Origin of the sequence: Methylorubrum rhodinum (assembly GCF_014199935.1) — a bacterium.
Lineage (GTDB): Bacteria > Pseudomonadota > Alphaproteobacteria > Rhizobiales > Beijerinckiaceae > Methylobacterium > Methylobacterium rhodinum.
In genome coordinates this window covers 1-45,245 of sequence record NZ_JACHOP010000032.1, presented here as the reverse complement: position 1 = coordinate 45,245, position 45,245 = coordinate 1, and the positions used below count along the sequence as shown (strand labels likewise).

Sequence of the window (45,245 nt, the reverse complement as noted above, 5' to 3'; positions counted from 1 at the left end):
TCCTCCGGCTTGTGCCGCTTCGTTCCCATCTGTCCGTCCTCGTCCTGGCCCGCAGGCCATACCTCAGGGCGGACCACTCCCATGGGGGCGGATCAAACAACGAAGATATGCACCGCTCTACGACATATCACTGCGCTTCGAGCCGGTAGAGGGTTCCAAGCTTAAAGGCGGGTGGAGTACCGCGGCCCGCATCTTCGATAACAAACCGGGCAGCGCCGAGTACGCGACAGTCAGGCGCCATTACAAAGGGCTGAGAGGGAGAACCGCGGCCTACAGCAAGAAGGATGATGGGGATTTCTTGGCCGGTTTCGTTTGGCTTGGCCAATTCGGGGGCGGACATTTCCGGCCTCGAGATCCCAAGGGTGCTCGCTTCGCGACGGGGCTTCTGGCTCAGTCGCGCGATCTACAGGGACTGACGCGGATCTTCGGGCAGTACGAGTTCGTGCGCGGGCAACTCGAACAGCGAGGTTACAAGCTCCTCGCACTTGGAGCTACGCAGCCGATCGCTCCGGTAAGGCAATCGATTCTCCCACTGCCAGACGAGCTTCTGGACGCAATTCTGTAGTTATAGCAATCACTTGAAACTGGTTCGCCGGGCTTGTGCGAACCACGTCCCTGTCGGTGAGCTGATAGAATTGCTCCCCCCTCTTCCCGAGGGGTTGGAGGCCTACAGCCATGCTTATGTACAACGTTCGTCAGCGCCTCGTCGATCGCCTCAGCGGCGGTCTGCGCTGGCGCATCAGCTATACCGGCGATGCGCCGGTGGTGATCGACTACCCCGGCCTCATCGGCCTCGGACTGCAGTTCGGCCTCGAGCAACTCGAGATCGGCGATCTGATCCTTAACGAAACCTTCCCCGCCCCGCTCCGTCCCCCGGAGAACGAGCCCGGCTGGGTCGGCCTCGACCAGTGGTCCTACCGCGACGCCGTTGTCGCCCTCGTCGCGGCGGGCGAGCGCAAGCGCGCCGGCTGAGCCAGCTCCATCGCCCCGCGCGTCCTGTCCGCGCGGGGTCGCTCCAAACAACCCCATCGTTGGATTTCGACATGCCCAGTAAGCAGACCCACGCCCAAACGTCCCGCCACAGCTCTCGTAATCTTGGCCGGCACAAGACTGTCCGCCTACCCGATCCCGCGCCGACGACGTGCGAGGGCTTCCCCGACCGGGTCCCGCACCTCATGAGCCTGCACAAGTCCGCAACTGTGAGCGACGAGGCCTGCCCGACGTTAGCTTCGTCACTCGGCCTCGGCGCCGCCGGCTCGGCAACGGGCGAGCCGGGATGCGGTGGCCTCGATCGCGCCTACACCGCGTTCTGCGTCATGGTCGGCGTATTGAAGGCGGAATTTGGCGCCGTTCCAGCCGAGCCGGAAGCGCGGGCGGAGTTCGTCGAGGAACTCATCATGGAGGCTTGGTACTCTCTCGCCGAGCAGGTCGATGCCGCGAGCGATCGCGACTACGCTCTGATCGGCCCCCTTGTGCCCGATCTCGTCTCCGCCCGCCTCGACCACGTCGCACCCGAGGCTTTCGCCGCCACCCTCGACGCGCAGACGCTCGCGACTTGGCACCGCATCTGCGATCTCCTCGTCGACCGCACGATGACTCCCGTGATGACGGCGTCTGAGGTGGCGGAGATCGTCAAGAAGCGCATTTGGGCGGAGGCTCGCCTGCACCAACCGATGGCCGACATGTTCGCGGAGTCCGCCGATGCGCGCTAACCGCTCCCAGCCCGCGGGCGGCCTGCCGCAAGCCGCCGCCGGCGCCATGCGCTGGCTGCGGCGCGGCAAGCCCGTGCTGCCCCTCCGCCACAGATCGAAGGAGCCCGCCGTCGTCGGCGGCCTCCACGCCGCCTCCGACAAGCGCATGGTGCTGCGCACGCACGCTGCCGAGCACCCGCACGCCAACTACGGCCTGCTCACTGGCCGTGTGTCCGACCTCCTCGTGCTCGACGTCGATGGCCCGGCGGGCGAGGCCAGCCTGCGCGCCCTAGAACGCACGCACAGGCGCCTGCCCAAAACGATCGAAGTCCGTACGGCGCGGGGCCGGCACATCTATCTAGCCCTCGACGGCCGCGCCGCCCGCTCCTCCGTAGGGCGCCTCGGCTCCGGGCTCGACGTGCGCGCTGACGGGTCGTACGTCGTGGCGGCCGGCAGCCTCCACCCAAGCGGGCACCGCTATGCCTACGTGTCGGGGCGCGGCCTCGACGACCTCGCCGCACCGACCCCTGCGCCGGCGTGGCTCGTCGCGGTGATCAACCAGCGGCCCACGTCCGCCACGAACGCGGCCGCCGCGCCGGCCGCGACCGACGCCGAGCCCTCATCCCAGCGGAGCGCGGCCTACGCCGCGGCCGCTGTCACGGGCGAGCTCGGCCGCTTGCGCCAGGCCCGACCCGGGCACCGCAACGCCGCGCTGAACACCGCGGCGTACAAGATCGGGCGACTCGGCGGCGGGGGTGGCCTCGACGTCGGGGCCGCCCGCGCCCAGCTCATCGAGGCCGGGCGCGCCATCGGCCTCGCGCCGGACGAGGTCGCCCGGACGGTTGAGAGCGGCCTGGGAGCGGGTCTGGTGCAACCGCGCCGCATCCCGCGGGCTGAGGCGGATGGTGGTGGGCAGTCTATGTCCGACACTGCGCCGTCGGCGGCCGACCCGCTGGCCGCCGCACTCGCCGCCCTCGGCGAGACCGACGCGGACAACGCCGACCGCTTCGCTCGCCGCCATCGCGACGCGGTGGCCTACGTGCCGGGCCGTGGTGTCCTCGCCTATGACGCTGGGGTCTGGCGCCCCGGCGGCGATACGCTCGCGCTGCGGCTAGCCGAGGAGACCGCTCGGGCGATCGCAGCGGAGGCGGCGCACTTGAACGGGTCCGGCGACAAGACCCGCCGGGAGGCCTGGGTGCGACACAGCCTGTCCAAGCCGGCGCTGGAGCGCATGGTCGGGCTGGCAAAGGGGCGCCTTGAGGTTCCGGGCGAGGCCTTCGACGCTCAGCCCTGGCTGCTGTGCGTGGCCAACGGCACCCTCGACCTGCGCACCGGCCAGTTGCGCCCGCACGATCCGGCTGATCGCCTCACGCGCCGGGCGGCAGTCGCCCACGACCCGAAGGCGACGTGCCCGCTGTTCCGCCAGTTCTTACATGACAGCCTCGGAGGTGACCGCGAGGCGATCGCGTTCGTCCAGAGGGCCGTCGGCATGTCGCTGACGGGCGACGTGAGCGGGCAAGTGCTGTTCTACCTCAAGGGCTGCGGCCGCTCCGGCAAATCGACCCTGGCCAACCTGCTGCGCGAGTTGCTCGGCGGCTACGCCTGCCACACGGGCGTGGAGACCTTCACGGTCAAGCGCCACGAACCCATCCCGGCCGACCTCGCCCGGCTGGACGGGATGCGCCTCGTCACGGCCGGCGAGATCAATCACATCCAGCAGTTCGACGAGGCGCGGGTCAAGGGCATGACCGGCGGCGATCCGATCACGGCCCGGCACCTCTACGGCCAGCCGTTCGAGTACCGGCCGCAATTCACGCTCTGGCTCTATGCCAACGAGTTCCCGAAGGTCCGGGCCACCGACGAGGCGTTCTGGCGGCGCATCCGGGTAATCCCGTTCGACGTGGCCGTGCCGGAGGGCCGGATCGACCGCGAGCTGCCGGCCAAGCTGCGGGCGGAGGGGCCTGGCATCCTCAACTGGGCGCTGGCGGGCTGCCGCGCATGGCAGCGGGAGGGGCTCGAGCCGCCGCGGGCGGTGCGCGAGGCAACGGCGCAGTGGCGGCACGGGGCCGACCACGTGCGGCGCTGGCTGCGCGAGCGCACTGGCACGGCTGCTGGGGCGCGGACGCCGGCCGCGGCGCTGCACGCCGACTTCCGGACCTGGTGCGAGGAAGCCGGTGAGAAGGTGCTCGGGATGGCGGGCCTGAAGGCTCGGCTGCTCGAACTCGGCCACCGCTCGGAGAAGACGCGACAGGGCAACTTCTGGGTCGGCCTGCGCCTGCGGGACTGACGCACTGGGGCTGGTTGGGCTCACGCCCGGCCAGCCACCGTCCCGTGACGGCGGTGACGGCGGTGAGTGTTGTTGGAAGTGTATGTCAAACCATAATAAAATAGAAATGGGGATGGCCGTCACCGCCATCACGGGACAATGGCTGGCCAGCCTCGGTGCTTGTTCCTCATGCGACAAGCGACGCTTTACCGACGCTTGCGCTCATCGCGATGAGCGCGAGCGGTCGCGAACCGGAGGTTCGCGCCACATTTGCCTAGCCCGCCTATGGCCTTCTAGCCGCCGCTGCCGCAGCGGCGCAGGTCGAACGCCCCCGCGAGCATCGGTTGAAACCTGCGGATCGGATCGCGCGGCTTCGGTCGGGTTGGCCGTGCTGGTCCGCGCCCGATCTCACGAGCGTGACGACTTCGGTAAATTCACACCGCGCCCCAAGCGCGCTCTAACACGAGGACCACCTACTATGATCATGATCCCAACCTCAGCTGATGAGCGTCAGCTGTTGCGCTTGATCGCCGGCGCCAACACAAGCGGTGAGGCGGTGCACGACCTCCACTGGTGAGAGGGGCGGGACGGGAAACCGGCGAGGCCTCGCAATCGCGTGCTCCTCCCATTCGGCCTTCCATCGAAGACCATGAACGGCTCGCCGTACTCGAGCCTGGCAGAACGACCCCTAAACGCAATCACACTCCCTACCCGGGCAGGAGATCCGCATGACCCAAGCCACCAAGTCGACCACCCGCAAACCTCAGCGGACCGTGCGCTCGACGGTCCGTACGCCGTCCCGGGCCGGCGCCTCCGCCCCCCGCGCCCGCAGGGTCAAGCTGCAGGACGAGCCGGGGGCGTTCGGACGGCCCACCTGGGCGACCTTGGCGGCGCGCACCGAACTGCGGGATTGGCTCGCGGACGGCACGCCGCACCGGGTGGACGCGCTGAAAATGACTAGCCTGCTGCTGACCGCCGCCGTGGGGGAGGCGCGCGCTTTCCTAGGCCCCACGTCCTTGACGATGGCGCTGGCCGCGATCGGCACGATACCGGAGGCGGTGACCGGGGAAGATCTCGCCGCCAAGGTTGAGAGCATTCTGATGGGCGTGGCCGAGTGCGAGCTATGAGGTCACGCACCTTGGGGCTCTCTGGCCGCCCCGGCGCGGTAATGTTCGACGAGAGCCCGAAGGCCCGGTGCGGGCGACCCGTAGCTGACGACCGCCACATCGAGGTCGCGGTCACCCACGAGCCGCAGCGCCCGCAGCATCGCCGCGTCGATCCATGCGTCCGCGTTGCCAAAGGCGCCGCCGCCGAGCCGCGTTAGCAGCACGCGGTCCGAGGCGCCGCGTGCCGCGTTCAGCACGCCGGCCAACAAAGTCCCCTCGTAAGCCGCCTCCAGCACGACGCGGGCGAACGAGGTCCATGACACGGCTGGCAGGCGCGCGTATGCCACCGGCAGCGCCGAGCAGAAGATTTGGCTAACCAGCGGGCGCGGTGCTGGCCCGTCAGTGACCTCGACGTCCCGGTGCAGGCCGAGCCGCAGCTGACCGCGCAGGTCGTTGAGGGTGTCCTCGTCCGCCGCGCTCAGATACGCGGCAATGGCATCCAGACTCGTCCGTGTCGGTAGCGCGTAGCCATTGCGCATCGCCCACAAAGCCGCCCGTTCAGTGCCGAGCCGCTGCGCGAGCGCACCTCCAAGATCGGCAAGTCCGTCGAGCTGGCGCGCCGCCGTCTGCCCGATCTCGCCCGCGACCGGCACGAGGTAGTTGCGGTAGATCGTGGCTGCGCCCGCGGCCATGGCGCAGGCCGGCCCCTGCGTGCGGTCGTAGGCGTAGCCGGCGACACCGTCCTCCGGGGTCACGTCCGGCCCAACCATCTCCAGCATGTTGAACTGCGAGGCGACCTGGAACAGCGCACCGCGATTCTCCGGCGCCCGGTGTAAGTCGCGCGCATCACCCTCAACGATGGAGAGTCGCAGCCGGCCAGGACGATGAACACCGGCTGCCGCTGTGCGAAGCTCTGCCAGGGAGGGTAGCGTCAGTGTCCCCACCGCGTAGCTCTCGCCAGAGCCTTCATGGACAAGCCGGCCGTCGACAATGCATAGCCGAGCCTGCGTCTCCTTGTGATCCGCTTCCCGGAACCCGGTCAGCCGCTCGAACCAGTCCATCCCGCACGTCCTCATCCGGCCTAGCCCGCCCTCGCCGAAACGCTCCCGAGCGGTTTCACTTCGATCACGCGTCCGGTTCTGTGTCGGACGACGCCACATCCAGCGATCATCGCTCGGCGCCGACAAGCCTCAGAACACAAACTTCCAGTCGATCCGTTTCACCGGCGCCCGGCCGTCGGACGGCACCGCCGAGCACATCACGACGATGTCCTGCTGCACGGCGCTGGCGCCCACTTTGACCGGGTTAGGCTTGACCATCTGGCACAGCCCAGTTGCCGCCCAGACCGTGCGCGTCTCCGGCGCGTCGAAGGTCATCAACCGGAGCGCACTCACCCGGAACGCGTAGCCGTAGGCGTTCTCAAGATCCGCCGTCTGGCGCATCTCGAAATCGACTGCCGTCATGGCCGCGCCTCGCTCGCCGCCGTAGCCGGTGATGATGTCCACCGTGCCCCCGCCGTCATCCTTGAGCCGCATGTCGCCGTTGCACGGCCGATCCCGGCCGTCGACCTTCAGCTCCAGGCACCGCCCGGCGTGGATCGTGTCTACGGCGGAGCGCGCCGCCGACCCTGCAGGCCCCTCAGGCGCAGGTGCGCCGGCCGCTGGCGCGGCAGGCACAGGTGCCGGCAGCGGGCTCGATGACGGCGCACCGTCCGGCTGGCCGGCGAGGCAGCTCTGTAGGAGATCCCGCACCCGCGCAGAGGCCCCCGCGCCGCGCACCGGCAGGCGTGCCCCAGGGAATAACACCTCGAAATCCTGGTCGAGCAGCAGGGCAGTGAGCGCGAGGCTGCCGCCGTCGAGGAACATTGTGATCACCAGCCGGTCGATGGGGACGAGGTCGATCTCCTCCGCCTGTACGGCGCCGAGCCCGACGAGCCGCACCTGCTTGACCCGGTTTCGCTCACTCTTGCCGGTCGGGTCGAACACCCGCAGCTCGATCTTGCGGTCGGACAGGCACAGCAGCTCGACGTCCGGCTCATCGCCGGGCTCGCCGTAGCGTACGTTTGACCCTCGGCCGGTCGGTCCCCACACGGCCCGTGTCGGCGGCGGGGCAGCGTCGCCTGTAATAGAGAGTACCGAAGGACGTGCTGGCGCCGTCGCGGCCGAGTCGGCCCCCCAGGCGTCTCCCCCGACCGTCAAGAATGGCATCACTGCGATGACGAGCCTTGTCCAGCGTCTCGCCATGCGGCACCCCTGCTTCGCATGCTTCTGGTCAAGGTGATGCGGTGCGGGTCGGGACGATCCGTCCGCCTCACGGCCGTTTCGCGCCGATATCCGGCTGCGACGTGTGCAGGGGAGGCTCATGGTCGCCACCCTTCAGCGGTCCTGATCGCACTGGATCAGCCGGTCGCCTTGTTGGAAGTCCGCGTAGCCTTGCGTGGCGGTGCAGAAATCGAAGGTTTCGCCCGGCCGCGTCGCTCGCCAGCCGAACTTGGCGCAGTCTTCCTGGACGGTAATCGCGTAGGTCTTGTTGCGCCATCGCAAGGTTTTCCGCGCGTCATCGATACGCACAGTGAGCGATTTTCCATCGACCCGGCATGTGTATCTGTAAACATCGGCCTGAACCGGAGTAGCCGAAACCATCATGATTGCAGCGGCAAAATACTTCATCCTCTTTATCCCTTTGTCTTGCTGTCACCAGTCGCCTCCGGCTGACGGCCCAATGAGCGGGGGCTCGGCAGCCGTTGACAATGCTCAGATCAGTATTCGTAGGCGAGCATGACAGTCATCACGCGGAGCGTGACGCTACTGTCGGCTGGATCCGCTGAGGCGCAGCGTTCGGCGTGGTCGAAGTAGTCGATCTTCCAGAACACCCGCTCGCCCGCGGCCTCGACCGCGCCGAAGTCGTGCTCCCCGTGTGGGTCATTGTCGGCGTCGAAGCGGTCGAAGGCGGCGATGGCGTCGAGCACGATCTGCTGGCGCTCGCGGCCGAGCGCGATGATCCCGGTGGTGAGCACGAGGGTGCCGCCACTGAGTGTGCGGCGGAGTATGTCGTTGAGCGCACGCACGCGCTCCGCGTCGAGGACGGCGGTCATGGGAACCTCGGGGTGTGGCTGGGGGCACAGTCCGTGCGGCGGTCGCGCGAGGCGCGGCACTGATGGCGTGCCCGGGCGGCTGGGAGCGGCCCGGGCGCGGCTCGCGGGCGGCTAGGGTGCCCCGGGGGGCAGGAGGGCGAGCTCGTCGGCGGTGCGCAGGATGGTCGGGAAGGCCATCGGGTCATAGTCCCGCCACCGCAGCGAGAAGGTCCCGCCGTTGGCCCCGATGACCTCCGCCTCCCACCAGCCGTCGTCGGGTCCTTCATGGGCGAGCACGATGCTGCCCAGACCGATCTCGCTGCGGTCCCCCGGGCGGGGCTGACCGACGAACAGGTGGGCGCCCGGGCGCGGCGCAGTCGGCGCGTCGGCCGGATCTTCGGCGGGAAGCCCCGAGGCCTCCTCCTCGTCCGACGGCCGTTCCTCGCCCGATGAGGCCGCCGGGCCGCCTTCCTCCACCGCGGGAAGATCAGCTTCCGCTGTCGAATCCGCGGACGGGGTGTCGTCGGCGCCGGGCGGATCGGTCCGACGGCCCGCTGCGACGGCGAGCCCGGCTTCCTCGCCTGCGAGCGCGATCAGCCGGGCGTAGAGGTCGCGCTTTGCGAACGGCACGAGGGTGCGACCGCTGGGCAGGACACGCCCCCGGGCGAGTTGCCCGGCGAGTTCGCGGCCAGCGGCCTCAGTGATCGGCAGGGCGCGCAACCGCATGGTTGTGGCCGCGGCGGTGGCGGCATCGGCATCGGCAGCGTCGAACCATGCGGCGCGAGGTCTGCCGTCGGCTTGACCGAACAGCACGAATGCGGGGAGCTGAGGAGCGAGCGGAGTTTCCGAGGCTGAGCGCAGCTGACTGTTACGAGTAGCCTGTGAATACGCGGTCATCACAGAAGCTCTGAAACGACGAAGGCCCCCGAAAGGGGGCCCCGTGTGAAGGTCGCAGTTGGGTGAGGATGCCGGTTTTGATGAGGTGACGGGCCGGGTAGACACCGCAAGAAGGGCCTGGGTAGTCGGGGCATGGGACTCTCCTGATTGTGTGCTTCGCGGCGGCGTTGACATTCGCCGGTTCGCCAGCCGACGCTGGTTAATGTGGCTGAACACACTCCAAAAGTCAAGAATATAGTCCTATAATCGGTTTGCGGCATCCTATGCGGGTGAGCGACGCGGTCTGAGCTGCAAGAAGCGAGCCCGGGAAAAGATCAGACGGGATTCGTTTGAACCGCTTGTTCCCCGCTGTGCAACATCCCGCTATGGTCACCGCTGAGACAGGTTCGGAGCCACGCCTGAACCAGCGACGAGAGGTTGCATAACTTCAGTGCGGACGACATTCCGGATTAGCACCGGGTTGAAGGACCTAATCGGCCGCGACCTGATCACAGACGACTTCGTCGCTATATTTGAGCTCGTAAAGAATTCGTTTGATGCCTACGCCAAGTCTGTCAGGATCACCTTCTCTCCCCAGGAGATTACGATTGCCGACAACGGCAAGGGAATGACGCATGCCGACATTCTCCAGAAATGGCTCTTCGTGGCTTACTCGGCGAAACGGGAGGGAACCGAAGACGAGGGCTACCGCGACAAAATCGGTCAGAAAGCGCGGACCTATGCAGGTGCCAAGGGCGTGGGCCGTTTCTCATGCGACAGGCTGGGTTCGGAGCTCGAACTGATCAGCCGCACCAGAGGCGGTGTGACCCAGATCCTCGACGTCGACTGGCGACGCTACGAGCAGGACTCGCAGGAAGAGTTCGACGAGGTCGAGGTTGAACTTGGCGAAGCTGACGGGTTTCCGCCGGATGTAATCCGCCCTCACGGGGCCGCCGGCACTATCCTGCGGATCAGGCGACTGCGCGCGACGTGGGATCGCGATAAGCTCCAAAGGCTGAAGCGGGAGCTAACCAAGCTCATCGATCCCTTCGGTAGCGACACAAAACCCTTCGAGGTCGAGATCATCGCGCCAGGAGAAGCCGAGGCCGACAGACTGGATGAGGAGTGGAACCGCCAGCGTCGTGATGAACAAGCCCTTAAGCTGATAGTGAATGGCCGGATCGAGAATCCGATCATGGACGTGCTCCGCCGGCGCACAACCCTGATCCAAGTGCGGTTGAGCGAAGACGGCAAGTGGATAGATTCAAGACTAGAGGACAGAGGTGACTTGGTTTACCATATTCGTGAGTCTAACCCATACCCTCTGTTGCAAGAAACAGCGCTCACGGCCGACATATACTTCTTAAACCGAAGCGCCAAGATAGTTTTTGCACACCGCATGGGCGTGCCCTCGGTCCAGTTCGGGTCCATATTCCTGTTCCGGAACGGCTTTCGCGTCTTTCCGATCGGCACAGAGGACGATGACTTCTTCGGCCTGAACAGGCGCAAGCAGCAGGGGCAGCGCCGCTTCCTAGGCGGTCGTGATGTAATCGGCCGGGTGGAGATCCGCGGCGTCGACGGTTTCGACGAGGTTACCAGCAGAAGCCACGGCCTGATCGAAACGCCCAACGTGGAAGCGCTAGTCACTTGCATCCGCGACAAATGCATTCGCCGCCTCGAGCGCTACGTCGTTGATATTACCTGGAAGGACAAGTTTGACCAGGAGGCGGACGACACTTCTAGAATTAGAAAGGACGAGAGCAGCGCGCTCGTCAGCCTACTTGTTTCGAGGCTTGCCGCCACCGAAGGGGTGGAGCTGCTAGAATACAACCCGGAGCTAGTTCGGATTGTTGACGAGAAGTCGGAGGCCTTCGAGAGCTCGCTCAAGGCGCTGGAGCTACTGGCCGACCGGACTGGCGACCGGGCACTTCAGGAGCGGGTCGTCGAGGCCCGGGAACGGATCAAGGCTCTGGAAGTAGCTGAGGCTCAGGCGCGGGAAGCGAGCAGGCGGGCGGAAGCACGCGCCGCTAAGGCGGAGAACACCGCGGCCGTTGCGACGCTCCAGTTTCACGAGGAGAAGGAGCGCAACGCTTTTCTAGTCGCGGCTGGGTCACTCGATCAGGACACGATCCTTAACCTACACCACCAGATCATCATGCATGCATCCGACGTCCAGCAGGGGGTGAAGCGCATGATGGGACGCCTTCGTGGCGGGGCGCAGCTCAGTAAGGAGGATTGGATCGGCTTCCTCGAGCAGGTGTCGTTCCGCAATAGCCAGATCCTGACGGCCGCCCGCTTCGCTACGAAGGGCGGGTACAAGCAGCAATCGTCGCACACGGAGGCTGACCTTTGCGTGTACGTGCGCGATTACATTGAAACGATTTCCAATCTATGGGCGCCGAGGGGCATCGAGGTGACCGTCGAGACAGACAGTAGGCAATTTGTGCGCCGCTTCCGTCCTATCGAAATCGGCATCGTAATCGACAACCTCGTCGCGAACGCCGCCAAGGCCGGCGCGACCACCATCGGCTTCTTCCTATCCACCTCAAAAGGTTCAAAGCCGACGCTGGAAATGGAGGTCGCCGACGACGGGACCGGTTGGCCTGCCGCGTTCGACCCGCCGAGTCGCGCCTTCGAGAAGGGGGTGACGACGACGGACGGCTCAGGCCTTGGTCTATTCCACGTTCGGCAGGTGATTGAGGGGCTCGATGGCACAATAGAGGTTTCGAGCGAATCATACTCTGACGACCTCGACGGCGCTCACCTCACGATCAGGATTCCGTCGTGAAGCTACAATTCCAGCTGCTTGTCGTTGACGATCACCCGGACACAATCAGCAATTCGGTCGAGAGCCTGCGCGACCACCTTGAGCGAAACGGCTTCTCCCTTGAGGTGACAATTACCTCTGACGGGGAACTGTCGCCAAAAGGGCTGCGGGACCTTGCGAGAAAATCAGGCAGGGATTTCAATCTTGTAGCCGTTGATTACAATCTGGGAACCCAGGACGTGAACGGTGCAAAGGCCGCCAAGTTGCTGCGAAGACAGCTGCGGTTCACTGATATGATTTTCTACTCGTCCGATCCGGGCGTCCATCTCTTGGGCGAGTTAGCTGCTCAAGAAGTTGCCGGTGTATTCGTAGCCCGCCGCGATGAACTCGATGACGCACTGAAGGGACTGGCCGACACTGTCATCGGCAAGGCCGTCGACCTGAACCACATGCGCGGGATTGCCATGGCTGAGGTTGCCGAAATGGACATGATGATGGAGGAGGTGCTCGAAAGCGTCTTCGCAAGTGGCGATCCCGCCGTACAAAGCCATGCAGAGCGGACACTCACTCGACTCTTGGAAGGCGGGCGCGGGAGTCTTAGCAGACTGGAGAAGCTCGTCGAGGGGGGGGACATTCTTGCCCTGCTCCCGAACACAGAGGTGTTCGGGTCGGCGAAGCGCTGTCAGGCGATCAACCGCGTTGTTGGCGTGCTCAAGGCGAGACCGGACGGCGCGCTGCAAGTCTTCTCCGCCTTTTCTGTTGACATTATAGGCAATCGAAACACGCTTGCCCACGCCAAAGAGGACGTTGCGCAGGACGGTACAGTAACGCTCCGTTCCGCCAAGCGTGGAGCCGACCCTGTTGTCATCGACGACCAGTGGATGGTCGATTTTCGGGGAAAGCTACGCGCGCAGAAGGATGCGCTCGGGGAGATCTGCCGAGCCCTCCGAGAACATGTCGCTGCGTTCGAGGCCGAGCAGGCCGCGAAGGCATAAGCCGATTTGCTCCGCGAGCAAGGGCGGGACCGCGTTCGCGACCTGCGTAAAGCGAGGCACCTCGAGGGCGCGGCGCTCTCCACCAGTTGTGTATTTGCCTCGAAACGAGAACCAGTCGGGGAAGCTCTGGAGCCGGGCGTTCTCCCGCACTGTAAGCGTACGTGGCTCCGCGTAGTGCAGCAGGTCGTCTGGCAAGCTGGTAATGGTGGGAGAGGGAGAAAAGGGGTCCATCACCCGGATGGCTACTTTGTTCAGCCCGTGCGCGCGTCGCAGCTCGCGGGAAATGTTGACGTTTAACCGACCGTCCTCGTTCGAGCTTTGGATGATGGCAGCAAAGCGGTCCCGGATGTCAGAGCGATGCCGTGCCAGTCTGGTATCACCCGGCGGCTCGTTAAACCCCTCTCTCATCGCAACCTGATAGGAGCTGCGTGGACCGCGGTACGAGATTGCGTCAAAGCCCTTACATTCTGGGCATGGTTTCGTACCTGCGTAGCTCACCTCTAAGTCACTTAGGGCGTCCCTGGCCGTCGGCCGACGCGGAAAGCCGCGGGCAGCTAGGAAGGCATCGCGGCCCTCGATCATGTCGTCGAAGAAGCTCGGGACTCGGTCAGGCCGTCCCTGGCCGCGCCTCAAACCGATAAGGAAAAAGCGGGCGCGCGCCTGTGGTACTCCAAAATTGTCAGCCCGGATGATGGCGCTTACCATGTGGTAATCTGGTGCGAGCCGGTCGCGCAGGGCGTTGGCGAAGTTCCCAATGCCGTTTGACTTCACGATATCGAAGGCCGTCGTGAAGCCGCGGACATTCTCGATCAGGACGACCTTGGGCCGCAAAATGCTTACCAGCTTGAGGTAAGCCTCGAAAAGCCGGTTGCGGGGGTCGTCAGGCCTGCGCTTGCCCGCATGAGAAAAGCCTTGGCAAGGCGGTCCGCCGGCGAGCAGGTCGACAGTGCCCGCGAGGTGCGTAAGCTCCTCGCTGTTCTTTTCGAGCAGCTCTGCGATATCCCAAGGCCGGCGCTCAATTATCTTGGGCCAGTTATAGGAGAGCCTACCCTCGCCGACCGGGAAATTAGTGGATAGAGTCTCGAAGGCGAACGCGTCTTTTTCAATCGCGAATAGACCGCGCCATCCGGCGCGCTTGAGCCCGAGACTCAGGCCTCCGCATCCTGCGAACACGTCGACGAACGACGGACTATCGGCCGCGTCCCAATCACCATCCCGGCTGGCGTCCACATCAACCATCTCGTTTTTTCCCCGGGTTCCTACCCGCTTGTCTCATTCTTTGGCCCGCGCCGCCAGGCAGAAACGGATTGGCTCAACAACCGTGGCCGCTGGAGGCTATGGGGCGTTCATCCGGCAGGACTAACAGATCGTTTTTGAACCACCCCTAACCGCGCGCCGAAGAGCAGCCTCCTGCGAAGTGCAAGGCGGTCAGGAGGCGCCTTGCCGGAGAAGATGCGAGCAACGCCAGCCTTTGCGAAGTTGTTAACATGGATTTCAATACCCTCTGGTGACCTCCCGTCGGGCAAGGCCTTCGGGGTTGGCCCAACCTGACGACAAGGTCGGTGACACCACAGGGTGATGGCGGCTCACATCCCTCGATGCTATTCCGGCCAGTAGGGACCAATGCCGGATCCGACTTGCAAGGGGTTTTGCCGTCACTCCGCCGCGCAGGCCCGGTTCGGCGGAAAGCATCAAGGGCTTCGCGAGTGACAAGCGCCCGTGCGCGTAATTTCGTCGACCTGTTCGCTGGTTGTGGAGGTTTGTCGCTCGGGCTGGCTGATGCAGGCATGCGTGGCCTCTTCGCGATCGAGCACGACCCTATGGCATTCGAGTCCTTTGCGGCAAACTTCGTCGAGGACGGCGCACCGGAGTCTGTCCGGTTCGACTGGCCGTCCTGGCTCGAGCGGCGTGCGTGGAGCGTTGCCGAGCTCTTGGAGCGACACCATGCGGATCTCGAGGAGCTGCGCGGGTCCGTCGACATCATTGCCGGGGGGCCACCCTGCCAGGGCTTCAGCCTCGCGGGCCAACGGATTGAGAATGATCCGCGCAACCTGCTTGTTGAAAAGTATGTCGAGGCCGTGAAGTTAATGCGGCCCGCCGCACTGATCCTAGAGAACGTTCCGGGTATGCAATATGCCCATGGCACCGGCACCCTGCCTCAGGCGGCCGACATGCGGCAGCGTCGCCGTCGCTCCTTCTACGATAGGCTCGCGATCGACCTCGATGCCGTTGGCTACGAGGTGCGGGCGACGCTGGTGGACGCGTCGCGATTCGGCGTGCCGCAGAGGCGGTTGAGGCTGATCGCCATCGGGCTCCGCAAGGATCTCTCTCACTGGCCGCTCGATAGCGTCGGGCATGTGTTCGACCTAATAGAAGAGGCACGAGCGGAGCAATTGCGCGACTTCGAGCTTGGCGACGCCGTGAGCGCCGCGGACGCCATCTCCGACCTGGAGATCGGGAACCGTCCGCTGGTCGAGTGCACCGACCCGCAGTCGCCCGGCGGCTATTTTCAGGCAACACCAGCCGTGGCAGCGACGGCGTACCAGAAGTTCATGCGACGCGGTGCAGAAGACGCGCCTGACAGCCTACGGCTGGCAAACCACCGCGACGAGATTCGCCTAAGGTATGAAAAGATTCTGCAAAATTGCCAGCGCGGCGTTCGCATGAACGACGATGATCGATCCCTGTTCGGCCTGAAGAAGCATAGGATCCACCCAATGTCGCCTTCCGAGCCTGCGCCAACGATTACGACTATGCCGGACGATGTCCTGCACTACGCTGAGCCGCGAATTCTCACCGTGCGGGAGAGCGCGCGACTCCAATCGTTCCCCGACTGGTTCAGATTCAGGGGCAAGTTCACGACCGGGGGCAACCGGCGCACTCGGGAGTGCCCGCGCTACACACAGGTTGGGAACGCGGTACCACCACTCCTTGCACGGGCAATCGGGGTGGCGGTGTCCCGGGCACTGGAGAAGTTCGAGCGCACTCACGCTGGCGCGCAAGTAGAGCGGCAGACCAAAGTAGTGGGTAAGTAAGTATGACTGCACGGCCTCCGACAGCGCGGTATCCGGCGCAGCTCTCAGAATGGGCCGGCAACCGTTCAGGTGGTGTGCGCCGTCCGTTCGACGATTTGAGCGGCCGGCCGGGCCAGCATGTATTCAGGACCAACCTGCTGACCAAGCTAGAGCAATGGTGCGGCGAGGTCGGCGGCGCGTCGCCGTCTGTGCCGCGCGTGCTTCTGCTCGTAGGCGGGCCTGGCAACGGCAAGACCGAGGCGATCGAGAAGACGATGGGCTGGTTGGACGCCGCGCTTAGCTGCGAAGGCGCACTGGTCGCGGAGCTTGCGACGTTCTTCAGGCCGGCCGCCGGCAAGGTACCCCGTCTAGTCACCGTAGATGCAGGTGCATTCAGTAGGCCGGCTCGCGAGGGCCTGAACCTGTCTATCGTGCAGGATGCTTCTAGCGTCGCCGGCGCGACCGGGAAGACCCCGGCGAGCCTTTTGCTGGACGAGCTGGAAGCCGCGTGTGCGGACGGTGCTACCGGGCTTTACTTGTGTTGCGTGAACCGCGGTGTCCTCGACGACGCGCTCATAGCGGCGGCCGAGGCCGAGCAATCGGTAATGCGGGTGCTGCTGGAGAAGGTCACTCGCTCGGTCAGCCTCCTCCCGGACGCGCCGTCGTGCTGGCCTTTAGGGGAGTATCCGGCGGTCGCCGTTTGGCCGATGGACATGGAGTCCCTGCTGGTTGCCACCGAAGGCGGCGATCCACCGCCCGCGGTACAGGTTCTCCGGCGTGCCGTCGACGCCGACCTTTGGCCGCCAGCAGGCTCGTGCGAAGCTGGCCCGCGCTGTCCGTTTTGTACGAGCCGCGAGCAGCTCTCGCATACCCGCGAGGAGACATCGCTGCTCCAAATGCTGCGTTGGTACGAGCTTGGAAGCGGCAAGCGGTGGAGCTTCCGCGACCTGTTTTCGCTCTTTTCCTACTTGCTCGCCGGGCACCGCCATGAATCCCGCGCGTCCGACCTGCCGCCATGCGCCTGGGCGGCGAGTCTGATGGCCGCAGACGATCAGGCGCTTCGCGGCGCCAAGCCGTCGACCAGAACGTCATCTGCCATCTTCGAGCTCGTCGCCGCGCAGTACCATCACGCACTATTTCATCAATGGGATCGGGAGGCCGGTCTGGGATTGCTAAAGGATATCAAGGAACTTGGGCTTCAGGACGACAATACTGCGATGGGCCTGCAATGGTTTCTAGCCTCTAGGCGGCTGCCGTACCTACCAGCTATGATAGAGAGCGTGCTCGACAGCTTCGCTGGCCTTCTCGACCCTGCCCTGGCAAAGCCAGACACCTCGATCGATGTAAATCGTAGCACGACCTATCAGCTACGCGACATTGATGCACGCTTCAGCCGCTCGGTCGCTGAAGGTTTTGAGCATGTCCGGAAGTCGAGAATTCTTACAACAATGGAGGGCGAGCTGCTGCGCCGCCTGGCTAGTCTCGACACGTACCTCTCGCGACAGGACGTCCGGAGAAAGCGCCCAGCGACCGCCACCCGCGTGCAGCGGCTCCTGCGTGACTTTTCTTGCCGGTTGGTCCGCCGCTCGATCGGCGTCCGTACTTCGACGGTAATGGATGCAGAGGTTCTTCGAGAGTTCCAGAATGTAATCGAGGACGAGCGGGAGGACGGTGTCTACGAGGTCGCGCGCGAGATCGAGATGCTGCTTAATGATAATCAAGAGTTCGAGATTTCATTGACCACCACTTTTGGCCAGCCCCTGCCGCCTTCCAACGCTCAGGCGCTACTCATCGTCCCCCGTCGGCACGTGCAGCCGGCACAAGGCGAGGCCAAGGGCCGGCCAGCGGCCCCGCTACGGTTTCTAGAGGTGGGAGAGGGGCGCTCAGCCCAGGACGTCGCCCTGACCTACGACCTATTCAAGGCCATAAAGGACATCGAACGGGGAATGTCCGCCGCTTCCCTGCCACGGTCAGTGCTCGCCTTGCTCGATACGACGAGCGCTCGCCTTGCCGGCCCGATCGTTAGGGACGCGGCCGTCCTTCGCCGGGCGGAGATTCGCCTTGGCAATGGCGTGACCGTCGAGCAGCGGCGAACCGGCTTCGGCATCGTGACAGGGAGCGGACGGCGGTGAGCCTCTCGGAATTCAAGGAGGCGCCCTGGGGCAAGTCCCACCCCCGGTATTCGGAGGGGGCACTCGCGATGACCCCAGCCCCGGAATACGCCACGTCGGAGGTCGTCCTCTCATCGCTCTACAGAGTAATCGGCCTGCCCAACGCCAGCGAGCGCTCGGTGCCGACCCAGGGCACCTATCTTCAGGGATTGATCAGGAGAGCCCGCGAGAGGAAGCCAGGGTCTAACGCCGGTACGCTCGACGCAGACGCTTTCGACACCCTGCTCAACTCGGTGCTCGAAAGTCCTAAGCGATCCAGCCAATCTGCCAAGCGCTTCTTGCAGGTTACCCCGCTCGTGCCTCAGCTCGCCCTATTTTCCGGCGCTCCCCGTCTCGCGGGTAGTCCTTGGACGCCGGGCACGCTGGTTCGCCGCATGATCTGGCTGGGCGCTGCCAACCAAGATGCTGCCGAGTCGACTTGGCGGCGCCTGTTCGACGCCCTTGCGGTTGGGGAAGGCGACGACGTCTTCGCCCGCTTTCTCCAGACCGAGGTAGAGGCCTGGCTTCCCGAGACGGTCTGGACTTACCTTCCGCCACACGACGAGATGCCCCTATGCGCTGATGCCGGGGAAGGAGCATTTCCTGCAAGACAGTTCGTGCAGGATCTTGAGTCGATCATCGCATCCAAGCCGATGCTGACGAGGCGACAATGGACGAGCCTGCTCGAGGCCGTGCTGCGGCTCGGCACTGTCGCCCATGTCATGTGGCTTTGCGAGCTCCACGCCCGTGTCTGGTCGTGCCTCTCCGAGGCGCTCGAGGGAAAAGGCCCCAGTTCCGTGGGCGAGGCGCGCACGCGTATGTTCCCCGAACGGTTCTCGTTCCTACCGCTCTCGAACAAACCGCTGCCGGGCATCCGGGACAGCATTTCTCGTTATCTCGCGGCCAGACTTGGCATCAACGCGACCCTATGGGCGCTCGCGGAGGCCGGCGTCGCGCCCGCGGACCTCCTCGGCTCGGCCGACGGCCTCGCCAAAACCTGCACGCAGATCAGGGAGCACTTCGCTGGTGCCGCAGCCTCCTCTATAAGGGCGTCCGTCGAAGAACTACTCGATCGTGAGACTAGGACACTCCTGTGCCGGAAGGGCATTGGCTCGAACGTCGATGAGTTCGTGACCTACAGCCTGCAGCAGCGTCAGACGGCCAATCCGCGTCTCAGGGGCTACGATCAGGGCTACCTCCTCAGAAAGCGAGGATCTTACTCCCGCAGCCCATGGGTGGTTTCGCTAGGTCCCGTTGCAACGATTGCACTAGTCCACTGTTCGCTCGCTGGCGCCGCAGGGCCACGGTCAGTTCACCGTTTGGCGCAGCATCTCGCGGCTTACGGCGTCGCCATGGATCACAGGGACATTCCGCAGAATGAACTCGGGCACCAGCTTCGGATGCTTGGTCTTGTCCTGGACAGCCCCGACGCGGAGAGCGGCATGCTACTGGTCCCGCCGTTTCGAAGAGTCAGCCCCGACGGGGGTGTCGCATGAACAAGCTAGCATCCGCCCTTGCCGACCGCATCAGGGCCCAGATCGGCACCGTATCATCGCCTGGCGAACCTCGCGAGGTACGGCTCATCTTTCTCGGCCCGCCCCACGAGTTGATGTGTCAGGTCTTTGACAATCTCGTAAGCCGCCCTGGTGCCGTAGCAGGGGCCGACCTGCCGTTCCTGCTGCAGGTGCCGCGAGACCAGCTCCCTTCCGGCAACCCGTCGATCGGCGCGTCGGGGTGGTGCGACGAGGATCATCTCCTGGACCTTCGGAACTTGCCGCAGTTGGCAAGCTTCGTGGCATTGATCCCACCGGGTGAGCACAGCATCCTCTCTGTCGGCAGTACCACCGATAAGTTTGGAGTCGCCGAGCCGAACAACGGCGGCAATGCGACGTTCGAGGCATGGTGGGAGGACGGCTTCATCCAGAGCCTAGTTCTCCAGGGCCTCGTTCAGGCCGGCGTACGCGAGGCGGAAACAGAGGACGGTAGGGCGCTGGTCGAGGCCGCGGCAAGGGCCGCCGACGAGGTGGAGTCCGCCTCGACGACACCCCGTGAGGGCTCGTGGCGCCTGTTGTCGAGGCTCTTCTCCATTGAGCCCACCCTGGAGCCTAGGCCCGGCGTGATGGTCAGCCTTGCGTGCGGCGTGCCGCCGACCCGTGCTGGCAATCTGGCAGCCAAAGAACAGGCTGCAACTCTAAAGAGCATCGCGGAAGCGATGTCAGAGGGGTTCCGCCGGAGCGTCGAGCGGCTTTCCGATGGTGCAAGAGAGGAGGACCAAGAGCATCTCTCCGGCTTCCTAGAGCACATCCGCTCGGCGTGCGATGTTGTCACCGCCTTTGAGCGGGCAACCCCGGCTTACTACCGTCCTGCGGGCAAACTAGAATTGAATGCGGCTCCTGGCTGGTGGTCAGCGCTGGACGTGGAGAAGTGGACCGAGCTCCTATCCGAGGAGCCGTCACTCGCCGGCGACATTACGATGACCTGTACGAATGCGCTGGCGGCGTTCGGCAAGGCCATTCCTGCCGTCGTCTCGGGCCCAGTCGAGCTGCAGTTCGAGACGAAGGGTGGAGACCCGATTGGCGCGATCATCAAGGTCAGCCGGACGCCCGCAGCCGGAAACGGTTTGGTCGGTTCGGTAGGGGCCGACGGCGACGATGCGCTCGTCGATTCGACGCCCCCGGCGCACAAGCTGCCAATGACGTACAAGGCTGTCGCCGACGGGTTCAAGCCCGGAACCTTGAAGGTGGTGTCGCTGGCCGGCTGGCAGCCCGGTGTCCTCATCGCTTGCCGACTTGCAAGGAAGCTTTCGCCTCCGCGGAAGCCGATCAAGCGTTCCAGCAGGGGGGCAGCGGACTGGGAGACAAGCATGAGCCTGCCCGGCACCGGCCGGTACGAGCTTCTCGTCTTTGTGTCGCCCGGTGTTGTCCTTGCCTCATCGGCTCAGGTCACTGTGGATCAGGCGGACGGCAAGGCCGGCCTTCCGACACCCGTTCCGCTCCGGAAGGGCACTCCGGAGATGTATCGGGCGGAAATCGAGGCCGAGGGAAATTGCCAGATCGACCTAAGCTTCACACGACCGGGCAAGAAGGGCGCGCCTACGCGTGAGACATGCCGGACGTTCGTCACCTGCGAGGATGTGCCCGTCGTGGGCTGCCGCAGCGAGTTCGAGCGCCTCATCAAGGCGAACCGGCGGCAGCTGGAAAGCTTCGACGTGAAAACAGTCGTTCCGGTGAACCGTGCGGTTCGGTCGACGATGCTACAGGATTGGCTTCTCGCTCCGGAAACCGTGCGGGCCTCCTACCAACCCATTATTTTGGCGGACGACTATGGCGATCACTGGGCGCCGCCGGAATGGGGCATCGGCGGCGGACCGATGCTATCCCGCGGTTCCTTCATCCAGGATCCACGCCCCGGACCCGCCGAGTTCACCCCGCCTGCCGACTTTCTCGATGCGCGCGAGCAGATTGCGCTCCGGGTTCGAGGCGATGGCGACCAGTCTGGTGTGTTCGAGACAGCGCGGCTCGGCGAATGGGCCCTGCGCGACGTGGACTTCGCGTCCGTTGTCGAAAAATACGTGGATGCCTACCAATCCTGGATTATGTCGGACCCGGAGGTCGCCTGCTGGTCGGACGTTGTTGCTGTCACTTCGCTGGATCCGAGCGGCCGGAGCCTCACACGCGAACCGGTTGCGATCCTGCTCTCGCCAATGCATCCGCTGCGCGTTGGGTGGCATGTCGTGGCGCAGCGTTTTCTTGCGGAAGCAGACGAGGCAGGGAAACCATGCCCAGCTGCCAGCATCCTGGACCCGGACTGCGCACCCGACATCCTCACCCTTCACCTCCGATCCCCTGCCGGTTCCGAACAAGTGGACTACATCGCGGTGGAGAACGGTACCGACTATTGGTCTGTCCTATGGAACGGGCGCGAGCTCGAGAAGCTGCCTGACCGCTCCCTCCACGCGCCATTCGGTGATGCCTTTGGCATCAACGTCGGCGGGATTTCCACGGGCTTCAGCGCCGCTCAGGTTATGCGGGCGCTTGACGATGTCTCCGACTTGTTCGCAGCGAAGCCCGTCGTGACTGTCGCGGTCTCGAGTGCCAGCGGCGCCACGGAGGCCTGCAACCAGGGCCTCGTCGACTGGTGCACTGCCCGCTTCCAGGAGGAAGGCAAACGATCGAGAAACCGCGCCGCTGGGCCGCGCTTCGTCGAGGTATTCGACGATCGACGGCAGGATGCGCGTCCCGACGACGCCACGATCTCCAACTTGTCGGAAGACACCGCCAACAGCGTCAAGTGGTACTCTGGCCAGCCAGTCGGTACGGTCCCAGACATCGGCATCATAGCTCAGCTCGACATGTCGGAACCTCGCTCCGAGCGCATGGATGGGCGCACGCCGCTCGGCGCGGGCGGGGTGCTAAGGCACCGCGTACGGCGACAGCTGCCAGGTGCCTTTCTGGCTGAGTCTCGGCAGTCGACGGCACCTCAGCCAACGGGCGAGGTACTGGCCGACAAGGTAGCGGCCCTGCTCTCGTCCGTAGAGAACCTAGGCTCCGCTCGAACCGGCCTCCAGTTCGCGCCGAACGTGCACGAGGTTCAGCACATGCTGAAGGAGCGTCGGGCGGACTTCGTCGCCGTGTCCTCGTCGGCCATTGACCCTGCATGTTTTCTTGGGAACTGGCTAGAAGGGGCGTACCTATGGGACTTCGACCTTCCTTCCTATTCCCATCGGGCCGGCGACACCAACGGCTACTACCTCATATCGCAGGTGACCGACGCGGATCGAGATGCGCTCTCGCACGCACTCGCGCGGCTTCCCGGCTGTGGTAATCTCGATCAGGCTAAATTGCAGGACATACTACTAGAGGTAGCCAGACGAGGCATCCCAACCATCAAAGGCTTGGCCGGCGACGACGCAGGTGCGACCGGGGATCTTGGTATGTTTGTCGGGGCACGCTTGCTCCAGGATTGCTTCCGCAGTCCTGAAAGCACGTGTGGTGGCTTGCTCCCGGTCCTTGGTGGAACCGCCGAGGATCCGACGATCGCGATTCTCGTACCTGTCGATCCCTTCCGGGGGTACATCGGTGATCTCGCTCGGGCCGTAAACTCGGACCGTGGTGATCTTGCACAGCTTAGGCCCGACCTGATCGTTCTAGGGATCGACCTCTCCGGCGGCAGAGTGCGGGTCAAGGTCACGCCAGTTGAGGTCAAGTGTCGCCCTAACTCCCGCTTCGGCGCAGGAGAGGCGACCGAGGCTCTCGGGCAGGCGAAGGCACTCTCCGTGTTGTTGTCAGCCATGCAAATCTGCGACGGCCAGCCCACGCTATGGGCGCTCGCCTACCAGCATCTGCTTCTATCTATGATTAGTTTCGGCCTACGTGTCTACAGCCAGCAACCTAATATTGTCGGCCACAGTGCCCGATGGGCCGGATTCCATGAGCGGATTGCAAAGGCGATATTGGACGGGAGCGACTGCGTCGAGATCGATTCTCGCGGGCGCCTGATCGTCCTCGACGACAGCCCTTCGAGCAAGCCGCGGGACTTCGACGGTGATAGCTTCGATGAAACCATTGTCATCGGAAAAGACGACGCCGGTCAGGTCGCAGCGGGCGATCCCATGATGTTCTACGACATGGTTCGGGCGCGCTTGGGCGACTGGCAGCTCATGCCCAGCCCAGTCGAAGAGGTAGCCGTGAGCACCTCGGCTGGCACGGATCAGCCCAACGTGCGCGAGTTGGCTGGGGCAATCGCTCCCACCCAATCAGTCGGGGAATTCGCGGTTTCGGGAGGCGACAAGCCGGAGGCCGACCAACAAGCAATTGATCTTCAGCCCGAGCCGACTGGTGAGGCGGATGTGCCGAATTTTGCTGGACGAGGCATCGAGCTGGAAGTGGGCAGGACGATTGACGGCTTCCAGCCCAGAGACCTAAAGCTGAATATCTCCGATACCAGACTTAATCAGCTGAACATCGGCATAGTGGGCGATTTGGGCACGGGCAAGACCCAGCTACTGAAGTCGCTTATCACACAAATTACATCCTCCAAGCTAGAGAACCGGGGGCATCGACCACGCTTCCTTATCTTCGACTACAAGCGTGACTACAGCAGCGATGATTTCGTGGCCGCCACGGGGGCCCGGGTGGTGCGCCCGCACCGCATCCCGCTGAACCTGTTCGACATCCGAACGAGCGGCGATGCTCCTACCCCTTGGTTCGATCGATTCAGATTCTTTGCCGACGTGCTCGGCAAGATCTATGCTGGGATCGGCACCGTGCAGCGCGACAAGCTGAAGCGCGCCGTCAAAGCTGCCTACGACGGCATGGCTCCCGGCCTCGCCCCAACGCTACGGGACGTGCATACCGCATACGATGAGATTGTGGACGGAAAGCCGGATTCGCCAATGTCGATCATTGGCGACATGCTCGACATGGAAATCTTCGAGGTAAATCAATCTAAAACGGTGCCATTTGATATCTTTCTAGACGGCGTCGTGGTGATTGCTCTGGATGCCCTCGGCCAAGACGACCACAGCAAGAACATGCTTGTCGCCGTCATGCTGAACATGTTCTACGAAAACATGTTGAGGACCCCAAAGCGGCCGTTCATCGGTCAGGACCCGCAGCTGAGGGCAATTGACTCATACCTGTTGGTAGACGAGGCTGACAACATCATGCGGTACGAGTTCGACATCCTTCGCAAGCTTTTGCTGCAGGGTCGAGAGTTCGGAACGGGCGTCATCCTGGCATCGCAGTATCTCCGGCACTTCAAAGCGGGAGGTACGGATTATCGGGAGCCGTTGCTGACTTGGTTCATCCACAAGGTGCCGAACGTGACCGCCTCAGAGCTTTCTGCCCTGGGGCTATCGGCGAGTGCCGCCGAACTGGCCGAGCGGGTAAAGAGTCTGGGCAACCACCAGTGTCTATACAAGACGTTTGACAGCCCTGGCGAGTTCATCCGCGGCTACCCATTCTACGAGTTAACCGCGGCACGTAAGGCCGCTCATTAAAGAGATGACTCCTTGGTAGATTTCCTGAGCCCAACGGAGCGTTCAGAGCGTATGTCGCGCATACGTTCTAAGAATACTTCGATCGAGGTCAGTATCAGGCGCGCACTTCATGCCCTAGGATTTAGGTTCAGGCTAAACCGTAACGACCTACCAGGCAGGCCTGATATAGTTTTGCCACGGTATAAGGCAGTAATTTTTGTCCATGGCTGTTTTTGCATCGGCACCATGGCTGCAAGATCGCGACTATTCCAAAAAGTAATACGGCATTTTGGATGGAGAAGTTCGACCGAAACACGACACGCGACGCACGGGCAACCGATCTTCTCGAGGCACGGGGTTGGAAAGTGATTGTGGTTTGGGAGTGCGAGCTGGCATCAGGTCGGAAGGTAGCCGAGACCGCGAGCAGGATCGCGGGCGAACTCCGACCTGAATGAGCCTGACCATAGCGTGCTGAGCTTTGGTGAGGTTCAGGAAATGGCCGCGGACAGCCATGTACCGGCATAGAATGATGACTTATCCGCACATCGGCGACCTTGTGACCGCGCGACAGCTTGCGGCAAAGACCAATCCAACCAAACGTTCGTTCGATCACCCAGAGTCGCTGCCTTAAAACAGGCAAGGCGACCGAGACACCACGGACACCCTCTCGGCGAGCGGTCAAGATCGAATGTAGTGCCATGGAATCTCGCCGTCGTTTCGCCTAACCCTCCGAGGTGATGCGACGGCAATGGTTGCAGGGCTTGCCTGCAGGAAGTTGTCAAGTTGTGTCTATCGGTCCCAACGCGTCTCGGACGCGAGGTATTCCCAGATGACTGTCTTCACCGTCACTGAGCCGGACCAGTCGATGGCGTAGCGGTAACGACCGGGTTCGACCATGATCCAGCCGCCGACCATGGCCTTCCCGTCGAGCAGATTGAGGGTCATGCGGCTGCCGACCTCCGGCCAGACAGCAAGGTCCGCGTCGGTGCCTGCGGACTCGAAGGCTTCCCGCTGCTCGGGGCTCAGGCGCTCCAGCGGGACGAACGCGACATGGTCGGGTGCTTCGAGCAGCGGCTCCCCGATCTCGTGATAGGCGTGTCCCCGGGCGTTCTTGACGATGACTCCACGTATCTTGTCCATGTCAGGATAGAGGGTGAACGGCAGGAGGTCATCGAACAGGGAGAGCTGTCCATCCGGTTTTTGCTTGAGGTCACGGACCACATGCCGGTTGCTGCGCAGGATGGTCGCCGCTTCGGGATGCTTCGCTGGATCGGGGTAGAGGCTGCCAGCCATGACCGCGTGTAGGACGCAGAGGAGGTAGTTCTCGTCCGGCGAAAAGCTGGAATTGCAGCTTTGGCAGATGGAGACTTGCGGCAGGTAGCCCCAATCGTCGCCCACGCCGCGGTCATACTCGGCGCCGAGCTCACGGAGCGCCTTCGTCAAGAACGACTTGGTCGGGACATGGTCCCGATTGCTCCTGACGTCGGCGATTGTCGTGCCGCAATGGATGCACCAGGCGTTCAGCCGGTCGTCGGTGAAATTCTCGATCTCTCGCACCGGCCAAGTCCCGTCCCGCATTCGACTAGGCGCCAGGATAGCCGATTCATGCCGGCATCCCTGGACAGGGAGCGTTGTGCGGCCACGCTGAGGGAGTTTTCCCCGGGCGCGGTTCGCCGTGACATCGAGAATGTTCGGCAGTCCCCCTGCCTATCCGAGCTTGCCTCGCCGCGGCATCGGGGCGACGAGGATGAGGATGACGCTGTCAACCGCGCGACAATGGACCGTGCCGATCTGCTCACACGCGTCCATCGATAGGCGTCCGTCGGTTCAGGACAGCAAACCCAGACGAAGACTGCCCGCATACGCTCAGGGTTTCCCCCAGAGCCATTCTGCGGGGACAGATCGGGAACAAATGGATTTTAGACAGGCGACAACTAATTGAGATAAAACACGCTTTTCGGGTTGATGGTAGATAGCGGAGACGGAGGGATTCGAATCCCCTCTCGTTTAGTGAAGCTCACAAAATCTGCGGAATTTTTTCGAGCTCCCTCTTCATAGCTCTGATGTCATACTCGCCATACTGATCTCCGACCGAACGGTGCGCGTGACCAGTGATCGCATCGGTTACATCGCCGGCAAGACCGTGATTGCGCGCGAGCGTCTTAAACCGGTGCCGCCAGGAATGGTTTGGTGCGAGCCGCGTGTCGGTTAACCCGAGACTGCGCACCCATCGCCCAAGGATCTTCGTCCCGTTGCCGCCGCGCTTGCCGAACTTGTCCGGTGGCAGGTCGGGAAACAGCGGACCGCCCCCGCGCCCGCGCACATACTCGAGGAGGCCTGCGGCGATGAGCGCCGAGTGCAGGGGCACGGTGCGCTCCGAACCGATGTTCTTGAGCGAGCCGGCCTCGGAATCGAAGCGCATCACCGCGACGCCGTCGACCTCGCTGAAATCCTCCACGCGCAACTGGCAGACCTCCGACAGCCGAGCGCCCGAGTACGCGCACACCAGCGGCACCCACCGCTTGACCGGGTCGCGCTCGTTCGCCGCCGCCGCGAGGATCTGCGCCGCCTCGGCGTCCTTGAAGCCGCGCTTGCCCTGACCCGGCTTCTGCTTGACGCTGATGGTGATGCGCTCGGCCTGGTTCTCGGGGAGCCGTCGGTTGTCGACACCCCAGCGCAACACAGCCCGAACCGGCGCCAAACGGCTCTCCCGGATGGTTTTCGCGGATAGTCCCGATGCGACGAGGCTGTCCTTCCAAGCGACGAGCTTGTCGGCTGTGACCCGTGTGGCATCGTCGTCGCCGAGGAACACGGCAAGCTGCTGCATGACCCGTGTCCAGTCGTAGACCGTCTTCTCCACCGGCTTGCGCTCGGCGGCCCACCCCTTCACGAGATCGTCAAATAAGACCTTTGCCGTCGGCGCCGGGCGCGGCGCGGGCGCTCGACCCGGCGGTGCACGCTCAGGCAGCGTCTCCGCCACGTCGCCGAGCGCGTGCCGTTCGAGGGTCAGACTCGCGCGCTGGATCGCCGCAGAGACCGCCTGAGCCAGCGTGCGACGCCCGTCGGCGTCGAGTTGCAGGCCCTTCTTCGCGATCAGGAAGTCGGCCTGCCTGAGGCACCACGCCTCCATGTCGTCCTCGCCCCGGTCGGCGTAGGCGCCGTGCAGAACCTGGTGGACGACGTCGGGACGGCCCCACAGCCCAACCCGGCGGGGCTGCCACAGGCGCGCGAAAAGGTCGGTGCGCCAGAAATTCTGGCTCGGGTTGTCGCGGTGCAGGGCGATCCAGCGGTCGTGGGCCGGGGCGGCCAGTTCGTGCGCCTCGCGCTCGTTCAGCACCCGCGGGCCAGCTACGAGCGTCGCCCAGCGTGCCTCGATCTCGCGGATCGCATCAGCGAATCGGGCGCGGGCGACCTGGGGATCCTTCGTGCGGAGGCTGAGTTTCTCGATGGATCGGCCGACGAGCGGCTGCAAATGAGCCGGGACAGCCTTGCGGACGTAGTAGATGCCGCTGTCGGGATGCTTCCAGGGACGTGCCATCGGTAAGGGCATATGTACCACCCGAATGTACCAGTCGGGCCGTACGAACACGTTGCGGGTCAGCAACTTACCGTGACGATTGAGCTTTCAGCAAGACTGGCGGAGAGGGGGGGATTCGAACCCCCGATGCCCTTGCAGGCATGCCGCATTTCGAGTGCGGTGCATTCAACCGCTCTGCCACCTCTCCGCAGAGGTGTCGCGAGGACGGGTGGGCCCTAGCATGCGGGTCGGCGCGCCACAAGCCGCCTTTGCATGGTGCCATTGGCAATCGTGCGCCACGCGGGACTCGGGCCCTTGCCGACGGGGGGCGGGCGGTGTTGATGCGGGGCATGTCCGATCTGTTCGCCTCCGCCGGTCTCGAGGCGGGCGCGCCGCGGCCGCTCGCCGACCGGCTGCGCCCGCGCCGCCTCGCCGAAGTGGTCGGCCAGGAGCACCTGACCGGGCCGGACGGGGCGCTGACCCGGCTGCTCGCGGGCAAGTCGCTCGGCTCGCTGGTGTTCTGGGGGCCGCCCGGCACCGGCAAGACCACCGTGGCGCGGCTCCTGGCCCACGAGACCGATCTCGATTTCGAGCAGATCTCGGCGATCTTCTCCGGCATCGCCGATCTGCGAAAGGTGTTCGAGGCGGCGCGGCGGCGGCGGGCCACGGGCCGGGGCACGCTGCTCTTCGTCGACGAGATCCACCGCTTCAACCGCGCCCAGCTCGACGCCTTCCTCCCCGTGATGGAGGACGGCACCGTCACGCTGGTCGGCGCCACCACCGAAAACCCGTCCTTCGAGCTGAACGCGGCGCTCCTCTCCCGCGCCCGCGTGCTTCTCTTCCGCGCCCTCGATCCGGCGGCGCTCGCGCGCCTCCTGGCGCGGGCCGAGCAGATTGAGAGCCGGCCGCTCCCCCTCGACGAGGAGGCCCGCGCCGCACTGGTGCGCATGGCCGACGGCGACGGGCGGGCCGTGCTGACGCTGGCCGAAGAGGTCTGGCGCTCGGCCCGCCCCGGCGAGACGCTCGACGCCGAGACGCTCCAGACGCTCGTGCAGCGCCGGGCGCCGATCTACGACAAGGCGCAGGAGGGGCATTACAACCTCATCTCCGCCCTGCATAAGACGGTGCGCGGCTCCGACCCCGACGCCGCGCTCTACTATCTGTGCCGGATGCTGGATGCCGGCGAGGACCGCCTGTTCATCGCCCGCCGCCTCGTCCGGATGGCGGTGGAGGATATCGGGCTCGCCGACCCGCAGGCGCTGGTCGTGGCCAATGCCGCCAAGGACGCCTTCGACTTCCTCGGCTCGCCCGAGGGCGAGCTGGCGCTGGCGCAAGTGACGGTCTACCTCGCCTGCGCGCCCAAATCGAACGCGGTCTACAATGCCTACAAGGCGGCGACGCGGGTGGCGAAGGCGAACGGCTCGCTGCCGCCGCCGCGCACCATCCTGAACGCGCCGACCGGGCTGATGAAGCGCATCGGCTACGGGGAGGGCTACCGCTACGACCACGACGAGCCCGATGCCTTCTCCGGCCAGGATTACTGGCCGGACGCGCTCGGGCGGCAGCATTTCTACGCGCCGACCGACCGCGGCATGGAGACCCGGTACAGCGAGCGCCTCGCGTGGTGGGAGCGGCTGCGCCGGGAGCGGCGCGGCGAGGAATAGAGGCTGCACCCGCGCGGCATCCCAAAAAAGCCCCATGGGCATGGCCTGTGCGGGCGCTCCGGCGAGGGCCGGCCCGGCGGCCCGAGGCCGAGCTACTCCCGCGCGACACGCCGAGCGGCACGCTCCAGAGATCGAATGCTCAAGACCGCCTTCGTTGCCGCGCGCGACCGTCAGCGCCTCTCCGAGATCGCCTCGGTTCTGATCGGCTTCGGCCTGACCAAGGTCGTGGATCGGCTGGGGCTGCACAACATCCCGCTGATCCCGCGCCGCACGCCACGGGTCGACGTCACCCGTCTGTCCCAGCCCGAGCGCCTGCGCCGCGCCATCGAGACGCTCGGGCCCACCTTCATCAAGTTCGGCCAGATCCTGGCGAGCCGGCCCGACCTGCTCTCGCCGGTCTGGACCGACGAGCTGGAGAAGCTGCACAGCCAGGTGAAGCCGGTGCCGTGGGCGCTGATCGGGCCGCAGCTCGAGGCCGATCTCGGCGCGCCGCCTGGGGAAGTCTTCGCCGAATTCGACGTCGAGCCGATCGCGTCGGCCTCCATCGCCCAGGTCTACCGGGCGCGCCTGCATTCGGGCGAGGAGGTCGTGGTCAAGGTCCTGCGGCCGGGCCTGCGAAAGGTGATCGAGGCCGATCTTCGCCTGATGGCGCACGGCGCCCGCATCGTCGAGGCGGAGTGGCCCGAGATGGCCCGCTACCAGCCCCAGGAGCAGATGCGCCATCTCGCCAACGGCCTCAACGGCGAGCTCGACCTGCTCAACGAGGCCCGCAACTGCGAGATGATCGCCGAGATCTTTTCGGGGCGCGACGATATCGTCATCCCCAAGATCTTCTGGGAATGGTGCTCCGAGCGCGTCCTCGTGCAGGAGTTCATCCACGGCGTCTCGCCCAACGACGCGGCGGCGCTCAAGGCGCTCGGCGCCGACAAGAAGGCGCTGGCGCAGAAGGGGTGCGACGCCTTCCTGCGCATGGCCCTGATCGAGGGCGTGTTCCACGCCGATCCGCATCCCGGCAACCTGCTGGTGATGCCGGACGACCGCATCGGCTTCATCGATTTCGGCATCGTCGGCCGCCTGTCGCAGAAGCGGCGCCAGCAGCTCCTCGTCCTGATCGGCGCCATGCTCAAGCAGGACGTGGACGGGCTGATGGCCACGCTCCTCGACTGGACCGGCACCTCGAATCCGGACCTGACCAAGCTGGAGCAGTCGGCCCAGAACTTCGTCCAGACCCATTCGGCGATTCCGCTCAATCTCGGGCTGGTGCTGACCGACTTCATGACCATGGCCCGCGAGAACGACCTCGCGATGCCGACCGATCTGGCGATCCTGTTCAAGGGCCTCGTCACCGCCGACGGCGTGATGCGCCAGCTCGATCCGAACTTCGACCTGTTCTCCGCCGCCGGCCCCACCGTGCGGGCCAGCATGCGCCAGCAGTTCAACCTGCGCGGCCTGCTGCGCAAGGCCGAGTCGCTCGGCACCGGCCTGTTCGGCGCGGCCTCCGAGCTGCCGACGCTGATCCACCTGATGCTGGTGCGGCTCAAGCAGGGCCGCGTCACCGTCGAGATCGAGCTGAAGGGCATGGACAAGCTCGTGCGCGGCATCGAGCGCGGCGCCGCGCGGGTCGCCGTCGGCCTCGTCGTGGCGGCCTTCGCGACCCAGCTCGCGCCGCGGCTGATCGATCTCGGCACCCCGGTCTTCGTCATCATCGGGCTGACGGTGGCGATGCTCGGCGCCGGCTGGCTGCTGCTGCTCAGTCGCGATCGGTGACCCGGGCCTCGAAAACCGGCGTGAGGAGCCGACGACTGAGATCGGCGGCGTGCTCAAGTTTTCACGTCGTGCGAAAACTTTATTGACCTTTCGCCGCCTTGTAGAGGCGAAAAAATCTGTTAGCGTGAGATACGTACCGAGTCGCGGCTCGCATGGCGGCGCGGCGGGTTCAAGAAGCGGACTTTTCTCAGGTCCGACACCCCGTTGAAGCCCTGGCATCAGACCACGAGGACATCCCGGCTCGCGTGACGCGCTGGCTCGACCCGAGGGCGGGTCGAGGGTGAGCGCGAGGGGGATCGTCATGCGGACCGGCCTGGACGGCGGCTTCGCGCTCGCCGACACCGAGCGACCTTACGGTGACGCGGCGTTCGTGACCGACATCGAGCACTCCTCGGGATCCGAAGCCGATTGCGGCGGCTCCGACGCGAACGCGGTCTGCACGCCGCCCGACGCGTGGCCCGGCTGCGTCGTCGCCAGCGGTCTCGCCGGCACGGTGCCGCATGGGTTCGGCGCCGATCCCCGGGGGGCCGACGAGGCGATCCTCCTCCCCTTCGGCGCGAGCCCGGACGGCGTCGCGCTGCTCGACGACAGCGGTCTCGTCCTCGCCGCCAACCCGCGGGCGATCGGGAGCGGGATGGGTACGGGAGGCCGCGCGTCCTGGCTCGACGGCTGGGACCCGCCCGAGGGCCGTGCCGCGGCGCAGGCCGCGCTCGCAGGCGCCCGAGCGGGCCATCCGGCGCGCTTCCGGGCCGCCGCCGGACCCGCCTGCTGGGACGTGACGGTGACGCCGGTCGCCGGTCCACCCATGCGTTTCCTGGCCGTCGCCCGCGACGTCACCGAGCAGCGGCAGGCCGAGGCGCGCCAGGGCGTGCTGCTGATGGAGATGGAGCACCGCCTCAAGAACACGCTGGCCATCGTGCAAGCGATCGCGACCCAGACCCTGCGCAACGCGCCCTCGCTTCCGGCGGCGGCGGAATCGCTCGGCGCGCGCATGCTGGCGCTGGCCCAGGCGCACGACGTTCTGATGCAGGGCGCCTGGGCCAGCGCGTCCCTGCGCGGCCTCGTCGAGGGGGCGGTGCGGCTGCACGGCGACGGTATGCCCGAGCGCTTCCGCATCGTCGGGCCGGAGGTGACGGTCGGCCCGCGTCCGGCGCTCACGCTCGCCCTGATGCTGCACGAACTCGGCACCAATGCGGGCAAGTACGGCGCCCTGTCGAACGAGACCGGGCAGGTCGCCATCGGCTGGCGGATCGCCGGGCGGGCGGGCGCGGAATGGCTGTGGTTCCACTGGGCCGAGCGCGGCGGGCCGCCGGTGGCGCCGCCGAGCCGCAGCGGCTTCGGCTCCCGCCTGATCGAGCGCAGCCTCGTCCACAGCTTCGGCGGCAGTGCCCGCCTGCGCTATCCCCGCAGCGGGGCCGTGATGGCCCTGGTGGCGCCGCTTTCCGCGGTCGCCGCCGAGGGCGGAGCGGCCTGAGGATCGCGCGTCGTCCGAGAACCGAGGCTCTCGGACGAAACGCGGGTACAGGCGTCGTTTCAGGCCCGGACGGCGGGCTTCGCCTTGAGGGCGGCGGCGAGCGCCTTGAGCTGCCGGTCGAGGTCGGCCAGCTCGTTCAGGGCGATGGTCTTGTGGCCCGCCTTCACCGCGCGCTCGATGTCGCTGACCTGCGAGGAGGCCATGCGCTTGAGTTCGGTCGCGAGTTGTTCCCTGGTCATCGGCGCTCCTTTCATCACCAGGCTCGGTCGTCATCGGTCGCGAACGCGCCCGGCCCCGCCGTGGGCCGAAGCGACGACGGGGCCGGAAGCTTCGCGAGACACCGTGAACCGGTGATAGTCGCTTAGCCTTAACCGGGGGTTTTTACCGGCCGCGCGGCCTTCGTCCTCGTCATACGGCTCGGCCGATGGCGGAACGCCGCCGACATCCGCCGCGGCGTCCCCCCGGGCAAGGGCCGCGACTCCCACCGCCTCCCAACGATCGGGCCGGACGGCCGGGCAGCATCGTCGGCGAACCGCGCGCCATCGTCCGCGCGGCTCGGTGCGATGCGGTCGGAGGCCCGGGTCACGGCCGGTTGGGGTACAGGCCCTGGACCGCGATGCAGGCCGTCATCCCGATCGACGGCGGCTGCGTGGAAATCGGCTGGGAGGCGGGGGCGCTCGCACTGGCCACCGCCACGGAGCCGCCGGTGACGCTCGTCACGTCGAAGCTGAAGGCCGGGTTGCCTTTCGCCGGTATGGTCGCCGTGTTTCCGGAGGCCGGGGCCGTCGACGTGTAGAGGCCCTTCATCGAGTTGCTCGATCCCACGAAGGTTCCGGCATTGGTGAGGTAGACCGTGGACCCGTTCGCCACGGTCGGGGTCGTGGCACTGGCGCTGGTCACGGCGGTCGTGTTCACGCTCACCCCCGCTCCGCCCGCGGAGGTCGGGACGTTGATCGTCTGGGAGCCGGAGGTCGGGGTGAACGCGCTCCCGTGGCTATGCGGCGGGAGCGGCGTCTGGGACGCGTTCAGGAGCAGCGTCTGCTGTCCGAACTTCTGCGCGAGCGCGACCGGCGCGGTCAACCCAGGACCGGTGCCGGTGCCCACCGCGACGCGGCCCCGCAGGTCGGGGATGCCGAAGACGGTGGCGTTGTCGCCGCCGTACCGGAAGCCGACGAGCCCGAACAAGCCCTGATACTCCCTGATCGCAAGCGTTCGGCCATCGGCCGGGAGGTAGCCCATCGGGCACCAATCGAAGGCGAAGACGCACAGCGTACCGAGATAGGGCTCGGTGTTGCAGGCGAGGGCGGGCGCGCTGACGCCGGCGAAGGCCGTGGCCAGCATCGCGGCGCGCAAGGTGGAGCGGAATATCGGTCGCATGGAATCTGATCTCGACGGGGCGGGATGAGAGGGTTCGTCGGCTCGGCATGGATGCGACGACGACCCAGGGCAGCGTTCGGCGCAGTCAGACCAGTCCAGAGTTGCGCCGATACCTTTACGATTTCACGCATGCCGGCGCTCGGGCATGCGGGAGCCGCAACGACCTCGCCGCGACCAGCGATGGCCTTCACCGCGCGACGCTCGGACCGAAAGGCCGCCGCCGGCCGACGGCGGAATGCGACCGATACACGCGATCGGAGCGTCAGCTCCCTGTTTCGTTGCGTGTGTTCCGGCGGCGACATCGTGCCCCCCGGTCACATGGTAGGATGGCCTGTCAAGGAATCGGCCCGCCCATCGCAATGGGAATTCGTCACGGGAGCCGAGCCCGGCCTCGCAGGCGACTGTTCGCGCACCAAACAGGATTCATCGCATGTCGGGTCCGACGCAGAAATTCCAGCACCGCTTCGCGCTCTTTACGTCGAATGGATATCATTACACGCTTGCCGTGTATAACGACGCTCATACGATCTCCGACACCGACGATTCCGCCGGGACACCCGACAACCGTGCTCAACTCGGCGACATTTTTCCAGATTATTTTTCCGGGACACGGTTGTCCAACAACGCCGTCATCAATCTAAAATATTTTGGCAGAGTCGCGAATGGGCTTGTGGGGCGCGATCTGAACAGTCAAAATCTTTATCTTTATACGAACACAGATTATCAAGATGGGACGAAGTTCAAGATCGGCACGGAGTTCAAGTATTCCGACACGTCCGACGGCACCACGCAATGGAGCATTACCTGCTACGCCTCCGGCACCCTGATCCGCACGAGCCGGGGTGACATGGCCGTCGAGGCCCTCGCCGTCGGCGACCTCGCCGTCACCGCCTCCGGCGCGGCGCGCCCGATCCGCTGGATCGGCCACCGCACCGTCGAGACCCGCCGCCATCCCGAACCGGCGAGCGCCTACCCCGTGCGCATCGCGGCCCACGCCTTCGGCGAAGGGCGTCCGGCGCGCGACCTCCTGGTCTCGCCCGCCCATGCCATCGCCGTGGACGTGCTCGGCGAGGTGCTGATTCCCGCCTGTCGGCTGATCAACGGCACCACGATCACGCAGGAGGCGGTCGAGCGCGTCACCTACTGGCACATCGAACTCGACAGCCACGACATCCTCCTGGCCGAGGGACTGCCGGCGGAGAGCTATCTCGATTGCGGCAACCGCCGTTTCTTCGCGGAGGCCGATATCACCGATCTCGGCGCCTCCCCGGACGCCCGGCCGGACGGGACGCGCTCCTCCTGTCGCCCGTTCCACGAGGACGGCCCCGTGGTCGATCTGGTGCGCGTTCGCCTGCGCGACCGGGCCGAGGCGCTCGGCTGGCGGATCGAGGCCGCGCCGATGGCCGACCTGCACCTCGTGGCCGGGGACCGGGTCGTGCGCCCCGATGTCGAGGGTCTGACCGCCCGCTTCGTCCTGCCCGCCGAGACCGGCGACCTGCGCCTCGTCTCGCGGACCAGCGTGCCGGCCCATGTGCTGCCGGGCGCGGGCGACGCGCGCCGCCTCGGCGTGGCGCTCGCCGCCCTCGCCGTCGATGACGGCCTCGGCGCGGTCCGCGCCATCACCCTGGACGACCCGCGCCTGGAGGCGGGCTTCCACCCCCTCGACGGGGATGGCACCGCGACCTGGCGCTGGACCGACGGCGCGGCGCTTCTCCCCGCCTCGCTCTGGCAGGGCTGCCGGGGCACGGTGTTCCTCCGCGTGACCCTGGCGGGCCCGGCGCTGCCCCGCTGGGTCGCCCCGCCGGAGCCAGTCGAGGCCCGCCGGGAGGCCTGACGCCGGGCGACGCTCGCCCGCCGGCAGCACCGCCCCCTTCGTCCGGCTCGGGCCCCATGTCGGACCGGTCGAGCGCAGGGCCCGCCCGCGGATGGTGAGGGTCGGCCGGGGCGTATGCGTGGCGATCACCACGGTCCGGATCGTCACGCAGGTGTATCGCAGCGTCGCGCCGGACCGCCGGGCGTGACCCGCAAGGGAACACCGCCGAGGAACTTGGCCGTCCGCCTCCGGGGTTCCCGCCGCGATCATCCTACGGGATGGCGGCTCGATCCGGGGAAGGACGTTCCATGAAGGCGCTGTGCTGGCACGGCAAGGGCGACATCCGCTGCGACACGGTGCCCGATCCGACGATCGAGGATTCGCGCGACGTCATCATCAAGGTGACATCCTGCGCGATCTGCGGCTCGGACCTCCACCTGATGGATGGGCAGATGCCCACCATGAAATCGGGCGACGTGCTCGGCCACGAATTCATGGGCGAGGTGGTCGAGACCGCGCCGGGCTTCACGAAGTTCAGGAAGGGCGACCGCATTGTCGTGCCCTTCAACATCAATTGCGGCGAGTGCCGCCAGTGCAGGCTCGGCAACTGGTCGGTCTGCCAGCGCTCGAACCGCAACGCCGAGATGGCCGCCGCCCAGTTCGGCTACACCACGGCGGGCCTGTTCGGCTATTCGCACATCACCGGCGGCTACTGGGGCGGACAGGCCGAGTACGTCCGCGTGCCGATGGCCGACGTGGCGCCGATGAAAGTGCCGGACGGGATGGACGACGAGTCGGTCCTGTTCCTCACCGACATCCTGCCGACCGGCTGGCAGGGCGCCGAGCATTGCGAAATCCAGGGCGGCGAGATCATCGCCGTGTGGGGCGCGGGGCCCGTCGGCCTGTTCGCGATCCAATCGGCCAAGATCATGGGTGCCGAGCGCATCATCGCCATCGACACCGTGCCGGAGCGCCTCGCGCTCGCCCGCAAATACGGCGCGACCGACATCATCGACTACGCGCAGGACGACGTGTTCGCGCGCATCAAGGAGATTAGCCGGGGCGAGGGCGCCGACGCCGTGATCGACTGCGTCGGCATGGAGGCTTCCGCTGGCCACGGCCTCTCCGGCGTGATCGCGACGCTGCAGGAGAAACTCACCTCGACGGAGCGGCCCTACGCGCTGACCGAGGCGATCAAGGCGGTGCGCCCCTGCGGCATCGTCTCGGTGCCCGGCGTCTATGGCGGGCCGATTCCCGTCAACATGGGCTCGATCGTCCAGAAGGGCCTGACGCTGAAGAGCGGCCAGACCCATGTGAAGCGCTACCTCGAACCGCTGACCAAGCTGATCCAGGAGGGCAAGTTCGACACCGCCTCCCTGATCACCCACCGCTCGACCGACCTCGCCGACGGCCCGGACCTCTACAAGACGTTTCGGGACAAGAAGGACGGCTGCGTGAAGGTGGTGTTCCACCCGAGCTGATTTTGCGGGGGTTCGAGAGTTTGTTCGGCTCGGATCGTCGTGTCGGAGCCGATCCGATGCTGCGATGCCTCCAACCCTCACCCTCATCCTGAGATGCGGAGCGAAGCGGAGCCTCGAAGGAGGCCTCCAGGGATCGCTGCGACCTCCGGACCCCTCCTTCGAGGCCGCTTCGCGTCAGTTCGGGATGAGGGACTTGGTTGGGACGAGGCCGTCCGGATTCCAAGCCAAACAGCGAGAAATCGGGGCACATCATGGCGGGCGGCCGCCGCCGCCAAGACTCGCTTCTCTGCGCGGGCGATCGGCGATGCGTCGTGATCATCGCCGATCGGCATCAGACGAGCGCATGCCGATGCTCCACCGTGAACACGCGACATTCATGGAAGACGCGGCGGTTACAGTGTCGGCACTGAGGGCCGACCGGGACGCTACTTATCCGGAACCGGACAGATTCCGGTACTTCCGTCCCGGCGGCGTCTTCCCGTCCTCGATCAAGCAACCGAGATGCACCTGCGCATCCCACGTCGGCCGTTGCACTGTCCTCGCCGCCCCCGACACGGAGTTGCAGGCGATCAGACGGCGCGCAGACCTCGATCGACCTCCGACGCCCGAGCCTCAACACAGTTCGTAAAGAAATCACGCATGCGCGGAACTTCGGCGCGACTTGCGCGTAAAAAGTTCCACGACGAGGGCCGCTATATCGGCAATCCAGCCATGGGCTGCCGTCATATTCTCGCCTCTTGTTCGCGTATGGTGCCGACATCTCACGGATCGATGGTTCGGGGCGCGAGCGACGGCGCATCCGGTCACCTCACCCTCGTCGCTGCACCGGATCACGCATGTCCAAGCTCGCCCTGTCGGCCGCCCTGGCTGCCCTGCTCGCTTCGCCGGCCGTGGCAGGCGGGTTCGACGGCACATGGTCGGTCCAGCTCGTGACCGAGAGCGGGTTGTGCGAGGCGCAGTACAGCTACACCCTGAGCGTTCAGGACGGTCAGGTCCGCCCGGTCACCACCGCCTCGACCAACGGTGCGACGGTCTCGGGCCGGGTGGGGTCGGACGGCAGCGTCGGCCTCACCGTCGCGACGGCGGCGGCCAACGGCACTGCCTCGGGCCGGCTTCAGGTGCGGGGCGGCTCCGGCACGTGGCGTGTCTCGGGCGGCCTCTGCACCGGCCGCTGGACCGCCCGCCGTCACACCATGCGGACCGCGCAGGCGGAGTGATCCGCCCGCCTATTCAATATCAATCGATGATGATCAGGAGCATCATCGATTGCCCCGCGACGGCGGGGCGGCGGTCTTCCACCGGACGCGCGGAGCAGGACCGTCGGTCTTGTTCCGCGCAACTCAGTAAAAGCCTTAAACGCCCGCTTCCAGCCAAGCGCGCGCCTCGGCGATCCGGGCGCGCTCGAACACCTTGATCTGTACCGGCGAGACGAAGCCGAAGGTCTCGGCCACCGCCCGCAGCCAGGTCGCGTCGGTGACGAGCGCCACGTGGCTCACGCCCTTCATCATCGAGAGGCCGAAGCGCGGGTCCTTGAAGAAGGCCGCCGGCTCCATGCCCTCGAAGGCGCGCACGTCCTCCAAGAGCTTGAGCTTGCCGCCCTTGTCGAGGTCGGCCTTCATCGCGGCCATGACCGTGTTCATCTCCTCGTCGGAAATCTTGCCGTCGACGACGATCTCGGCGATCGCGGAATCGGGCTTCTTCTCGTAGGTCAGCAAGGCGCGGCGCTCCTCCAAGATGGCGCCGGCGCGAGGGACCCGCGCCGGCCGCGCGGGAGCCTGCTTATAGGAAACTCTGCGGGTCCACGTCGATTGCGACCTTGAGATTACCTCGGGGCTTGGGCCCCCGCGCCAGCCAGTCGCGCAGATAGCTCTGCACGTCGATGCCGCGCTCGGTCTTCACGAGCAGCCGGAACCGCCAGCGCCCGCGCACCAGGGCCAGCGGGGCTTCCGCCGGCCCCAGCACCATGACGCCCGGCGGCGGATCGGCGGCCCGCGCCAGCGCCTGCCCGTGCGCCTCCGCCTTCTCCCGCTCTTCCCCGGAGACGATCAGCGCCGCCAGCCGCCCGAACGGCGGCAGCCCCGCCGCCTCGCGGGCACCGATCTCTTCCTCGTAGAAGCGCTCGGCGTCCCCCGAGAGCAGGGCGGCGATGACCGGATGGTTGGGCTGGTAGGTCTGGACCAGCGCACGCCCCGGCCGCTCGCCGCGCCCGGCGCGACCCGTCACCTGCTGGAGCAACTGAAACGTCCGCTCCGCCGCCCGCGGATCGCCGGTGGTGAGGCCGATATCGGCGTCGAGCACGCCGACCAGCGTCAGGTGCGGGAAGTTGTGGCCCTTGGCGACCAGCTGCGTGCCGATGACGATGTCGCACTCGCCCGCCGCCACCGTCTCCAACTCCTGCCGCAACCGCTCGGCCCCGCCGGGAAAGTCGCTCGACAACACGACGATGCGCTTGTCGGGAAACAGCGCGGTGGCTTCTTCCGCGATGCGCTCGACGCCCGGCCCGCAGGGGGTGAGGTGATCGAAGGCGCCGCACTCGGTGCAGGCCTCGGGCTTGGGCTGCGCGTAGCCGCATTGGTGGCACACCAGCGCCCGGCGGAAGCGGTGCTCCACGAGCCAGGTCGAGCAGTTGCGGCACTGGTAGCGGTGGCCGCAGGCCCGGCACAACGTCAGCGGGGCGTATCCGCGGCGGTTGAGGAACAGCAGCGCCTGCTCGCCCTGGGCCAGCGTCGCCTTCACGGCATTCACCATCGGCGGCGACAGGAAGCGGCCGATCTCCGGCTTGTCCAGGCGCATGTCGATCGCCGTGATGTCCGGCAGCGGGCGGCCGCCGAAGCGGCCGGGGAGCGAGACGTGGCGATAGCGCCCGCTCTGCGCGTTCACCAGCGACTCGATCGAGGGCGTGGCCGAGGCCAGCACCACCGGGCAGCGCTCAAAGCGCCCGCGCACCACCGCCATGTCGCGGGCGTGATAATGGACGCCGTCCTCCTGCTTGTAGGCGCTCTCGTGCTCCTCATCGACCACGATCAGGCCGAGCTTAGCGAAGGGCAGGAACAGCGCCGAGCGGGCGCCCACCACCACCGAGACGTCGCCGGACGCCACGCCCGCGCGGATGCGCTCGCGCCGCTTGCCACCGATGCCCGAGTGCCACGTCGCGGGCCGCACGCCGAAGCGGCCGGCGAACCGGTCAAGAAACTGCGCGGTCAGCGCGATCTCCGGCATCAGCACCAGCGCTTGCCGCCCCTCGCGCACGCACTCGGCCACCGCCTCGAAGTAGACCTCGGTCTTGCCGGAGCCGGTGACGCCTTCGAGGAGGATCGTCCCGCCGGTCTCGGCCGGGGAAGGGGAGGGGGGAGCGATCAGGTTGCGCGCGGCCTCTGCTTGCGCCTCCGACAACGGCACCCGCGGATGATCGGGATCGGGCGGCAACGCCACCGGCTCCGGCACAAGGGCCACCGCCTCCAGCGCCCCGTCGTCGATCAAACCATCGACCACACTGAGCGACACCCCCGCCTCCTTGGCGAGCGCGCTCTTGCCCCGCACCGCCCCATCGGCGGCGACCGCCAGCACCTTGCCCCGCGCCGTCGTCGGCCGGGAGGCCGGGCGGCCGGAGGCGCGCACGCCGATGCGCGAGGTCTCGCGCTGCGCCGCCTCGTCGGGCAGGCGCAACGCCATGGCGAGCGCCGAACCCTTCGGGGCCAGGGTGTAGCGGGCGAGCCAATCGACCAGTTTTCGCAGCGGGTCGGACAGGGGAGGGGCCTCGATCCGCCCCGTCACCGGCCGCAAGTTTCCGCCGGACGCCCGCTCCTCGACGCCCCAGACCACGCCGATGGTCTCGCGGGGCCCGAGCGGCACCTGCACCACGTCGCCGGCGGCCAGCGTCAGGCCGGGCGGCACCGCGTAGCTGTAGGCGGTGTCGAGCGCCAGCGGGATCAGGATGTCGGCGACGGCGGGCATGGCATCACGGCTTTTCGCATTCTCGTTCTATATATGTCCCGCCTTATCCTGGCGACTGTCGCGCCGCAGCCGATACGCGACCGGCACCGCCAGGAGGCTCAACCCGCTCATGGCCCAGAACGCGGGCAGTCCCAAGCGGCCGTAAAGCGGCCCGGCCGCGAGCGTCACCAGCGCCGAGGCGAGACCGAGGCCGAAGCTGCCGTAAACGGTGAGCGCCGTGGCCCGCAGCCCCTCCGGCACGGCCCGCGCGACGATCCGCAGGCAGGCGAGGTGCAGCAGCGCGAAGGTGAGCCCGTGCAGCGCCTGGATCGCGACGAGCGCGGGCAACCACGTCGTCTGCGCCTGCACCGCCCAGCGCAGGGCCCCGGCGAGCGCGGCGAGTTCCAGCGCGCGGGCCGGCCCGATCCGTTCGAGCAGCCGCGGCCCGAGCCAGAGGAACACGAAAACCTCGACCGCGACCGCCTCCGCCCAGAGCAGGCCCGCCGCCCCGGTCCCGATCCCGGCCCCGGTCCAGGCGATCACCGCGAAGGCGTCGTGCATCGCGTGCGCGCCGATCACCAGGGCGGCCGCCAGCACGAGGCGGCGGAAGACGCCGATCGCGAGCAGCGCGCGAAAGCCGCCCGCCGCCCCTCCCGTCACGGAGGAGGATGTCGGCGCGAACCGCAGCGTCGTCAGCGCGGCGGCACCGAACAGGACCGCGCAGACGGCCAGCCCCGCTCCGTCGCCGAGGCGGCTCACGAGCCATCCGGTCAGCACCGTCGTGACGATGAAGGCGGCCGAGCCGGCGCCGCGGATGCGCCCATAGGCAGCCCCGCCGTTCCTGACCGACAGCACCAGCGCGTCGGCGAGCGGGCTGAGCGCCGCGCTCGCAGCGGCCTGGATCAGCACGAGGACGACAAGCACCGCCACGCTGCCGCTTCCGAGCAGAGCCAGGGTGAGCCCGCCCGACGCCGCGAGGCCCAGGGCCAGAACCCCGCGCACGGCGGCATGCCGATCCGCGAACCGCCCGGTCGGCGGGCCGGCCACGAGCCGCACCAGCATCGCGGCGGCGAGCAGCGTCCCGATCTGCGAAGCCTCGAACCCGCGCGACGCGAGGGTGGCCGGCAGGAACGGCGAGAGCGCGCCATACCCGCCATAGAGCGCCGCATAGAGCGCGACCGCCCGCCCGATGCTGCCCTCAGCCACGAATTCCCCCGTTTCCCCATCCCGATCTGGCGCACGGCACCGTGGCCGGAAGGGGAGGGGGGCCGGACCCGTGAGAGATTGCCGATTTCCTTCCCGCGACCGACTGCCCTCCGCCCTGAAACTGGTCTAAGGAGCGTGCTGCCGACGATCCCGTGCCGTGGCCGTCGGCCGCGCGGCCGTCTCGTGATGCCGGTCCCGCGGTGTTCCGCGAGAAAAGGTTTTCCGTCGGCCATGAGCAGCCCCAGCACCGGACCCGGCAACGAGGGCGCGCCGCTGCGCCCGCAATCGCAGCTCGTCACCGTGTTCGGCGGCTCCGGCTTCCTCGGCCGCCACGTGGTGCGGGCGCTGGCCAAGCGCGGCTATCGCATCCGCGTCGCGGTGCGCCGGCCCGACCTCGCGCTGTTCCTGCAGCCGCTCGGCAAGGTCGGCCAGATCGTGGCCGTGCAGGCCAACCTCCGCTATCCCGATTCGGTCCGCCGCGCGGTCGAGCATTCGGACATCGTGATCAACCTCGTCGGCATCCTGCAGGAGCAGGGGAGCCAGCGCTTCACATCGCTCCAGACCGAGGGCGCCGGGACCATCGCCCGGGCCGCGGCGGCGGTCGGCGCGCGGGTGATCCACGTCTCCGCCATCGGTGCCGACGAAGCCTCGCCCTCGCTCTACGCCCGCTCCAAGGCGGCGGGCGAGGCGGAGGTGTATCGCGCCAGCCCCGACGCCGTCATCTTCCGGCCCTCCCTGCTGTTCGGCCCCGGCGACGGCTTCTTCAACCGCTTCGCCGGGCTCGCCACCTTCCTGCCGGCGCTGCCGCTGGCCGGCGCGCAATCGCGCTTCCAGCCGGTCTTCGTCGGCGACGTCGCCGAGGCGATCGCCCGGGCCGTGGACGGCAACGCCGAGGGGGGCAAGGTCTACGAACTCGGCGGGCCGGAGGTGAACACGCTCGAATACTTCGTGCGCTACATGCTCGACGTGATCATGCGCCGCCGCGCGGTGATCGACCTGCCCGAACCCGCGGCCCGGCTCCAGGCCCGCCTGTTGGAGATCGTCGACACGCTCACCTTCGGACTTCTGCCGCCGAGCCTCAAGCTCACCCGCGATCAGGTCACGTTGCTCCAGAGCGACAACGTCGTCTCGGAGGCCGCGAAGTCCGAGGGACGCACGATCGAGGGGCTCGGCATCGTCCCGACCGCGGTCGAGGCAGTGGTGCCCGGCTACCTCTGGACCTTCCGCAAGGCCGGCCAGTTCGCGCAAGGCCGCGGCACCGAGGCGATGGCCGCGGTGCCCGACCTGATCGCGTCGCGCACGGAAGCGCCGGAATCGCAGCACCATCCCGCCCGTGCCAGTGGCCCGGCGATCGGCGCCGACGCCGCGGGCCCGAGCCGGATGGGCCAGCGCTGGGGCACGCGCGCCTGAGGACGCGCACTCCCTTTTCGGATGGGCCTTCCACTGCGCCAGAAAGGCCTCTGACCGCCTCCTTCGCATTTTTCTCGTTTTTTCGATTGACGGGGCGGGCGGGCCCTCGTAGAAGCACCTCACCGACGGGGCGCGGCTGCCCACCACACGGTGGCGCGGCGGCCTTGAGGTGTTCGGGACTGTTTGAGCGGCACGGCTGATCCGGGCGACTGGATCGGACGATCGCTGTCCTTCGTGTCCCGGATGTGTCGATCGGATGACGGTTGACAGGACGGTTCGCCGGCTCTAGACGCCACGGACCGCTCGGACGGGGCTCCTGCCGGTGACACGATCGCCGGGTCGACGAGGCCGCCGCGGTACTATCGCTGAAGACGGGGCTGATCGGGCCGGGCAACCGGGACGATGGCGCGTCGGCAGCAGGAGGTTGCACTTCGGGTGTAGGCTTCTTCGCTCTTTGACAAGTAGATATCGAGAAAGAGAAACGCGGGCGGCTTGTTCATGTCCTTGCGGGTTCGGCTGGAAGGCTGAACCGTGAGAGTATGAGGCTGACCGACGTTTCGGAGCTCACCGGGCTTTGGTGGAAACGCCAGGGTCACGGATGTGAGCACTCCGTTTATGTTGTGATCAGCTGAGATCTAACTCTTCAACTTGAGAGTTTGATCCTGGCTCAGAGCGAACGCTGGCGG

Annotated in this window: 31 protein-coding genes and 1 tRNA gene; 18 read left to right on the top strand and 14 right to left on the bottom strand. The window is 66.3% G+C overall.

Going from position 1 to position 45,245, the window contains the following annotated elements; translation table 11 throughout:
• Positions 1-675: 675 nt before the first annotated feature.
• From HNR00_RS23420 to HNR00_RS23405, 4 genes are all read left to right on the top strand, one after another.
• Entirely contained in the window at positions 676-972 is a 297-nt protein-coding gene (locus HNR00_RS23420; RefSeq protein ID WP_183573616.1) for a hypothetical protein, read from the top strand.
• Between the two features lie 203 nt (positions 973-1,175).
• The gene (locus HNR00_RS23415; protein ID WP_183573614.1) at positions 1,176-1,712 is read left to right on the top strand and encodes a hypothetical protein; all 537 of its coding nucleotides are present in this window, start codon (positions 1,176-1,178) and stop codon (positions 1,710-1,712) included.
• Entirely contained in the window at positions 1,702-3,978 is a 2,277-nt protein-coding gene (locus HNR00_RS23410; protein ID WP_183573612.1) for a phage/plasmid primase, P4 family, read from the top strand. Before HNR00_RS23415 ends, HNR00_RS23410 begins: the two co-directional genes overlap by 11 nt.
• Positions 3,979-4,685: 707 nt before the next feature.
• Positions 4,686-5,084, top strand: coding sequence for a hypothetical protein (locus tag HNR00_RS23405; RefSeq protein ID WP_183573610.1), 399 nt, complete (start codon positions 4,686-4,688; stop codon positions 5,082-5,084).
• Positions 5,085-5,086: 2 nt separating this feature from the next.
• On the opposite strand, the gene HNR00_RS23400 is transcribed toward HNR00_RS23405, so the two are convergent.
• The 5 genes from HNR00_RS23400 to HNR00_RS25680 form a co-directional block, all read right to left on the bottom strand.
• Positions 5,087-6,124: a hypothetical protein gene (locus HNR00_RS23400; RefSeq protein WP_183573608.1), complete on the bottom strand. Its 1,038-nt coding sequence runs from the start codon at positions 6,122-6,124 to the stop codon at positions 5,087-5,089.
• Positions 6,125-6,253: 129 nt separating this feature from the next.
• A complete protein-coding gene (locus HNR00_RS23395; RefSeq protein WP_183573606.1) occupies positions 6,254-7,153 on the bottom strand; it encodes a hypothetical protein in 900 nt (299 codons plus the stop codon).
• Positions 7,154-7,438: 285 nt separating this feature from the next.
• The gene (locus tag HNR00_RS23390) at positions 7,439-7,732 is read right to left on the bottom strand and encodes a hypothetical protein (protein WP_183573604.1); all 294 of its coding nucleotides are present in this window, start codon (positions 7,730-7,732) and stop codon (positions 7,439-7,441) included.
• Positions 7,733-7,821: 89 nt separating this feature from the next.
• The gene (locus HNR00_RS23385) at positions 7,822-8,157 is read right to left on the bottom strand and encodes a DUF3768 domain-containing protein (RefSeq protein ID WP_183573602.1); all 336 of its coding nucleotides are present in this window, start codon (positions 8,155-8,157) and stop codon (positions 7,822-7,824) included.
• Between the two features lie 111 nt (positions 8,158-8,268).
• Positions 8,269-9,033 (bottom strand): hypothetical protein, encoded by a 765-nt coding sequence (locus HNR00_RS25680; protein ID WP_246391026.1) that lies wholly within the window; start codon positions 9,031-9,033, stop codon positions 8,269-8,271.
• 460 nt (positions 9,034-9,493) lie between these two features.
• On the opposite strand from HNR00_RS25680, the gene HNR00_RS23375 reads away from it, so the two are divergent.
• Together HNR00_RS23375 and HNR00_RS23370 are read left to right on the top strand one after the other, a co-directional pair.
• A complete protein-coding gene (locus HNR00_RS23375) occupies positions 9,494-11,800 on the top strand; it encodes an ATP-binding protein (protein WP_183573600.1) in 2,307 nt (768 codons plus the stop codon).
• Positions 11,797-12,774, top strand: a complete 978-nt coding sequence (locus tag HNR00_RS23370) for a response regulator transcription factor (RefSeq protein WP_183573598.1) — start codon at positions 11,797-11,799, stop codon at positions 12,772-12,774. The genes HNR00_RS23375 and HNR00_RS23370 overlap by 4 nt, the downstream gene beginning before the upstream one ends.
• Here HNR00_RS23370 and HNR00_RS23365 read toward each other — a convergent pair.
• On the bottom strand, positions 12,682-14,013 hold the full coding sequence (locus tag HNR00_RS23365; RefSeq protein WP_183573596.1) for a DNA cytosine methyltransferase: 1,332 nt from the start codon (positions 14,011-14,013) through the stop codon (positions 12,682-12,684). The genes HNR00_RS23370 and HNR00_RS23365 overlap by 93 nt on opposite strands.
• 467 nt (positions 14,014-14,480) lie before the next feature.
• Here HNR00_RS23365 and HNR00_RS23360 point away from each other — a divergent pair, with 467 nt between their 5' ends.
• The 5 genes from HNR00_RS23360 (at position 14,481) to HNR00_RS23340 (ending at position 25,286) form a co-directional block, all read left to right on the top strand.
• Complete coding sequence (locus HNR00_RS23360; protein ID WP_312886106.1) at positions 14,481-15,809, top strand: DNA cytosine methyltransferase; 1,329 nt, start codon at positions 14,481-14,483, stop codon at positions 15,807-15,809.
• A 74-nt stretch (positions 15,810-15,883) separates the two neighbouring features.
• Positions 15,884-17,920, top strand: coding sequence for a hypothetical protein (locus HNR00_RS23355; RefSeq protein ID WP_312886105.1), 2,037 nt, complete (start codon positions 15,884-15,886; stop codon positions 17,918-17,920).
• A complete protein-coding gene (locus tag HNR00_RS23350; RefSeq protein ID WP_183573592.1) occupies positions 17,917-19,434 on the top strand; it encodes a hypothetical protein in 1,518 nt (505 codons plus the stop codon). The genes HNR00_RS23355 and HNR00_RS23350 overlap by 4 nt, the downstream gene beginning before the upstream one ends.
• Positions 19,431-24,938, top strand: coding sequence for a putative type IV secretion/conjugal transfer ATPase (locus HNR00_RS23345; RefSeq protein WP_183573590.1), 5,508 nt, complete (start codon positions 19,431-19,433; stop codon positions 24,936-24,938). The genes HNR00_RS23350 and HNR00_RS23345 overlap by 4 nt, the downstream gene beginning before the upstream one ends.
• Positions 24,939-24,989: 51 nt before the next feature.
• On the top strand, positions 24,990-25,286 hold the full coding sequence (locus HNR00_RS23340) for a hypothetical protein (protein WP_312886107.1): 297 nt from the start codon (positions 24,990-24,992) through the stop codon (positions 25,284-25,286).
• 420 nt (positions 25,287-25,706) lie between these two features.
• On the opposite strand, the gene HNR00_RS23335 is transcribed toward HNR00_RS23340, so the two are convergent.
• The 3 genes from HNR00_RS23335 to HNR00_RS23325 form a co-directional block, all read right to left on the bottom strand.
• Positions 25,707-26,474 carry a hypothetical protein gene (locus HNR00_RS23335; protein WP_183573588.1) on the bottom strand — a complete coding sequence of 256 codons (768 nt, stop codon included), beginning with the start codon at positions 26,472-26,474 and terminating at the stop codon, positions 25,707-25,709.
• A 460-nt stretch (positions 26,475-26,934) separates the two neighbouring features.
• Positions 26,935-28,455, bottom strand: a complete 1,521-nt coding sequence (locus HNR00_RS23330) for a site-specific integrase (protein WP_246391020.1) — start codon at positions 28,453-28,455, stop codon at positions 26,935-26,937.
• A gap of 97 nt (positions 28,456-28,552) precedes the next feature.
• Positions 28,553-28,642 (bottom strand) — tRNA-Ser (locus tag HNR00_RS23325).
• Positions 28,643-28,784: 142 nt separating this feature from the next.
• Here HNR00_RS23325 and HNR00_RS23320 point away from each other — a divergent pair.
• The 3 genes from HNR00_RS23320 to HNR00_RS23310 all read left to right on the top strand — a co-directional run bounded on the left by HNR00_RS23320 (position 28,785) and on the right by HNR00_RS23310 (position 33,339).
• Positions 28,785-30,098 (top strand): replication-associated recombination protein A, encoded by a 1,314-nt coding sequence (locus tag HNR00_RS23320; RefSeq protein WP_183573585.1) that lies wholly within the window; start codon positions 28,785-28,787, stop codon positions 30,096-30,098.
• Between the two features lie 135 nt (positions 30,099-30,233).
• Complete coding sequence (locus HNR00_RS23315; protein WP_183573583.1) at positions 30,234-31,865, top strand: ABC1 kinase family protein; 1,632 nt, start codon at positions 30,234-30,236, stop codon at positions 31,863-31,865.
• Between the two features lie 301 nt (positions 31,866-32,166).
• A complete protein-coding gene (locus HNR00_RS23310; RefSeq protein ID WP_210306658.1) occupies positions 32,167-33,339 on the top strand; it encodes a sensor histidine kinase in 1,173 nt (390 codons plus the stop codon).
• 59 nt (positions 33,340-33,398) lie between these two features.
• On the opposite strand, the gene HNR00_RS23305 is transcribed toward HNR00_RS23310, so the two are convergent.
• Both HNR00_RS23305 and HNR00_RS23300 read right to left on the bottom strand, forming a co-directional pair.
• Positions 33,399-33,578 carry a hypothetical protein gene (locus HNR00_RS23305; RefSeq protein WP_183573581.1) on the bottom strand — a complete coding sequence of 60 codons (180 nt, stop codon included), beginning with the start codon at positions 33,576-33,578 and terminating at the stop codon, positions 33,399-33,401.
• A 343-nt stretch (positions 33,579-33,921) separates the two neighbouring features.
• Positions 33,922-34,716, bottom strand: a complete 795-nt coding sequence (locus HNR00_RS23300) for a phage tail protein (protein ID WP_183573579.1) — start codon at positions 34,714-34,716, stop codon at positions 33,922-33,924.
• 670 nt (positions 34,717-35,386) lie between these two features.
• Here HNR00_RS23300 and HNR00_RS23295 point away from each other — a divergent pair.
• The 3 genes from HNR00_RS23295 to HNR00_RS23285 all read left to right on the top strand — a co-directional run bounded on the left by HNR00_RS23295 (position 35,387) and on the right by HNR00_RS23285 (position 39,227).
• On the top strand, positions 35,387-36,550 hold the full coding sequence (locus tag HNR00_RS23295; protein ID WP_183573576.1) for a Hint domain-containing protein: 1,164 nt from the start codon (positions 35,387-35,389) through the stop codon (positions 36,548-36,550).
• Positions 36,551-36,837: 287 nt separating this feature from the next.
• Complete coding sequence (locus HNR00_RS23290) at positions 36,838-38,010, top strand: zinc-dependent alcohol dehydrogenase (RefSeq protein ID WP_183573574.1); 1,173 nt, start codon at positions 36,838-36,840, stop codon at positions 38,008-38,010.
• Positions 38,011-38,846: 836 nt separating this feature from the next.
• Positions 38,847-39,227 (top strand): hypothetical protein, encoded by a 381-nt coding sequence (locus HNR00_RS23285; protein ID WP_183573572.1) that lies wholly within the window; start codon positions 38,847-38,849, stop codon positions 39,225-39,227.
• A 135-nt stretch (positions 39,228-39,362) separates the two neighbouring features.
• On the opposite strand, the gene HNR00_RS23280 is transcribed toward HNR00_RS23285, so the two are convergent.
• The 3 genes from HNR00_RS23280 to HNR00_RS23270 all read right to left on the bottom strand — a co-directional run bounded on the left by HNR00_RS23280 (position 39,363) and on the right by HNR00_RS23270 (position 43,149).
• Positions 39,363-39,725: a SpoIIAA family protein gene (locus tag HNR00_RS23280; protein WP_183573570.1), complete on the bottom strand. Its 363-nt coding sequence runs from the start codon at positions 39,723-39,725 to the stop codon at positions 39,363-39,365.
• Positions 39,726-39,789: 64 nt separating this feature from the next.
• Positions 39,790-41,964 (bottom strand): primosomal protein N', encoded by a 2,175-nt coding sequence (locus HNR00_RS23275; protein WP_183573568.1) that lies wholly within the window; start codon positions 41,962-41,964, stop codon positions 39,790-39,792.
• Between the two features lie 27 nt (positions 41,965-41,991).
• On the bottom strand, positions 41,992-43,149 hold the full coding sequence (locus HNR00_RS23270) for an MFS transporter (RefSeq protein WP_183573566.1): 1,158 nt from the start codon (positions 43,147-43,149) through the stop codon (positions 41,992-41,994).
• Positions 43,150-43,380: 231 nt separating this feature from the next.
• Here HNR00_RS23270 and HNR00_RS23265 point away from each other — a divergent pair, with 231 nt between their 5' ends.
• Complete coding sequence (locus tag HNR00_RS23265) at positions 43,381-44,559, top strand: complex I NDUFA9 subunit family protein (RefSeq protein WP_183573564.1); 1,179 nt, start codon at positions 43,381-43,383, stop codon at positions 44,557-44,559.
• Positions 44,560-45,245: the final 686 nt, after the last annotated feature.

What these genes read in the sequence shown, in the direction of transcription:
- HNR00_RS23365 (WP_183573596.1), bottom strand. Translation starts at nt 14,013, where the DNA reads ATGGTTGATGTGGACGCCAGCCGGGATGGTGATTGGGACGCGGCCGAT.
- HNR00_RS23405 (WP_183573610.1), top strand. Translation starts at nt 4,686, where the DNA reads ATGACCCAAGCCACCAAGTCGACCACCCGCAAACCTCAGCGGACCGTG.
- HNR00_RS23300 (WP_183573579.1), bottom strand. Translation starts at nt 34,716, where the DNA reads ATGCGACCGATATTCCGCTCCACCTTGCGCGCCGCGATGCTGGCCACG.
- HNR00_RS23315 (WP_183573583.1), top strand. Translation starts at nt 30,234, where the DNA reads ATGCTCAAGACCGCCTTCGTTGCCGCGCGCGACCGTCAGCGCCTCTCC.
- HNR00_RS23305 (WP_183573581.1), bottom strand. Translation starts at nt 33,578, where the DNA reads ATGACCAGGGAACAACTCGCGACCGAACTCAAGCGCATGGCCTCCTCG.
- HNR00_RS23340 (WP_312886107.1), top strand. Translation starts at nt 24,990, where the DNA reads ATGTCGCGCATACGTTCTAAGAATACTTCGATCGAGGTCAGTATCAGG.
- HNR00_RS23285 (WP_183573572.1), top strand. Translation starts at nt 38,847, where the DNA reads ATGTCCAAGCTCGCCCTGTCGGCCGCCCTGGCTGCCCTGCTCGCTTCG.
- HNR00_RS23410 (WP_183573612.1), top strand. Translation starts at nt 1,702, where the DNA reads ATGCGCGCTAACCGCTCCCAGCCCGCGGGCGGCCTGCCGCAAGCCGCC.
- HNR00_RS23310 (WP_210306658.1), top strand. Translation starts at nt 32,167, where the DNA reads ATGCGGACCGGCCTGGACGGCGGCTTCGCGCTCGCCGACACCGAGCGA.
- HNR00_RS23345 (WP_183573590.1), top strand. Translation starts at nt 19,431, where the DNA reads ATGAACAAGCTAGCATCCGCCCTTGCCGACCGCATCAGGGCCCAGATC.
- HNR00_RS23320 (WP_183573585.1), top strand. Translation starts at nt 28,785, where the DNA reads ATGTCCGATCTGTTCGCCTCCGCCGGTCTCGAGGCGGGCGCGCCGCGG.
- HNR00_RS23265 (WP_183573564.1), top strand. Translation starts at nt 43,381, where the DNA reads ATGAGCAGCCCCAGCACCGGACCCGGCAACGAGGGCGCGCCGCTGCGC.
- HNR00_RS23420 (WP_183573616.1), top strand. Translation starts at nt 676, where the DNA reads ATGCTTATGTACAACGTTCGTCAGCGCCTCGTCGATCGCCTCAGCGGC.
- HNR00_RS23330 (WP_246391020.1), bottom strand. Translation starts at nt 28,455, where the DNA reads ATGGCACGTCCCTGGAAGCATCCCGACAGCGGCATCTACTACGTCCGC.
- HNR00_RS25680 (WP_246391026.1), bottom strand. Translation starts at nt 9,033, where the DNA reads ATGACCGCGTATTCACAGGCTACTCGTAACAGTCAGCTGCGCTCAGCC.
- HNR00_RS23385 (WP_183573602.1), bottom strand. Translation starts at nt 8,157, where the DNA reads ATGACCGCCGTCCTCGACGCGGAGCGCGTGCGTGCGCTCAACGACATA.
- HNR00_RS23290 (WP_183573574.1), top strand. Translation starts at nt 36,838, where the DNA reads ATGAAGGCGCTGTGCTGGCACGGCAAGGGCGACATCCGCTGCGACACG.
- HNR00_RS23400 (WP_183573608.1), bottom strand. Translation starts at nt 6,124, where the DNA reads ATGGACTGGTTCGAGCGGCTGACCGGGTTCCGGGAAGCGGATCACAAG.
- HNR00_RS23390 (WP_183573604.1), bottom strand. Translation starts at nt 7,732, where the DNA reads ATGAAGTATTTTGCCGCTGCAATCATGATGGTTTCGGCTACTCCGGTT.
- HNR00_RS23275 (WP_183573568.1), bottom strand. Translation starts at nt 41,964, where the DNA reads ATGCCCGCCGTCGCCGACATCCTGATCCCGCTGGCGCTCGACACCGCC.
- HNR00_RS23415 (WP_183573614.1), top strand. Translation starts at nt 1,176, where the DNA reads ATGAGCCTGCACAAGTCCGCAACTGTGAGCGACGAGGCCTGCCCGACG.